The sequence below is a fragment of the Pradoshia sp. Z5_111 genome, from assembly GCF_058267535.1.
Genome location: NZ_JBZCPQ010000003.1, coordinates 173,015 through 230,685 on the forward strand (window position 1 = coordinate 173,015; position 57,671 = coordinate 230,685).

Sequence of the window (57,671 nt, forward strand, 5' to 3'; positions counted from 1 at the left end):
GTCATAGACACCGATCAATTCTATGTAACTTAAATCAAAATAACTAAGAGAATTATATGTACCTAGACTCTCATGCTTACCGCCTTCAACTGCGTGTAAGCCAACATCGCGAAACTGTTCTATTGCCTCTACTGGACTATTAACAAAGTGAACAAGATGGTCAAATTGAAACATTAATCTTCCCCCTAGTCTGTTACTAAATAATGATTGGCTAATTGTAGAAATATACGGCTTAACTGCAGCAATGCCTTTTCATCAAAATCAAATCGCGGATGATGGTGAGGGTACTGTGTTTCTGCCCGTTCATTATGCGCTCCAACATGGAAGTATGCCCCTGGCCTCTCTTCCAGATAATAAGCAAAATCCTCTGCTCCAAGGACGATGTCTTTTTCAACAAAAGCATCAAAAGAAATCGTTTCTTTCACTAATTTTTCAATTAATAAGGCTTCCTCTTTATGATTGACCAGGACAGGATATCCATGGACGTACTCTAACGAATAATCTATTCTGTCAGCAGCCTTTATTCCATCCAGAATGACACGAATCTCGGACTCGATTTGTTGACGGACTCCTGAATTCATAGCACGAACAGTTCCTTCCAAAACAGCCGAATCTGCAATGATATTAAAGGCATTTCCTGCATGAAAGCTTCCAACCGTTACAACAGCCGGTTCAACTGGATCAACGCGGCGGCTGACGATCTCCTGCAGATGAGTAACCAACCTGCTCCCAATTGCTACACTATCAATAGTTTGATGCGGTCTTGCACCATGTCCTCCTTTCCCCTGCAAGGTAATTTTAAAAGCGTCAACAGATGCCATGACAGGACCCGGTCTTGTTGCAATCTTCCCCACAGGCAAATCAGTCGCCAGATGCCCACCAAAGATGAAATCCACACCATCCAAAGCACCGTCTTCTATCATAAATTTTGCTCCGCCTGGTGGTTTCTCCTCCGCATGTTGAAATAATAAAACTACTTTCCCTTTTAATTGATTGCGATGATTGTTTAATACTCTCGCTACCGCAAGTAAAGCCGATGTATGTCCATCGTGACCGCAAGCGTGCATGACTCCGTCAACACTTGATTTATACTCAACGTTCTTTTCATCATGGATTGGTAAAGCATCAAAATCAGCTCGAAAGGCAATGGTTTTTCCAGGTTGATTGCCCTCAATAACACCAATCACTCCATTTCCTCCAACCTGTTCCTTCACGTTGATCCCAAAGCTTCGCAGCTTATCTGCAATGAATTTAGCAGTGTGGGACTCCTGAAATGACAATTCCGGATTTTGATGTAAATATCTCCTCCATGAAACCATCTCCTCAAAGTCTTTACTTAATTGGTCATAAAATCGTTCTGTCATTTGAACACCTCAAATACCGCTAAATTTTTTAATCCCGAGTATTTTTATCAAATTAATGATTAAGAATAATCTTACAATTTATCCAAACGTTGCGTCAATAGTTAATTCCAACTATTTATCTATGTTTTATATGAATTACTGTCATAACTCATAATTGCAGAACAATTAATTTACAAACAAAGCTCACTCTTCTGTATAATTAGAGTAATATGCGTTTTGTTTATAAAGGGGTAGGTGCAAAATATGAATATAAAAATAAACAAATTAATTGATTCTACAAATGTTAAATTTGGTTTGGATAACTATTATCTGAAACGACATTCATTGTCTCGCAAGTTAAATATCTTAAATGAGACGGTATATTTCCTTGAGATGGAGTGGTTTCCTAATCATGCGGAGGAACAAGAGGAAGATGATCTTAACCCTGTGGGTACTGCAGTTATTGAATTAGATCTCAATAGCCTAAAATATGAGAGAGTAATTTTTGTAGGCGATATATCTTTTGCAAATGGTATTAGATTTACTGAAGTTAATAGAGACACCGTTGTAAACTGGATTGAACAAGAAACTGGTTTGTCATATGGGAAGCACTTTAAATTTCATAAAGAAGAAAATGGGGAATTTAACTTTGAAGCATGCTTTGATGATATATATTTATCTCCCTCAGGTCATATTAAAGTAATTACAGATCATAATGGTAACCTCACCCTCTACTCCAAATATGGTCTATTTCCATCCAATGATATGGTAAAGAAAGAAGCATACACACTATCTCTTGAATCAATAGAACACCTTGCATGGAACCAATTAAAGTTACTCAATTTCCCATCCTTTGAATCGGAACAACTCATCCCCGTTTATGGCATGGAAGAAATTTATGTTACTAACGAACAGAAATCTGTCATCCCATTTGATTTCAACAGAGATATGAGACCCTTGGAAATAAATAAATCTATTTATTGGGATGAACCCAGCCTAAAACCATTTGAAAGACAGGAACTTAATTTGAGTTGGGATGTATCATTCGAACAAGCTATATCCAATGAGCAGAGCCCGGATTCATTTCCAATTAGTAAAGCTGAGAAAGAAAATTGTATAGTAGGGGTCACTGAATTTTTGCGCCAGATGTATTCAAATGAATCAGGAAATTGGACATTGAAAACTCTGCACCGTGATCAGGGATACATCCACGCAATATTACGGTTAAATCAAGAAGACACTAAATGTGTTTTTCATAGAAAGCTTATGGTTATTTTTGATGCGAAGAGTTTGCAAGCTATTAATTACGTAGATAATCAACTATTTATTGAACAATTTGACCATTTTTCTTGTTCAGAAGAAGTTTTGATCAATAAAAACGAAGCTTATCAAAAAATTAAAGATCATTTTGAGCTGACACCTCGTTATGTCTTTGATTCTCAGCAAAATAAATATATATTATGCGGACTATTAGATTGTCATTATGGAGTACGCGCCTCGAGCGGGGATATTATTTCGTTAAATGATTTATAAGCACTGTAACCAAATAGATACTAGCATTATTAAAAAAAATCCGCCCCTCTTTTCGCACGGGCGGATTTTACTTTTGCTAAAGGGATAGAATCTCTGTACATTACTTTTATGAATTTGTTAATAGTAAATCTAATTTATATCCGATAGTTCAAATGTAAAGATAAAAAAACATTTCAACCATAATTCTTCAATACTAGAATAGACACCTATATTAATTGCATGGTAGTAATGCAGGTATTATCGTCCTTAAAGGTGGAAATTGTCGTTTCTGATGTTTTTTCTCCATAGTTAATTCTTACCTGATATGTTTTGTCCCGTGGTAACCATATATCTATAAACCCATTTTCCAAGGACGTCATGGGTTCATCAATAATGACCTTGCCATCTTCATCTTGAATATATACATTGAAATCCTTATTAACCAGTTCCCCCTGGCAGCCTGTTAAACTGTGGATTTCACATGGATGAGTCTCTTTAACATAGGGTGCAATGGAAACAAAAAACTCTTCCGCAGGAAGATCATAAGACTTCTCCTTATCATCCTTCACAATTAACTTATGTGATGTAATGGACGCAGAGACATTATCAAAACTCCCCGTACTATAATCTTGAACCATTTCCCTTATATCCTGTCCTTCTTCTTTACTTTCCTCTTCCGAATTACATCCCATCAACAAAAAAATGGACCATAAACTGATCATGATAAATAAAGCTTTTTTCATCTTTTCAACTCCTGTACACTAATTCTATACAGGAATATTTTAACATACTAATAGATTTATATTTCTGTAATTGTTAACATTTATAGTCATTTAAAAAATGAAAGAGCCCTCACAAGGTTTTGCAAGCCAGCGTATACCAACAATTCTTTTACAATTTTATAATGCTATCTATTTTAATTAAATATTTTCCAAAATATTGATTGATTTTCGTAGATTCTCTTTATCTTTGATTTCTCAGATGTCACAATATTACATATATTAACAAATAAGAATACAAATCTTAGCAATCTTGCTCTGCTAGACTGTACTCCTTGAGGATCTTACATAAGTTTGCCAATCAATTTAAAATACAATACTACATCACTAAAAAAGTCATTCCTTCCTATCCCATGAAATGACGTTTATTTAGGTTAGATTTTAGCTTTTTAAAGATGAGCTAGAGATAAACACCTCAGTAGTTTTAATTTGTTGCCAAACACATGTTCAATATTTTCTATGATTAGCACGCTGGAAAAAGGGATAAACGAACAAATTACAAAGGAGTGGAAGGCTAATGAAAAGAGCGATGATTAAAACTGGGCAAGGAAATTCTGTTAGTGGAAAACTGGCTGAAGAGATCAGTTATGAAGATCTAGTAAGCTATGGGAAAAGAGCTAAGCAAACATATTTTCATTTTGAGGAAGTACCCGATTTTCCCTTTCCAGGATTATCACCTACCCTGTATCCAATCTGGGAAGAAGGTGAAGGAGACGGTTATTTAGTACTCTATGCTGATTATAATTTCCTTCCGCAAGCTGCCCTCTATTTAAGCGTCAATATTGATTATTTAATGGAGGAAATGGAAAAAGTGGCAGAACAAGCTAATAATGATGCTGGTCACCAAATGTTTGAAATCGCTTATGCTGCAGAAGAAGATTATGATTATATGATTTCAACAGGGGTGGCTATAGATCCCGAAGAGGCCAGTAATCTCAATGATTATCTAGAATTTATCAGCCTCACTTATATTTATCCTCTATTTGTATCTTCTTTGCGTTTTGCTGCATTAAGACATCAGGAAGACTTGAAGCAATTGATTGAAGATATGAACGAAATCATGTATGAAGATTCTGAAAACCAAAGTTCCTAATTATCATATTGGGAAGGCGATTTAATAAAGGGAATCCTCTCTTTCTATCATTTATCTCTAACTACTTCTATTGCTTCAATAACAAATCGTCATTAAAAAACTGCCAGTCAAATTGACTGGCAGTTTCTTTTAGTCCATCTATTAATATGGATCAGCCTCATGGCTTTTCTTCACAGCATCTTTTGTTGCTTCCATTGCTGCTGCCGTACCTTGACCGAATCTGGATTTACCTGCTTCACGGCCTGGTACTGCAGATTCTTCCTTCATTTCTGCTAATTCTTTCATTTTCATTTCGATGCCTTCTCTTACACGGCGTCCATATTCTTCATCTGCTTGAGTGAAGTATTCCACCATGGCATCTTGAATACGTTTATCACAAATTGCAAGAGCATTGGATAGGTTGTTAATTAACTCATCACGTTCCCAATCCTCAAAGCTGCGATATGTTTCACCTGCTTGACCAAAGTTGTTAGGACGGTCAATTGGTTCACTCATGACTGCAGCATTGTATGTTGGACGGTGTTGCGGACGTTCTTCTTTACTTGCTTCCTGGAATCCGCCAACCATAGATGGCTCATAGTTAATATGCGGATTATCTCCGGATTCTTTTGGATCGCGAACATCCATTTGGCCGCGATGCTGATTAGTGCGAACTGGCACTTTTGGTGCATTCACTGGCAATTTAAGATAGTTCGGTCCTACACGATAACGTTGTGTATCAGAGTAGGAGAATGTACGTCCTTGCAGCATTTTATCGTCTGAGAAATCCATACCATCAACAAGAACTCCAGTACCGAAGGCAGCTTGTTCAATTTCAGCATGATAATCGACCGGATTACGATCTAATACCATTTTACCAACTGGCAACCATGGGAATTTGTCCTCTGGCCATAGTTTAGTATCATCAAGAGGATCAAAATCAAGTTCAGGATGATAATCATCCTCCATAATTTGTACATATAACTCCCATTCAGGGTATTCTCCACGTTCAATCGCTTCATATAAATCCTGTGTTGCATGGGCAGTTGTTTTAGCCTGGATAGAATCTGCATCTTCTTGTGTCAAGTTACGAATTCCTTGTTTTGGCTCCCAGTGATATTTAACCAACACTGCTTCGCCTTTATCATTTACCCATTTATACGTATTTACACCAGATCCCTGCATGTGGCGGTATGTTGCTGGAATACCCCATGGAGAGAATAGGAATGTAATCATATGTGTTGCTTCAGGTGTGCGGGAAACAAAATCAAACATCCTTCTAGGATCTGCCACGTTTGAAGCTGGATCCACTTTAAATGCATGAATCATATCAGGGAATTTCATTGCATCACGGATAAAGAAAATTTTAAGGTTGTTCCCAACCAAATCCCAGTTACCGTCTTCTGTATACATTTTAACAGCAAATCCACGTGGATCACGTGCTGTTTCAGATGAATCTTTTGCACCTGCCACTGTAGAGAAACGAACCATTAATGGGGTACGTTTTCCAGCACCGGAAAATACTTTTGCACGAGTATATTTTTCTACTGGCTCATCGCCAACTTTTCCATATGTTTCGAAATATCCAAATGCTCCTGCACCACGAGCATGAACGACACGCTCAGGTACTTCCTCACGGTCAAAGTGGGAAATCTTTTCAATAAAGTGATAGTTCTCAAGTGTTGCAGGTCCACGATTTCCGACTGTGCGGATATTTTGGTTATCCGTTACTGGATGGCCCTGACGAGTTGTCAAAGTCTCGCGTTTCATTTCTTCTTTCTTTGAACCATTATGATCTTTGTTCTCTGCCATACTGAAAACCTCCTCTTTTAATAGCTCTCCTTATAACCCCTGTATGATGAATATACAGTATTAAGGAGTACCATCTTTGGAATTAATTTCAATCTATAATAATTATAAACAACTTCTATTATTACTATAAATTACAGGTTAAAAAGATTGCAAATGATATGGTATTTCTAAGTTTTAAACCTCTTTTTTCAAAAAAAATACATGAAATTTATCCTATATTTCTACCAGAATTTTTAATAACAGCAGTTATCTAATGTTGTATGGTGAATGATAATTCTTTTCTATTTTAAAAAAAACCCCTGCAAAAGAAATGGAATATATATCTATTACGGCTGATATAAAAAATGAGGAAGAAGAAGAAAACAACAACTTAAACCTTAAAGCAACTGGATTTAAGATAATTGATGCAGATGGAAAGGAATATCAGCCAATTGAAACAGAAATACCAAAGAAGAAAAACTGGAATGGATTTCAACCAGGCCAAGGAGGCCACGTTAAATTTAAAATAACATTCGAGGTACCTGTTAACAAAAATCCAATGGTGATGATTTACACTACATCATTTGAACCAGGTCCACTTTTAGTAGAAATATAAAAGAATAGATTAGAACGTCTCCATCTAAAGGTTCAAAAACTCTGGTTTATTAGGCAATCATACAAAATGCAGCTCAAATGTTAGTATCCTCCAACACTTGAGCTGCATTAAATTTCACCTTGTATTTTTCTATAAAGAGCTAGACCTAGTTAATTTATTTTCCCCTTTTGAATCTGTTTAATTAACTCTTCCAGCCAGTAAATAGTATGATCTACTCTAGCGGTCACATACTCCCCTATAAACTCTACAAGATTCTTGTTTTCTTCGTCTACTTCAACTTTCTTTTCAAAATCTTTAATATGCATCCATTGAGAACGGATATGCTCTGATTTCTTATTGAGAATAGCTAGAACCCGATCACGATCGACATACCTGATATTGGCTATACCTACTATCATATCACTGATATCCTCAGCATTTTCTAACAGTTTGTATATTTTCTTAGGAAGCTCTTCACGTCCCTTATCTGTAATCGCAAAAACTTGTTTATCCGGACGATGTTCCTCTTTTATAATTTCTACTTGTTCAACCAATCCCTGTTTAACCAACGATTCAAAGTGATAGTACAGTTTGCTTTCTGTTAATCCACCTAATTGATCCAATGGAATTGGCTCTGAAAGCTGCTTTTTTAATTTATAAGGATAATTATTATCCTCCATCAGTTTGCTTAATATAAAGATTTGGATAGCCATTTCTAAGCTCCTTCAGCATAATTACCCTTATTTTAGCAAAATTAAGCAGGCATTTCAGCAGTCTTCTCATTTTCGGTTTCATTTATTGCTTCATCATTCTCAACTGGAACTGATTTGTGGAAGGTACTCAAATAAATAGATTCAGGGAACTTCAGCCAGTCTGTTGTTCCCTTTTTTATTGCTAAAAATTTTAAATACTTTTTCTTTAAACGATCCCCGCTCCGCTATTCTCACTAATTTATCTCTCTTTACTGGTCCAAATGACCATTTCAAACCATCCTGTTCATCATAGTCTAATGTATATTGTAAAAAGGAGACCGACAACATGAGTCCAAAACTGGAAAAGTTCGTGGATCCACTCCAAATTATGAAAACCCTGAATCCCCAGGAGACTGGTCGAAACGGAACGTATTATGAAGTAAGAATGCAGGAGTTTAAACAAAAGCTACACCGAGATTTACCGCCAACTCGCTTATGGGGTTATAATAGCCAATATCCCGGCCCTACTATAGAAGCCAAGCAGGGAGAGGTTGTAAAGGTTAAATGGAAGAATAATCTTCCCGACAAGCACTTTCTTCCTGTTGATAAAACATTCCATCATTTAGAACATATGCCGGAGGTTCGAACAGTTACACATTTACATGGCAGCGAAACCCGCCCCGATAGTGATGGATACCCGGATGCCTGGTTTACAAATAATTTCAAGGAAGTTGGCGAAGCTTTCACAAGGAAAGTATATGAATATCCAAACAATCAGCGTGGAGCTACCCTCTGGTATCATGACCACGCCATGGGCATTACCAGATTGAATGTATATGCCGGTCTTGCCGGGATGTATATTATTCGAGATGAACAAGAAAAATCGTTGAAACTTCCTAGCGGTTCCTTTGAAATTCCCCTATTGATACAGGACCGGACATTCAATGAAGATGGCTCTTTATTTTACCCAAGCCAGCCGAATAATCCTGCCGAAGGTTTACCAAATCCTTCCATCAGACCATTCTTTCTTGGAGACACTATTCTTGTAAATGGGAAAGTATGGCCGTTTTTAGAAGTGGAGCCACGTAAATATCGTTTCCGTATTTTGAATGGTTCGAATACACGAGCTTACCAAATGGAACTTGATTCCGGACAATCTTTTTATCAAATTGGATCTGATGGCGGTTTATTACCAAAAACAGTAATGATGGATAGCATTCTTATTGAACCTGCAGAAAGAATGGATGTCATCATCGATTTCAGCCAATATGAAGGCAAAACCATCACACTAAAAAATAATCTTGGACCTAATGCAGACCCAGCTGATCAAACAGGCGATATCCTTCAATTCAGGGTAAATCAGCCACTTTCCAGCCAGGACAAAAGCCGTATTCCTACCAGATTATCTTATATACCCTCTTTAAAACACAGCAACATTTCAGCCATTCGCAACCTCAAATTGGTAAGTACCACCGACCAATACAGCCGTACTCTGCTTTTACTCGATAATAAAATGTGGATGGATCCAGTGACAGAAAAACCACGCTTAGATACGACTGAAATTTGGAGTTTAATGAATCTAACCAACGTTACTCATCCGATTCATATTCATTTAATTCAATTTCAAATACTTGATCGCCGACCATTTGATTTGGAGCGTTATAACAAGGACCGAACCATTATCTTTACTGGACCTGCACAGCCTCCAAAGCCAAATGAATACGGTTGGAAAGACACAGTAGCTGTCCCTCCTGGAGAGATTACTCGCTTGATCATGCGTTTCTCCCCATACAGCGGCTTGTATGTTTGGCATTGTCATGTACTAGAACATGAAGATTATGACATGATGAGACCTTACATGATTATTGATCCATATAAAGAGGATTAATGAATTCCATCGCATTCAATTTCAGAATCACTATCCCAAACAATTAAAAAGCGCCTGCCTGCATCTTAACCTGATGCGGACAGGCGCTTCTCATTATTTTGCCAACAAGTAATCTACTAATTTAGCTTTTGGTTTTCCGAAGATTTCTTCTTCCAATCTGCGACCTGTTGGAGTGGCTGCAAGTCCACCTTCTGCTGTTTCCCGTAATGCAGATGGCATGGACTTTCCGATTTCATACATCGCACTGATTACTTCATCACATGGGATACGGCTTGTTACACCCGCCAACGCCATGTCAGCTGCTGTTATTGCATTTGAAGCTCCCATCGCATTTCGTTTAACACACGGAACTTCAACGAGCCCAGCAACTGGGTCACATACAAGACCAAGCATATTTTTCATAGTAATTGCAAAAGCTTCTGCGGATTGCTGCGGTGTTCCACCAGCCATCTCGACTATGGCAGCTGCCGCCATGGCACTAGCTGATCCAACTTCTGCCTGGCAACCTCCTGCTGCACCAGAAATGGATGCATTATTCGCTACTACAAAACCAAACGCCGCTGTAGTAAATAAGAATTCAATCATTTCCATTCTAGTCGGATTAAGCTGTTCTTTGACGGCAAATAATGTACCGGGAACAACACCGGCTGAACCTGCTGTCGGTGTGGCACAAATAACTCCCATTGCCGCATTTACTTCATTGGTTGCCACTGCTTTGCTGACAGCATCCAATAAAAGTTTACCAGATAGAGATTTACCTGAATTAATATAGTTTTGTAGTAACACCGCATCTCCTCCGGTTAATCCAGAATGAGATTTAACACCGTTAAGACCTCTCTCTACCGCCCGTTCCATAACTGCGAGGTTCTCATCCATTTGAGCAATAATATCTTCTCTTGATCGCTCGGACACTTCCATTTCCTGCCTAATCATAATTTCGGAAATTTTAACATTATTGGATTGCGCCAGCTGTACAAGCTCGGCCACATTTCGAAACATATTCTTTCCTCCTCTTGCTGTCAATATTTAATTTTACATACGGATTACATGGTTTACGTTTGGCAATGAACTAAGCTCTTCTACGATTCCTTCATCAAGCTTTTGATCCATTTCAATAACCATAATTGCGATGTCTCCGCGTTCTTTACGCGAAACCTCCATATGGCTGATATTAATCTCATTTTCAGCTAATACACTTGTAACCGATGATATCAGCCCAAATTGATCCCTGTGAATAACCAATATAGCTGGCTGCCCACCTGACAGCTTTAATTTAAACGAATTTATTTCAGTTATTTCAATTGTTCCACCACCAATGGAAATGCCGACTAATTCTAACTTTTTATCTCCATCATCAAACAAATTTATTTTAACTGTATTGGGATGTTCAACTACAGCCTCTTCAACCAGAAATTGAACTTCCATTCCTGCCTGTTCCGCGAATTTATATGCATCTGGAATCCGCTCATCAAAGGTATCAAAATCCAGTAGACCAGCAATTAAGGCTAAGTCTGTTCCATGACCTTTATAGGTTTTTGCAAAAGAACCGTATAACGAAATGATTGCTCGCTTTGGTTGTTTGCTAAATATGGTTCTGGCTGCTCTTCCTATTTTGGCAGCTCCTGCTGTATGTGAACTGGATGGGCCAATCATAACCGGACCAATTATATCAAATGCTGATCGATACTTCATTATGTTTTTCTCCTTTTTCAATCTGCTTTTTAGTTAGCTAAATTTTCTTCTGGTAATTTCACAAAGCCCCATCGCTTTTATTCTATTAGAAGCTTAGCTAAATAGTGCAAAACCTTAAGCAACAAGTAATAGATTCCTTTACTTCACCTGATATTCTAATTGGTAATCTATTTGTGTGCGTATTTTTTGCAAATAATTATAGATTGTAAACTTCGAGACTCCTAAAACGGATGCTAAGTAGTCTGTTGAACCTTTAATAAGGAAAGCACCTTTTTCCTGCAATAATCTTACACATTCTATTTTCTCTTCCAGACTCAGCATGGATGGCGCTTTCTTAAAGCCGGATAAAACTTGATCAACCATATCTTGAATGACTTCCTGTACGGTCGAATAAAAGTTTTCAGATTTTTCTTCAGTTTCAGTGAAAGAAATGAAATCCTGAATTTCTGCCTCGTATTGAATCATCATTGAAATATCATAATTAATGCAAATAGCCCCAATAACATTATTTTCTACATCCCGTAGAAAAATGGTCGATGATTTCATTGCGATTCCATTTATCAGTCTGGTTTTATAGTTTGGAATATCCTCTATGTCAGATACAGGTTTAGTCAATTCATTTAATACTAGATCCGTACATGGACTGCCTATTTCTCTTCCTGTAACATTTCCTGCTAAATAGACAACAGATTTTTTTAAATCTGCAAAATCATGTACCGCCACTTCACAGCGCGGCCCAAACATTTTAACGAGCATATCTGCTGTGCGCATTGCCATATTAAAAATTGGTGCATTCGGATCTACCGCCATACTCTCACCCCTAAACGCAAACGGTTTCAAATTATTCTAAAATAAATAAAATTTAATCAAAAATGGCTTTATTTGTTAACTCAGATATCATAACATGAATTTGGTATAATTTAAATAAAATTGTAATAGTTACAAAAATATTGTAACAATTTTTAAATAATCTAATTTACTTAAATAGAAAACTGGATTCACTATTACAAATAAAAGGGCTAATCGAAAATTTCGATTAGCCCTGAGTTAGTTTCTTATACAATAAATATCCTTGAGGATTTTTACCTCGCTTAGTTGTTTATAATGGATGGCTGATTATGCTGTTCTTACTCTTTACAAGTATTCTTTTTCAAATGTTAAGGTACTGCGAACTGTATCAATGGATCGTACGATACTTTCGATTTGTTCTCGTTTTTCTTCTAAAAATGGCGGCAAGGATAATTTTTCTCCAAGCGTATCGTATGGTTCATCCTCCATAAACCCAGGACCGTCCGTTGCAAATTCAAATAAAATATGCGGTGCCACTCTTGCATAGAGTGAACCAAAATAATAACGTTCTACATAGCCAGAATTGGGTATATTAAATGCCTGCAAACGTACTTGCCAATCCTTCAGCTCTGAACGGTCATTCACGCGAAATGCCACATGGTGAACTGTACCGAAGCCTTGTTGTGCCTGTGGAAGAGTTGTATTGTGTTCTACAATAACCTGTGCTCCATTGCCTCCTTCGCCCATTTCAAACAAATGATAAGATTCATGGCTGTCTAGCTCTCTAAACAACAAAACCTCTTCCATTAGTTTTTTTAAATAATCGAAATTAGAGGTACGAATAAATATTGGACCCAATCCTGTAATAGCGTATTCCAATGGGACAGGACCCTTTTGCCAAGGCGTTCCGGTAGCTACTCCATCATTATTCTGATCAGAAATTAGTTGATATGACTGATCATCAAAATCAGTAAAAGACACTGTTTTTTTACCGAACCATTCTTGAATTTCTGTATGTTTAACATTGTATTTATCAAACCGTTTAATCCAATAATCTAGAGCTCCATCACTTGGAACACGGAAAGATGTTTTCGAAATTTCATTGTTTCCATGGATTCCTCTTGGGATACCAGGGAAATCAAAGAAGGTCATATCTGTACCCGGGGAGCCGACATCATCTGAAAAAAATAAATGATACGTTTTAATATCATCCTGGTTGACGGTTTTCTTCACCAGACGTACACCAAGAACTTCTGTAAAGAATTCATAAATTTTTTCTGCACTGCTCGTAATGGCAGTTACGTGATGCAATCCTTTTAATTCATGCACTATCATACCTATACCCCCATTAACTATTTATCTCGAATTCGAGATATCAGGTAAAAAGAAGAGGAGATTCACTCTTAAATTACCCACTTTAGAAGACATCATCATTCTTTCTTCTTTCCCTTTAGAAGAACACTTAAACTTATGCTGCCGGGTTAATCTCTAACTCTATTTCTATTTTAATATCTTTACCAATTAAAACGCCGCCCGTTTCAAGTGCTGCATTATAAGTAAGACCAAAATCTTCTCGGTTAATCTTCGCGTCCCCTTCAAAACCGTATACTTCAACTCCCCAAGGATTTTTCCCTTTTCCGCCAAATTCAACATCGAATGTAACTGACTTTGTTACATCCTTAATAGTCAGATCACCAGTTACTTTATAGTCATCCCCAGCTCTTGTAATGCTTGTAGATTTAAATTCGATTGTCGGATATGCTTCCACATCAAAAAATTCAGCAGATTTCAAGTGTGTATCACGATCCTCTGAAAAAGTGTTAATACTTGCTGGATTAAATTGAAATGCAATTTGAGCTGTTGTCAAATCTGTCAAATCCGAGGCTTCAATATCTGCTGTATACGAATCAAATTTTCCTTTTACCTTTGATACCATCATATGTTTCACTGCAAAGCCAATTGTTGAATGAGACTGATCAACTATATATTTCGCCATTTTTATTCCTCCAATATATTTTTATTTTGAATTCGAGATTTTAATTCGAATACATTTATCTTGAATTCAAAATTCTTTAATTAAGGATAAATTTAACATGAGTACATTTTCTTGTCAATTTATTTAGGATTTTTTTACCACTGTGGATATGGATCAGTTTATGCCAGATCTCTAAACAATATGATTACTCACAATATAATCTGAAATGTAAGAAGTGATCACATATTGATCATAAATCTGAAAGCGCCAAAAAGGTACTACTGCAGTACCTCAGATTGTTAATTCAGTGTAAAAACTTCAATAGCTACATACATAGCAAATAAAAAACCACCTACACCCACCCAACTAATCAGTTTTCGTCCTTTTTGATATTCTTCTAATCCAATGATTAACATCATTAACCCTAAGAAAAAAATCATAAATGGTTGGTACGCAAAGCTTCTTGTAATAAATCCGTATAATACAAATATTAAAACTAACGTTGAAAAAACATAACGCAGTATCTTCAGCATGATTCCATACTCCTTATGTCCTAGTAACAACCTATTACTATAGCTTTTCGACTCCTAATGCCGTTAATCCTTTTTTTATTCTATACAGTTCTTAAAGATGTACTTTATTTAATCAGAAAGCAGAACCTTTTCGTTTATAAATACATGATATTCCTTATTAAATTTTTGAGCTTCCTCTAGGAATGGATAGTGATTACTTTCTTCCATAATAACTAATTTTGAATTTGGTATAGAGTCCCTAAGTTCCATAGAATACATGATTGGACATTGTACGTCATATCTTCCACAAATTATTAACGTCGGAGTATGTATGAATGCCAATTTTCTCGTAACATCATAAACTTGAACTTCTCTATTAAAATAGTTCATTCTACTTGCAGATATCTCTTTGTAAATAGTTTGTGAAAAATATTTACTATAATTTTCAGATACAAGTAAGGATAGTTTTGTCCTTTCTATTTTAAGTTTATTTCTCTCACCTGATGGAATATCCTTACGCTTTAAGAATTCGTTTAATTCCTGCATCCTCTTAAAGCTAGGATGCTTGGGATTATAAATGCAATCCTCAGAAAACGTCATATACTCTCTCGCTGCTGCACCAACGATTATAGTAAAGGCAAGATGTTCTGAATAGTAAATCCCATAAATAATCCCTAACATACCTCCTGTGGAATGCCCTGCAAACCCCCACTTAGAAAATCCTAATTCTTCACGAATGGCCTCTAAATCAAATATCGTTTCCAACATACTTAGCTGATAAGGCTCATAAGCTTTCTCTGAATTACCAGCTTCTCTTAAGTTTATTAGAAATACTTTATTTGTTTTAGTAAAGGCCTCGGCAAAGTAATCCCCTGTATCATTAAACTCTGAGTAATGATGAGTAACACAAAGTGGAAACCCTTCACCTTTAACAAAAATCTCAAAATCACCTCGAGATGTTTCAATTATTCTTGTTTCCCATTGAGCCATTCGGTCATTACATCCCCTTTTTTACAATTCGCTTATTTATGTATACCTTTCTTAAAACGTTGAACGAATACTATCTGTATCTATTTGCGTTAATGCATGCAATACACCTAATATCTTTGACCTGACAAACCTAGTTTTTTCGAGAATATAATCGGTGCATGAACACTGGCTATACCCTCATCAGCCAATTGAATAAGAGCAACTTCTCTCATCTCGCCTACTATGGTTTGATGGCTATTCAGACAATAGTGAAATGCTTCAGCTAACTTATCTGTCGACACTTTATTTGCCAAAGTACAATGAGGAATCCACTGGTCAGGTAAGTAGAATTATCTATTTGAAAATATCCTCATTATCACTACGATTTCAAATATTTTACATCTTAAATAATAATGTATCACAGGATGATTTTATTTAATATTTTCTTGGTGGTCAGTATTGAAATAGGTATTCAAAGGATAATAAATTGGGAACTGCCTATCAATGAATATTTTTCAATAGTTTAATTTAGATAGAATAAACTTCCCCCTGTATTAAACCATCACTACTAACCAGTTAATCTAGCCATCACTTTTTATTATTTTGAAATAATATTATTCAGTATATGAATTACCTAAAAATACAATCCACTTCCTAATTTAGTGCGTGTTTACCCTGCTATACATGTAAGGGGATACATTTCAAATAGATTTATATACTGATTCATCCTTGGTATAGCAAGGTTTCTTTTTTACCCTCATGCATAACACTCCTAATCCATAAAAAGATCAATTATAAAAAATATTGTCACAAAAAAACAAATTACTTACACAAGAAGAAATATTTTGTTATAGTGAAAAACAGACTGACTGGTTAGTATGGTGGAGGTGTACTAACAGGAGGGATACAAAACTGCTGATTATTTCGAATGCAATGGACTATCCCGCCAAAAGGATATACAGGTGTTGGATCCTACGAAACAAGCCAAAAGTTTCGTTCTCTCACCATTTGAAAGAAGTATGATTCTACTTGCGAATACTGGATTTATCTCAAATTATCAATAATTAATGCCCAAGTGGAGTGATTAACAACGAATCAATGACTAAAAAACATAGAGACAATGACTTGCTTTACAGTTAGCAAATATAGGTGAGTGAAGATTCACCCTAATATAGTTTAAGTATGTATGTTTGTAAGAGTCTGATTTTAATTGAGAAAATTTTATAATCAAAGGTTTTATCGAATCTTTTTTCGGAAGATTCTGGATTATCCTGTTTCTTTAGTAATGAGGCTTCCAATGAAGGGGGATTTTTGCTCTACAAATGCGTTTCTCCCTGAGAGCAATCTCGAAATTACGAATAATTTATTTTTAGAGGAGTTATAACAAGTGAATAAACAAATCAAAACGGGACCGATAATGGCTGCCCTCTTGGTAGCAGGATTTGTCGGGCTTTTTAGTGAAACAGCTTTAAATATTGCATTAGGTGAATTAAGCCAGATTTTTAGTGTGGATGCAACAACCATTCAGTGGTTGGCAACAGGCTACTTTTTAACACTTGGTATTTTAGTACCAGTTACAGGTATTCTAATGCAAAAATTCACAACACGCCAAATGTTCATGGCGTCTTTATTTTTCTCCCTTATCGGAACAGTTTTAGCTGCATTGGCACCGGTATTTAGCGTGCTTCTAACAGCCCGTGTCATACAAGCAGCAGGATTAGCTATTATTCTACCGTTAACACAAAGTGTTATTTTCACTATATTCGCTCCAAATAAACGTGGAGCGGCCATGGGAACAATGGGATTAGTTATTTTAGCAGGCCCTGCTTTTGGACCAACGCTAGCCGGTATGATTTTAGACACCTTATCTTGGAATTGGATTTTCTGGTTTACGATTCCATTCTTATTATTTTCTTTAATCTTTGGCTATAAATTTATTCCGAACGTCAACGAAATTCGCAATGTATCCATTGATATTTTATCCGTCGTATTATCGACAATTGGTTTTGGCGGTGTTGTATACGGTGTGAGTGTCGGCGGAGATCTTGGTTGGACAAGTTCAACCGTATTAGGGAGCATCATTGTTGGCTTAATTGCACTGGTATTCTTCTGCATCCGTCAAACTAAGATGGAACACCCAATGTTAAACATGAAAGCATTTAAGTATCCAATGTTCGTATTAGGTCTTGTAATGAATATTATTACCTTCCTTAACATGCTATCCATGCTTGTTGTTTTACCGATGTATATGCAAATGGCCCTTATCGTTTCAGCATTTGTAACAGGCTTAATGATGCTTCCCGGCAGTTTAATCAACTGTGTACTTGCACCGTTAATTGGTAAATTATTCGACAAATACGGACCGCGTGCCGTAATTACTCCAGGTACAATCCTTGTTGTCATTGGATATGGACTGTATGCATCGTATGGAACAGATACTGCTCTTTGGATAATGGTATTGACACATATTGTGATGATGTTAGGTGTTGGTATGGTCTTAGCTTCCGTACAAACAAACACACTAAACGCATTGCCTAGACAATATTATCCAGATGGTATTGCCATTACACAAACGTCTCAGCAAGTAGCCGGAGCTATTGGTATTGCGGTAATGGTATCTCTATTCTCTATGAAACAAGCTGATTACTTATCCGGTGCAGCCAATGATTTAACAACTGCTGCAGCTACTGGTTCATCATTTGTATTTAAGATCAGTTTAATTTTAGCTATCATAAATGTCGTTCTTTCATTCTTCTTGAAAAAAACACAGTAAACTGGAATGATTCAGAGAAACGGTACCAAATAGAATCAACTAAATAAAGCTAACACCCTAAATCCTCTGTGATTCTAGTTGGTGTTAGCTTTGTTTTTATTTATCTATGCCCCTCTTTTCGGGCTTGTATATATCCATAATAAACGCACGTTCCATTTTGGGATAGGTCTTTGACTTCAAATCCACACTTTTCATAGAAACTGAAATTATCAGCAGACGTATGCGCGAACCAATCTCCATGAGGAAGCTTTTGAACACATAGTTCAACTAATTTTTTACCAATACCCTTTCCACGATATTCAGTTAAAACGGCTAAATCCATTATAGTAGCGACCATTATTTTGTCCGAAATAACCCGAACCATTCCAATCATTCGGTTGGAATCCCATACCGTATAAGCCCAGGTGGAGTTTTCAAATATTAATGAGAATTTTTCTTTCTGCCAATCTGGTGTGTTTCTCGCCCAGCCTGCATCTATAAAAAGAGTTTCTACACTTTCATCCGGGACTCCTTCTATCCCCTCCCGGATGACTAAGCCATTAAAATATTGGTACATAGCCTCTCCCCCTGTATCCAAATATCTTTTATATCATAATACCAGAATTTTACTTATTCATTTCAAAAAAAGAGACTCCCAAATAGATAATTCTTTTGGTGGAGTCTCCTGATTTCTAAATCTATTTAATTCAATTAGACCTTTTCTTCCTCTTACGTTGGTTGTATTTAAGAAATTTTCATGAATTTAATTTTTATTATCATATTCGGAACGAGAAATATGATCATCGTCAAAATCATCATCAATCTCTATAGTACCTGTTCTACCTTTTACAGTAATTGTTTTCAAAAGATTTTCTGAAGTTTTAATTTCAACATCGTATTCGTATTCAGAACGGGTAATACGCTCATCTTCCAAATCGAATTCTTTTTGAACGCTGATGACTTCTCCATCAATTTGCTCCAAAGCAATTTCTTTAATCTGTGCTTCTGTATAGTTATCGTTCTTATTTGCGTAGTAATAACCCATACCAACATACCCACCTACTATCGCAATTCCTAGGATAACGATTGCAATAAAGCTGCCTATTATTTTCTTTTTATTTTCTACTACCATGTTTTTGTATTTTGTTAGCATGTCTATCTCTCCTTTTTATCGTTTATATTCAATTTCCTTTTCTAGTTAATCTTCAAACTGGTCTAATTGGTCAATAAAATTGATTAAGATTTTTAATTTACGAAGAACATGAGACCATTTGACCAAAACAGGCACTTATTTTCATTCCATTAATTATGTCGACTCCCCTCCTGTCTTTTATTCTTTTCCTAGATCTTGACTTCATCATAATGGGTAAACATTAAAGGAACATTAATAAATAAAGAATGGTTTCTCATCTTTTTTTAATAAACGTGACTTATAGTAAAATATATTAAATAGAAGAAAAGGAGAATAAACATGCGGATTCTCATAGTCGAAGATGAAAAAGATTTACAAAACGTTCTCGCAAACCGTTTGAAAGTGGAAAATTACAGTGTAGACGCATGTGGAAATGGAGCTGATGCACTCGATTATATTTCCATGGCTTCTTATGATTTGATTGTGTTGGATATTATGATTCCAGAAGTAAATGGGCTGGAAGTTTTGCAGCATATAAGAGATGAAGGAAATCGTACTCCTGTTTTATTATTAACCGCAAAAGATACGATTGAAGATCGAGTCAAAGGACTGGATTTAGGCGCGGATGATTATTTAATTAAACCTTTTGCCTTCGATGAATTACTGGCCAGAATACGGGTGTTAATGCGCCGGCAATCAGGCAACACATCCAACGTTTATGAAATGGGCGATTTAGTAGTGGACTGCAATACCCATAAGGTAACGCGGCAGGGTAAAAATATTGACCTTTCCAGCAAGGAGTTTGCGATTTTGGAATATATGATTCGCAATAAAGATATTGTATTGTCTAGAGATAATATTGAACAGCATGTGTGGAATTATGATTATGAAGGCGGTTCGAATATCGTTGATGTTTATATTCGTTATTTAAGAAAGAAAATAGATAAGGATTTTGAGGTCAAGCTTATCCATACCATTAGAGGATCTGGCTACGTATTGAGGATAGAGTCATGAGAAAACTATCTATTAAAATGAAGATCACGCTTTGGTATACCGGCCTGATTGTAATTATTATGGCAATGGTATTAAGTATTATTTTGGCCTCTTCCGATAAAATTCTTCTGTTAAATATCCAGGACCAACTCGAGGAATCTGTAAAAGAAGGTTTTAGAGATATAGATTACGAAAACGGACATTTAGAGGTAGATCATGATTTTGAGTATTATGATGATGGGGTTACTCTTTTAATTTACGATAAAAACGGTACTTTACTGGAAGGGAATGTTCCATCTGGATTTAACGGGGACACACCAATGAAGAAGGATGGACTTCAAACCATTGAACAGAATGGACAGGAATGGCTATTATATGATCACGCATATAAAAAATTTAATGATGAGATATGGATTCGTGGCGTTTATCAATTAGATCAATTATCGTCTGCCATGAACACTATTTTACTAGTGACGCTAATTGCTTTTCCATTCCTTATTATTGTAGCAGCTGCCGGCGGATATTCTATTACGAAAAGAGCCTTTCGTCCCGTACAAAAAATGATTGATACAGTCAGCGAAATTAACGATGGACAAGATTTATCAAAACGTATTAACCTTAAGGAATCAAATGATGAAATTCATGCTTTGGCACAGACCTTTGATCGAATGTTCGATAGATTGCAATCTTCATTTGAGAATGAAAAACAATTCACTTCTGATGCCTCTCATGAATTAAGAACACCAACTTCTGTCATCATCTCTCAATCTGAATACGCCTTATCTCAAATTAATGATTCAAAAGAAGTAAAGGAATCCCTTGAGGTCATTCTAAAACAATCCAAAAAAATGTCCTCTCTCATTTCGCAATTACTTTTACTGGCCAGAGTCGATCAGCAGAATATGGACCATTTTCTATTTGAAAGGCTTAATATTAGTGAGCTAACAGAAATGGTAGCTGAAGAATTAACCTATATGGCTGATAAAGCTGATATTGATATAATTACAGACCTAGAGGATAATCTACTCATAAAAGCAGATCAAACGTTAATCATGAGATTACTTATGAACCTGATTACGAATGCGGTTGCCTATGGAAAGCCTGGCGGATATGTAAAGATTAAATTATATCAGCAGGATAATCATGTGATAGGTGAGGTTTCGGACAATGGAATTGGCATTAGTCCAGAGCATATCAATAAAATATGGGATCGTTTTTATCGCATCGATTCTTCTCGGACCTCAACTTCTAACGGCAATACAGGTCTTGGCTTGTCGATTGTAAAATGGATTGTCAGTCTGCACGGCGGAACCATCGATGTATCAAGTGAATTAGATAATGGAAGCACGTTTATGTTTCGTTTACCTATGAAAAGATAAAGCTATTAAAGAGTTTAAATAGAGGATATTATTTTAGGCACCTACCAGTATGATAGGTGCCTTTTAAGGTTTAACAGACTAAACGTTTGGCACGGATAACGCGAGCAATTATTCAACAGGCACTAATTCGTCGTCCGTCACCCATTTGTGATTAGTTACTTTTTCCCCACCTGTTGTTGGTTTGTAATCAATCATATAAACAGTCGTATCTTGAGCTGATTCAATTTTTACAGTAGTACCCTTCATTCCCTCCATATGAGAGGCAGTCGTAATGGCTTCTGCACCAGGCTGCAAAGGTTCCTCTCCACTATCTTTTATTTCTTCATGAATAATCCACTTATGATTTTTCACCCTTTCCCCACCTGTAGCCGGATTGTAAGAAATGCTGTATGCGGTTGTGTCATAAGCTCCAATGATGGTGGCTTCAGCACTTTTCATACCTCCCATATGTCCATCTTTAAGGATTGCATGGCTTCCAACTTTAAATTTGGGATTTTCAGCCACTTTTAAATCTTCCGGAACCTCACCAGAACCTGAATGGTCCATACCGTCATGATGATCTACTTCTTCATCCTGTGGTTGTGTATCATTATTTAATTCTTTATTATTCTCCTGTGGCTTATTTTCCTCATTAGATTGAGAGCAAGCTCCCAATACTAAAAATAGAGCAGCCACTAAGGAAATGAAACCTGATTTTCTAAACATGTATATCCTCCTTTGATAGTCACAAAAATCTAGTTCCAAAATAACTGGACACTATTCCATTACCCTTTTCACATAGACTTATCCAGTATTTGCTTAATACCCTATTACTGATTTGCTATAAAGTTAAAATATAATTCGCTCAAAGATTATAAGTTTCGCTCATTTATATTTTAAATAGCACATAGCCTAAAATTTCCGCTCATTACAATAAATATTCGCTCATAAAATCTTTGTTTCGCTCAATAATCTTCATTTTCGCTCATATTCTGATGAGTAAGCTCAATAATTTTGTAATTCGCTCAATCCACTTCGTTTTTCGCTCAATTAATCTATGAATATACGATAATCAAATAAAAAATAGCCTCCGTGGAGACTATGGAACTTCTATTCAACACCTTTAACCTGGGATAGCTATGACATAGGTGTATGATAGGCTTGAGATAGCACCTTGGATACACCTTTGTATCACCTATGTATTAAAATCAAAAATATATTATCTTTTATAAAACCGATTTATTTACTGTCAATCTTGCATTACGTTTAATCATTTCAGCCATTACAAAAGCTCCTATTCCAAGGATGCTAAACAAAATTGCTAATGTAAAATACGCTGTAGCCATTCCGGCATTCACCGATAAATTCTGCACATCATATAAATTATATGCATTAACAGCCTTCTTCTCATTGAAAATTTCTTCATATCCTTGGTCGGCCATTTCCTCTTTACTATAGGGACTTTCATACACATACAATTTATACAACCCTGCACCCAAGGAAATAACGGTAATCAATAGCGCAATAATCCCAACAATCTTTAATATAAATGGGAAATTCATTTTACTATTACTTCGTTCCTCAACCATGATAACCTCATTGTTCTCCATTCCGTCTCACCCCTTACCAGTTTTCAGTTGTTCTTTATTTAAAGTAATTCTACAAAAGTATTAAAAACACCTTTACATTCAAACATATCCCTCTTTAATCAAAATTGTAGAAAACTTATATACGAGTTTCTTCTATATAATATTTTTCTATAGAAGAAAGCCAGACTCACATTGGAATCTGGCTTTTCCTATTTAAGATAATCTATTTTTAAAATCCATATAATTAAATTTATGCAAAATGCGGCATTCACCATTCTTGTCCTGTACAGCAATTGTCGGCAAGGCCATTCCGTTAAATGTATTGTTTTTAACCATCGAATAAATCGCCATATCCCCAAAAACCAATCGGTCATTACTTTTTAACGGCTGATCGAAAGAATAATCTCCAATAACATCTCCAGTTAAGCAGGTTGGACCGCCTAATCTGTACGTATATGTCTTTTCACCGGGTTCACCACTACCGAGAAGCGGAGGGCGATATGGCATTTCTAGCACATCCGGCATATGGCAGGACGCTGAAGTATCGAGGATCGCAATTTCCACATCATTCTTTAATGTATCTAGAACCGTTGTCACAAGAAATCCGGCATTAAGAGCAATTGCTTCACCCGGTTCAAGATAAACCTCCAAATCATATTTCTTTTGCATACGGGTAATACAGTCCTCCAGCAGGCCGATATTATACCCATCCCTTGTAATATGGTGGCCCCCGCCAAAATTAATCCATTCCATTTGCGGCAGCCATTTCCCAAATTTCTCTTCGACAGCATCCAGGGTTTGTGCCAAGGCATCCGAATCCTGTTCACAGAGCGTATGGAAATGTAATCCCGATACCCCTTCCAGCAAATCTGGACGAAATTCCTCAGCCGTTATCCCAAATCTGGATCCTCTAGTGCATGGATCATAGATTTCATGGCCCTCTTGAGTCGAACATTCTGGATTAATACGGAGGCCTATGCTTTTACCTGCCTGGATTACTTTATCCCCAAATCTCTCAAGCTGTGAAAAGGAATTGAAGATAATATGATCACAAATAGAGATAATTTCATCTATCTCATCCTCACGGTAGGCTGGGGAAAACACATGATTTTCCTTTCCCATCTCCTCATAGCCAAGCTTTGCTTCATACAATCCGCTCGCAGCAGTCCCACTCAAATATTGACCGATTAACGGATACATTGCATGCATAGAAAATGCTTTTTGTGCCAGGATAATTTTACATCCGGTCCGATCCATTACACCCTTTAAAATTCTCAGGTTTTTCTCGAGTAGACCTTCATCTACCACATAAGAAGGTGTTGGTAATTGTTCAAAGCGCATCTTAGTCTACTAACTCCGGATCAAAGCTTTCTTGCCAAGGAAGTCCCCATTTATTCAATGCTTCCATAAATGGATCTGGATCAAATTCCTCAATATTGTAAACACCAGGCTTGTTCCAAGTCCCGTTCATAACCATCATCGCACCAATCATTGCTGGAACTCCTGTTGTATAAGCAACGGCCTGTGATCCGACTTCTTTGTAACATGCTTCATGATCACAAACATTGTACACATAATACGTTTTATCTTTCCCATCTTTTTTACCGCGGAAAATACAGCCAATATTCGTTTTTCCTTTTGTACGCGGACCAAGTGAAGAAGGGTCTGGAAGTACTGCTTTTAAAAATTGAAGAGGTATGATTTCTTTCCCTTCAAATACGATTGGCTCAATAGATGTCATCCCGACATTTTCAAGACATTTTAAATGAGTGAGATAACTTTGCCCAAATGTCATAAAGAAACGAATCCGCTTAATGCCAGGAATATTTAACGCAAGGGATTCAATTTCTTCATGATGTAATAGATACATATCTTTGTCACCAATCTCAGGGAAATTGTACGTACGTTTAATTTCCATCGGCTCTGTTTCTACCCATTGGCCATTTTCCCAATAGGACCCGTTTGCTGTTACTTCACGGATATTTATTTCAGGATTAAAGTTTGTTGCAAAAGGATATCCATGGTCACCTGCATTACAGTCCAAGATATCAATGTATTCAATTTCATCAAAATGATGTTTTAAGGCATGGGCTGAGAATACACCTGTAACGCCCGGATCAAATCCGCTACCTAACAGTGCAGTAATACCCGCTTCTTCAAAGCGCTCACGGTAATCCCATTGCCATTTATATTCAAACTTCGCTGTATCTTCAGGCTCATAATTAGCTGTATCCATATAATGAGTTTTAGTTGCAAGACAGGCATCCATAATCGTTAAATCTTGATATGGTAAGGCAAGGTTCATAACTATATCCGGTTTTACTTCTTCTATTAAAGCAATTAGCTCATCCACATTATTCGCATCCACCTGAGCCGTTGTAATTTTTGTCTTACCGCCGTCAAGCTTAGCTTTTAAATCATCACATTTGGACTTAGTACGGCTTGCAATACAAATCTCTTCAAAGACCTCACTGTTTTGTACACATTTGTTTATCGCCACAGAGGCTACTCCGCCACAACCAATAATCAGTGCTTTTCCCATTTTTCATATCTCCAATCTATTATTTATTTATCTAATAAACTTCTTTCTACTTGTTTTAAACACTAGAAGATTTTCATGGAATATCTTCCACTTCCTTCAGCAGCTCCTCTACATACGTTGGCAAAGCAAAGGAACCACGGTGTAAATTAGGATTGTAATAGCGTGTTTTAATACCCAACTGTTTCCAAGCCTCTTGATTTAAATCTGAAAGAGGTTGATATTTTTTGGATGCAAATCCAAACAACCAGTGGCCGGATGGGTAGGAAGGGATATGTGCCTGGTATACCCTGCTAATTGGAAAACAGTCGATAATCCGTTGGTGCGCCCTTTGCATCGCTGCCCTGTCTTCTGCATAAAACGGACTCTCATGCTGATTCACCATAATTCCGTCTTCATGTAAGGCCTTGTAGCAATTACCGTAAAATTCTTTCGTAAACAAGCCTTCACCCGGTCCGAATGGGTCGGTTGAATCCACGATGATCAAATCATATTGATTTTCACAGGATCGAACAAATTTCAGCCCATCCTCATAATGAATATGAACCCGTTCGTCATCAAGCTTGGAAGCTGTTAACGGCAAATAATTTTTACAGGCTTCTACTACCTTTTCGTCAATTTCCACCATGTCAATATGTTCAATCTGTTGATAACGGGTTAGCTCACGCACAACACCGCCATCTCCCGCACCAATGACCAAAACCTTCCGAGGATTTGGATGAACAGCCATTGGTACATGGGTAATCATCTCATGATAGATAAACTCATCTTTTTCAGTCATCATCATATAACCGTCCAGGGTCAAAAATCTCCCAAACTCGTTCGATTCAAAAATATCAATCCGCTGAAATTCACTCTGTTCACTGTATAAATGTTTGTCCACCTTGATGGAAAGTTTTACTTCTGCCGTGCTACGTTCATGAAACCATAATTCCATGCTGTCACACTCCCTTCAGTACATTCAGACGTTCAATAGCAAGGTCTTCCGGTCCTGTCATGGAACAGCCTTTCGCTTTTGCATAGTCAATATACTCAATAATTTCTTTCGTAATTCTTTCACCTGGTGCAAGGATTGGAATTCCTGGAGGATAGCACATCACAAACTCACTGCACACCCGTCCCTCTGTATCACACAGAGTCAATGATTCTTTATCCGCATAGAATGCTTCCTGCGGTGTAATCACAACCTCCGGATCAATATATTCTTGTGTAATCAGACCTGATTTATCAGTTGAATAGCGGCGGCGTATTTCTGAAAGGGCACTGATCAGACGTTCAACGTCCCTTTTCCGATCACCAACAGATACATAGGCCAAAATATTGCCTATATCTCCAAATTCAATCTGGATATCATACTCATCTCGCAATAAGTCATATACCTCAATTCCCGCTAGTCCGATATCTAATGTATGTACCGAGAGCTTAGTTACATCAAAATCAAATATGCTATCTCCATTCACTAATTCTCTCGAAAAGGCATAATAGTCACCAATTTGATTGATTTCATTCCGCACATATTCTGCAAGATTAATAACATCATCGAAAATCCGCTCTCCATTTAACGCTAGATTTCTTCGGGAAAGATCTAAGCTTGAAAGTAACAAATACGATCCGCTAGTCGTTTGTGTCAGATTAACAATTTGCCTTGCATAACCGACATTCACAGAGGGTCCCATTAGCATAAATGAGCTTTGCGTCAAACTCCCCCCGGATTTATGCATGCTGACTGAAGCCATATCTGCACCAGCAGCCATGGCACTCACGGGTAGGTTTTTTGCAAAGTACAAATGTGCTCCGTGTGCTTCATCTGCAAGAACAAGCATATTATGCTGATGGGCAAGCTTCACAATCCCTCGTAAATCTGAGCAGATTCCATAATAGGTTGGGTTATTGACCAAGATAGCTTTAGCCTCTGGGTTTTCTTTAATCGCTTTTTCCACCTGGCTGAAAGACATACCAAGCGCGATTCCTAGATTTTTATCCATTTCCGGATTTACATAGACCGGCACGGCACCACATAGAACAAGTGCGTTGATGACACTGCGATGAACATTTCGGGGAAGAATAATCTTATCTCCCGCTTTACAAGCTGTCAGGACCATCCCCTGTACGGCAGATGTCGTTCCATTCACCATAAAAAATGCATGTGCAGCACCAAATGCTTCAGCTGCTAATTCTTCTGCTTCTTTAATGACGGACACCGGGTGACAGAGATTATCAAGCGGCTTCATCGAGTTTACATCCACGCTAACCGCTTGCTCACCCAAAAAAGCTGTCAATTCAGGATTACCTCTCCCGCGTTTATGACCGGGTACATCAAAAGGAACAATCCGCTTTTTCTTGAACTCTTCCAATGCTTCATAAATAGGCGCCCGCCCCTGCGAAAGACGAAATAATCTTCCTTGTTCATTCATCACAAAACTTCCTCTCGCTGAAAATTCTCCACACTTCCCTTTGGTTTTACTTTATGGGGGGATTTATATTAATTAAAAAAGTTAAAAGACAACAAAAAAGCAAGTGTACGCGCATTTCATTGCACATCACTTGCTTGTAGATATTATTATCCTATTAAAAAGCATATATAAAAACAGACATATTGCCACACATAAAATCCAATGAATTTTATGTCTGAAAAGCTTTTTAATATTCAACATACCTAAAAAGGAAATCAGAGTCTAAATAGCAAATAAATACTTTTACCACTCTTATTGACCGTTTCACAAGTTTTGCACGATTTATGTCGTACTGGTTATAAAGTAACCAACTTATAAAATTTGAGCTTCTAACTCAATCAATAGGGCAACTAATGTTGCCTGTCGGCATTTGACCCGGCTGTCCGTATGGCCTTAACTTCCCGTGGGATAGTGGTCAATTTTTATCTGCTTGGAAAGACTCTAACTATTTGAATATTTGCTTTCCAAAATAACAACGTCCTAATATTATCAGTTTATGAAAAAATTAGCAATATATACAATTAACTTTTTATACCTTTAAAACCTAAATAAACCATTCTATCTATATATAATTATATATTTTTACCAAAAATAATTAAGATTCTCCATAGGTCATTGGAACGGATTTATACAAGAAATGACTATTTACCATTTAAGAAGACTAGATGGAGGCGGATAGAATATCATAATTAGATCAAACAATGAGGAACTAGGCAATGAAGTAAACTAAATGGATGAGAAAAAAAGTTACAGCCCCTATTAAAAATGGTTTTCCCAATATATCAAATTCTTTATTGCTGAGAGTCCAGTATAACTCTTGTCTAACCCAATAATTATTAGTGGTTGGTTCAGTATATTCCTGTGGGCCCACTCCTATCATTAAGAAAAAACACAAAACAAAGATACTGAATATAAAACTAAATTCGTTAATCTCTACTTCAAAATAACCCGACAGATAATAAACCAAGATATACTCAATTAAAATAGTAATGATAGCTAAAACTGCGCCATAAGCCATTCTTTTAATAAGGGAACTTCTCTTTTCTCCAGAGGTAATCGCACTTCTTTTTATGCTTTCAACATACTCAGCTTGCTTCGTAAAAAGGAGGGCAAAACAAAAGATAGCGAGAATAACGAAGATATTAACTATAATTTTGATTAACTGAAACTCCAGAATCCCTAGCATTTTTCTCCTCCTTTCATACACACAATCACTCACTATTTAAAGTGCAAAAACAGATGAAGGAATAGAGAATGATTATATATCTCCAATCAATTATATCATTATATGGAAATATATTGAATTTAAAAAACGTTTTCTCTGCTCCCCCTATAGCTTTTTCATTTATATTATTTAACCAATATGTATATCCCAAATTTAAGAGATTTAACTTCAACCACCAACCAAAAATATTATTTTATTCTTTTTAAGCATAAAGGTTACTTTTTAATTCATTTTTCTGTATAATCCACATATAGAGTACAACTGTATTTATAAGGAGGACACCATGAAACGATTCGGTATATTACCCAAGATTATATTGGCTATTTTTCTCGGTATTGGTATAGGAATGATTGCCCCAGCCTGGATGCTTCGTATTTTCACTACTTTCAACGGGCTTTTTAGCAGCTTTTTAGAATTTATCATTCCCTTTATTATCATCGGTTTTATTGCTTCAGGAATTGGAATGATGGGGAAAGGTGCCGGTAAAATGCTTGGTATCACAACTGGCTTAGCCTATGCTTCTACAATAATGGCTGGCTTAATAGCTTTTTTCGTTGCCAAAGCATTGTATCCAATTATATTAAAAAACCAGACTGCTCAAAGCTTTGCAAATCCTGAGGAAGCTTTACTCACTCCATATTTTACAATTGAAATGCCTGCTGTAATGGGAGTTATGACGGCTTTGCTTGTAGCCTTTACAATTGGTGTGGGGATGGCTTCTATCAAAGGAGAGGCACTTCTGAATGTAATGGAAGAATTCAAAGAGATTGTCGTGAAGGTAATTAATACGATTATTATCCCTCTTCTACCTTTTCATATCTTTGGTATATTCGCAAACATGACTCAGGGCGGTCAAATTGCGTCTATCCTAAGCGTATTTGCTAAAGTATTTGTGATGATCATTGCTTTACATTTGTTTATGTTAGTCATACAGTATACAGTTGCGGGAGCAGCCTCTAAGAAAAATCCATTTAAAATGCTTAAGACTATGTTACCGGCGTACTTTACAGCTTTAGGAACGCAGTCTTCCGCATCAACGATTCCTGTTACTGTGGATCGGACTAAAAAAATGGGCGTTAAAGAAAAGATAGCAAACTTCACGGTTCCACTATTAGCAACTATCCACTTATCCGGTAGTACCATTACTCTCGTTAGCTGTGCGATGGCAGTCATGCTGTTACAGGGGACGGATTCCAGCTTTACACAAATGCTACCATTTATATTAATGCTTGGTGTCACAATGATAGCGGCACCGGGAGTTCCAGGAGGAGCTGTTATGGCTGCACTTGGTTTATTAGAATCCATGCTCGGCTTCTCTGACAATATGCTTTCCCTCATGATTGCGTTATACCTTGCTCAGGATAGCTTTGGAACAGCATGCAATGTAACAGGTGATGGCGCTATCTCAGCACTTACGGAGCGATTTGTTCCGAAAGATAATAAAGAATCAATTCAAACGAAACAAATCGAAAATTTTGTTTAATTTAATATAAGACAGACACAAACCTGGTGTACTCCTTTACTTTGTGTCTGTTTTTTTGCTCAAAAGGGTGTATACAAAATAAAGACTTCTATCTGTCTAGGAGATAGAAGTCTTTATTTTATGTTTATTTGCTTGAAATTAATTGTCCTTTTACCGCAATTCGTTTAGTTCCACTTAATGTACAAGTAATTAACGTTATCTCCCTTTTTACCGGGGTATCATTTAATACTTCTACATCTTGAGGATCTATAATATTTTTTGATTCAACTTGATAAACGAATTCATTCTTTCCATCTATTAAATAGATTACATCCCCCTTTCCTACTTCATTCAGACGATTAAAATGTCTTCCATATACCGCACTATTATGGCCAGCAATAGTGAAATTATCATGTCCAGGTACTTGGTTCGTTTTAATCTGGGTTAAGGCAACATCCAGGCTTTCCTGTGTTGTTTCCGGCAACACAGGTGCCTCCAAATTAATGGATGGGATAGTAAGCGTGAGAACATCTGAAAGATCTGTTTCATCGATATTTAAAGATGTGCTCACTTCTTCTTTGATTGACTCTGAATCAGCCAAGTTATCCGTATTTTGAATTGCTTCTAATGCTGATTGTAATTGATTAATATCTTCTTTTTGCTTTTCTTCAATGTAAAAAGAATACAGCAAGCAACCAATACCAACCAGTAATAACAAACCACCAATTTTTTTCATATGGACTCAATCAGTTCTTCGCGCGTTTAGTCAAGAATATAATTCCCGCGAATACTAAAATAAGACCAAGTACAATTAAAGTCCTTGTAAGAGCATCACCTGTTTGCGGTAGCCCATTAAGGAACATGCCCTCACTTGTCTGCTGTTTACTGTCTGATCCAGTCATAACTTCATCAGAAGAAATTGCATTGGAATCTGAATCAACTAGTTGATTAGGTGATTCACTATCACTTGGTGATTCAGGCATTATAGATTGATTAATGAGCGTATTTTCAAATTCAATTACTACTTTTTTATCGCTCTTAATTTCAACATGTTTCACTTCATCTGAAAGCTGGTATCCTTTTGGAGCTTTCGTTTCTTTAATCTCGTAGGTTCCATATGATAAGTTCTCAAAGTTCAGACTACCATTTTTATCTGTTTTTCCTGTCTTAATGACCTTTCCATCCTGATAGAGTTCAAACTCTGCTCCTTCAAGAACTTTTTTATCTTTGGAATCGATTTTTTTGAGTTCGATAGATCCTGTTGGATCCTTGATTGCTTCATCTTCAATTTTACCTAAATTTAGGTAGCTTTCATTTACTTCGATTTTTATAATTTTATCAGATGACTGATAACCAGCTGGTGCTTGAATTTCCTTCAAATAGTATGTTCCATATCGGACATCTGCAAATCTTACCAACCCATTGCCGTTAGACGTTGCTTTATACTTTGCCTCTCCCTGACATTCCGCATTATCGTAGAGAGCAAAGACTGCTCCTTCTAACCCATCACCTGTTTCTTTATCAACTTTGGTGAACTCGATCGCTCCAGTTAGTGCTTCGTCTTCAATTTTACCTAAATTTAGATGGCTACTATTCACTTCAATTGGCAATATTGTATCGGAAGCCTGATAGCCTGCAGGTGCTTTAATTTCCTTCAAATAATATTTTCCATATCGGACATCAGCAAATCTTACCAAACCATCACCGTTAGACGTTGCTTTATACTTTGCCTCTCCCTGGCATTCCGCATTATCATAAAGAGCAAAGACCGCTCCTTCTAAGCCTTTACCTGTTTCTTTATCCACTTTGGTGAATTCGATCGTTCCAGTTAGTGCTACATCTTCGATTTCACCTAAATTTAGATGGCTACTATTCACTTCAATTGGCAAAATTGTATCGGAAGCCTGATAGCCTGCAGGTGCTTTAATTTCCTTCAAATAATATTTGCCATATCGGACACCTGCAAATCTTACCAAACCATCACCGTTAGACGTTGCTTTATACTTTGCCTCTCCCTTACATTCCGCATTATCGTAAAGAGCAAAGACCGCTCCTTCTAAGCCTATACCTGTATCTTTATCCACTTTGGTGAATTTAATAGATCCTACTAACTCCTCGATTCGCTCATTAATAAACTTTTTAGTAGTTACAAGTTCTTTATCCACTTTAATAGCTCTGATTTCCCCAGATAGCTGATAGTCTTCCGGTGCTGTGAGTTCCTTCACATAATATGTGCCATATGGGAGTTGCTCGAATTTTACTAACCCTTCTGTATCAGATGTCGCTTTTGCCTTCGGCTCTCCCTCGCAATTTTCATTATTGTAAAGACCAAAGACTGCTCCTTCTAATCCTTTACCTGTCTCTTTATCTATTTTGGTGAATTCGATAGATCCTACCATTTCCTTGATTTGCTCATTAATAAACTTTTCTGTAGTTACATGTTCTTTATCCACTTTAATAGCTCTGATTTCCCCAGATAGCTGATAGTCTTCCGGTGCTGTGAGTTCCTTCACATAATATGTTCCATATGGGAGTTGCTCGAATTTTACTAACCCTTCTGTATCAGATGTCGCTTTAGCCTTCGGCTCTCCCTCGCAATTTTCGTTATCGTAAAGACCAAAGACTGCTCCTTCTAACCCTTTACCTGTCTCTTTATCCACTTTGGTGAATTCAATAGATCCTACTAACTCCTCGATTCGCTCATTAATAAACTTTTTAGTAGTTACAAGTTCTTTATCTACTGTAATAGTTCTGATTTCCCCAGATAGCTGATAGTCTTCCGGTGCTGTGAGTTCCTTCACATAATATGTGCCATATGGGAGTTGCTCGAATTTTACTAATCCTTCTGTATCAGATGTCGCTTTAGCCTTCGGCTCTCCCTCGCAATTTTCGTTATCGTAAAGACCAAAGACTGCTCCTTCTAACCCTTTACCTGTCTCTTTATCCACTTTGGTGAATTCAATAGATCCTACTAACTCCTCGATTCGCTCATTAATAAACTTTTTAGTAGTTACAAGTTCTTTATCTACTGTAATAGTTCTGATTTCCCCAGATAGCTGATAGTCTTCCGGTGCTGTGATTTCTTTCACATAATATGTGCCATATGGGAGTTGCTCGAATTTTACTAACCCTTCTGTATCAGATGTCGCTTTTGCCTTTGGCTCTCCCTCGCAATTCTTGTTTTCGAAAAGACCAAAGACTGCTCCTTCTAATCCTTTACCTGTCTCTTTATCTACTTTGGTGAATTCGATAGATCCTATCAATTCCTTGATTCGCTCATTAATAAACTTTTCTGTAGTTATAACTTCTTTATCTACTGTAACAGTTCTAGTATCATCCTCGGATATCTGATAACCTTCAGGGGCTTTAAGTTCCTTCACATAATATGTGCCATATGGGATATTCTCAAATTTCACCAACCCCTCTGCATCTGATTCTACCTTAGCTAGCGGCTCACCTTCACATGTTTCATTATCATAGAGTCCAAAAAGAGCACCTTCCAGTTTTATCTCTGTGCCTTTTTCAACCTTAGTGAATTCGATATTTCCTTTCTGTACACTATCTTCTATCGGCAACATTACATTAAAAGGATGATGATGTGCTTCAATCCCTGATCCTACTTTATTTATAAAATTCTCAACAATAAGTGTTCCGTTTAATTGACCAGTACCTTTTGGTGCTAATGTAGCATATGGAGCCAATACTGAACCTACCATACTAATACGACTCATATCAAAGTTAATTAAATTTGGGAAATTCCATAAAATTCTACTTCCATCTGATGGTGATAAATCTTGTTCGCCTTTTTTTAGTGCAAAATCGGATAATTTTAAATCTGTACCAAATACATTTATCAAAACTGCTGCATCGTCTGGTACATCTAACTTAAATAAAGTCACCTTACCATCTTGAAAGTCCTCCGTTGTCAGTGAAAATATATTTAATTTTGGATCACCACCTTTTAATGTCAGTGTAGAATATAGATTCTCTGCTATACCATTAGGTGTCAATTGTGACCATATAGAAGATTTGTTCTTTAAATCTGTTTCAGCCTGAGCAAAAAAATCACTCACATCTTTTCTCAAAGGTTTTTGTCCATTTGCATTATTCATTGTATATTTCTCAATTATTCCATTCGTTCCAATTACAGTATTTCCCCAATGGTTCTCACCACCATCTGCATAAATTGACTGCCCAACAATTAAGTCATCCCGGTCAGTAGTGATTATTTGAGGAGTTATCCCTGCACCCACACCATAACTTTTATATTCTGCTTTATTTCCTACAGCAACTCTTCCCTCTGCATCACATTCCATCTGAATATGATCATTAAAAACAAAAACATTAAAATCATTCGCTACACCTAAGTTAGCGTAAGTGGTTGCAGCAGCTGTCTGTGTGTTTGATACTGGCAGCCAAGAAATAAATAGCGAAAATATGATTGAAAAAATAAACAGCTTGTTCCTCATTCTCATTCCTCCAAATATTTTGACAATATAATTTGTAAAGCAACCTTTTTATCCACCAATTAATAATATATCAATATATTATTAATTTATTAATAATTTTATAAAAAATCAATAAATTATGTATTTATGTTATTTAATTCATTATATTATTATATTATTTTAACAAAAACCAACCCTTAACAGGATTGGTTTTAGCTGCTTAATGTAAATTGAAGTGTGTTGAAGACATTAAAAAAACCAATTCCTAATTGGAATTGGTTTTGATAAGCCACTTTTGCCGTTACATATAAGAAAGTTTTAAACCACCACTTCTCCAAGTGGGTGTTCGCAAAAGCTTTTCTGCTTGTCCTCCAGGTCATATAGACAGAGGCTTGTCATTCCAGCCTTTATAATAAAACTCCCTATTACAGCTTAAAGGTTAAAACTTAAATTATGCATTACGTACAATGTAGCTCGTATTAAGTATGATACTCCTCAAAGCGTTTAAATGCAATGGAGATGACTTCCATATTAAATATATAATTTCTAAATGCATGGAAGTATCGGTTCTAGAGGTACCACGAATTATCTTCTATAACAAACCCGATAACAGAGGCGGAGTTAATGTACTATCTCATCTGATAATTTCTTTTAATGCACTTTCTAATTCTTTATATTTAAACATATACCCAGCTTGTTCAAGCCTTTCGGGGAGTACCCAACGGCTTTTTAGAACAAGCTCCGGCTCCGTTCTGATCAGTACTGCACCTGCTTTAAGCATCCATGCTGGTGTGGGGAGGCCTAATTTTCTGTTCATACTGCTCCGTAGACATGCCATTAATTCGCTATTAGTGACTGGATGGGGTGATGAGCAATTAAATATCCCCTCCAACTCTTCTCTCTCCTTAAGAAAGAGTACAATCTGATATAAATCTTCTATATGTATCCAGCTAAACATTTGTCGTCCAGATCCCTGATACCCTCCAAGACCAAATGTAACGAGATTTTTATACGGAGTCATTACTCCGCCGCTTTCCCCTAATACGATTGCAATTCTTAAGGCAACTTGCCTTGTATGCGGTAGTTCAAAGCTAAAAAATGTTTCTTCCCACGCTTTCGCAACATCAACTGAAAAGCCGCTTCCGATTTCTCCCTTTTTCTCTGTCATAGGTCGATCTTCCGCATGTCTGTATATGGTGGCAGTACTTGAATTAATCCACAAAGGAGGTGGAGCCGTACACTCAAGGAGCGCATTACCCAATATAGCTGTTGTTTCAGTTCTAGACATGACAATTTCTAGCTTATTACTGGTATTATAGCGGCAATTTACCGATTTTCCAGCCAAATTAACCAATAACTCGGCCCCTTCAAGCGCTTCCTTTATTTCACCATTATTATGCCAGTTAATATGTTCGTTACTTCTGGAAATGATCAGCACATCATATCCCATTGAATGAAACTGCTTCTCAAAATACTGACCAATAAAACCTGTTCCCCCAGCAATTACAACCTTCTTTCTCATCCACTCATCCCTTTACCTCATTTTTGTGAAGTGAAGTATATCACTAATATTTTATCAAATATTTTACATTTTTTTAAATAAAAGGATTATTTTGCGCACTGTCAACCATTTGTTTATTAATATACTTAAGATACAACTGCACAACATCAAAGTCATATTGTTGATAAAGCGTACGGGTACCTACTGCATCTTCTATTTCGTTAAACAGGAATTCTCCGTCCTGGCCGATGAGGAAATCGATTCCTACAAAGTCAAAATCAAATAACGTACCTATTTTATTTACTAATTTCACCTGGTTCTCAGACAAAGTATAACGCTCAGCTTTTCCGCCAAGTGAAAAATTGGATTTAAAACTATTGCTGGAATAACGTTTAACCGCTCCAATAATCTCTCTGCCCAGTACGAAGACCCGCACATCAACACCGGGATTATCACACATTTCCTGTAGGATAATATCCCCCTTATTAAGCTTCTCCATATGCTTAGTTAATTCTATTCTGCTATTTACTTTAAAAACATCGGTACCGCCATGGCCACTGTTGGTCTTCAAAATAAGTGGATAATTTAATAGCGACTGTCCCTCAGTGAATGAGATCGCCGTCTTCACAGATTTTATTCCATGGCTATTAATCAGTTGATGTGTTTTAGCTTTATGATTACAAATATCCGTCACCTGAGAATTGTTAAAAACTCTGCACCCCATTAATTCAAAATGAAGGCCTATTTGACTGTCTCGGGTGCGGTTAATAACGAAATCCGGTTGAAGCGAATTCCCATCCCTCATATAAACGGACAATCTTCCATTATCAATTATTAAACTCAGTTCCTCTGCAAATACAAGCTGGATATTAAGATTGTGCTGATGACTATTATTGATAAACTGATTGGCAAACCATTTATTTTTATCATAGTCCGCTCGCTTATAGATTAGTAAGCCTTCAAACATGTCACACCATCCGTAAAATATAATCGAAGATATGCTCAGTTACATCAATACCTGTACAATCATAAATATTTTTTATATGAGCATTTGAATTTACTTCACAAAGAATTGGTTCTTCCTCTTCTCCAAACAAAAGGTCTACTCCGCTAAAATCTGCTCCAATGATTTTACTTACCTTAATTGCCAGTTCTTCAAATTCTTTCGGTAGAACGTATTCATGCATGACCCCACCATTTGTCACGTTTGCTCTAAAATCTATTTCGGAAGTACGCAGCATGGACGCTACCACTTTGTCACCTACTACATGAACTCTTACATCTCTGCCTTTACTATTTTTTATGAATTCCTGATAAAGATGTGGGATTCGAAGTAGTTCTTTTCTCTTTTTCTCCAATTCTTCACGGGTTTGTACCAGGTACACCTGCTCACCAAAGGATCCATAGGCCTCTTTTATGACAATGGGATAGGATAATTCCCTTTCAATAAAATCAATAAATGAAGGATCCTTTTCTAATACATCTGTAAAACTCAGAGGGGAAAATATAGTCTTCGGTAATTTAAATGAATGATTAGCCAGTGCCTGGAATGTCATGATTTTGTTATCACACACTTCAATTACAGATGCCTTGTTAAACAATCGATAACCCATTTGTTCCAACTGATTCGCCAGACGTATATCCTTATCTAAGAACAAAATAAAATCCGGCTGTGCATATTGTCTCTCACTTTTAATAATGGTTTGATTTCCTTCGATAACGGAGAATACTTCCGTATTTTTGACTAAATCGAGAGTGATTCCTTTTTTTGCAGCTGACTCTTTATACCAATCATGGATCTCCATAAATTTTGGAGACAGCAAACTTCCATTATAAATTAACCAACCGTACTTTCTTTCCATTTTGAAGATACTCCTTACTATACATTCGTCGTTTGATTCATTATATCAAACCAGGGAGAATTGAAGAATTTCATAATTAATCTAATCGAACAAAGCAACCATTCTAATCATTTTCATATGATGAAATTATCCCTAATTGACACGTACGTAAAAATACATCAAGGAGTTTAATTTATGAACCATTTACTGATTAGTTCTGATTTTAAAAAGGGGAATCTTCTTCCGAGGTGGCTGAATGAGGCCTATGATTATTGGAATTCTACTGTCAGTGACAATCAATTTCCATGTCACTTTGGCATGAAAGCAGAGCGAGATGGTCTCCTCCGCTATACGTATTGTGAGAATCATAATTTTTCTAAGCTTCCACAAACACTTAGCGAGTTTCTCAAACTTTCCAGGAAGAACCCATCTATTCGGTATGCATTGGTTCTTTTCGTAGAACCTGAACTTAATCATCAGCATCTTGATTATGATTATTATAACGCCTATTTTTGGAATGTTTTATCCTATTTGCACGAACAGGATAATAAAGAATGGTCCAATGATATTCCTATCGATCCAGATCATCCCCATTGGGAGTTCGTTTTCAACGGAGAACCTATCTTTGTATCTGGCAATGCTCCTTTTTATCAAAACCGCATTACCCGAAATCTAGGGGATTGCCTAATCATGATTTTTCAGCCAAGAAGAATTTTTGCTGATTTGTCTTATACTACTCCACATGGCAGAAAAGCAATTGAGGTTATTAGAAAAAAGGTTGAGAAGATTGAAAACATGCCGTATCATCCAGATTTAGGTGGCTATGAGGATTTATCCAAGAGAGAATGGAAACAGTACTTAATCACGGATGACTGCAATCCAATCAAAGGAACTTGTCCAATGAGGAATACTCTATTGTCATCAGGTAAAGGAAATCAGGAAAAGGAAAAACCATGCTAAATCAGCATGGTTTTTCCTTGATTGCTTATAGTATTATCAGATTTCTGATGAAGGTTTAATCGTTGTTTGCGCGGGCTTTACCGCCTTTTTCACCAATCTCTTTATAGAAGTCTTTATCATGATTTTTTTTGGTGGCTTCTCCACCCTTTTCGCCAATTTCTTGGTAGAAGTCCTTATCATGATTTTTAGCTGTAGCTTCTCCGCCTTTGCGTCCTGCTTCTTCTCTAGACATTTTGTCTGCCATTAATAATCGCTCCTTTTTAAGAAATTATTTTGTTGCTTACACTACTATATTTATCCTCTTTTAAAAGATAAAAACATAATTACACGTATTTAACCTTTTTGTTATTCTCTTGTTATGCGAACTTCATGTTTAAAATCGAAGTAATAGTTTCAGTCGTTAAAAGTTCCTAGAATTTCATGTATTTCTCTTACTAGCAATTTGTAGTCAACACGTTTCCTTCTCTAATTCCTCTCTTCTATTTTTTACCATATAGTAGTATGATTGTACTGCAGTTTACTATATTGAACGAACAATTTAATCAACCTATTAGAAGGAGGTCAAGGACACATGATAGTAGTCATTATTCTTTTTTTATTTTTACTAATGTTGTTAATTGAAAAATTGAAGTATGGAAAAAGCACCTATAAACAAGAAACGAATAACTCCTTTTTAAAAGTAAGGTTTAATACGGGATTATATGGCGAATACCTAATCGTCAGAGTTTTAGATAATCTGAAGGATTTCCACAGAATACTGGTTAATGTTTATCTTCCTAACGGTAAAGGCGGTACAACTGAAATAGATGTAGTCCTTATTCACACGTCTGGTATCTATTCCCTGGAATCAAAAAATTACAGTGGTTGGATATTTGGTAAGGAACAGGATCATAAATGGTGCCAAGTCCTGCGTGGAGGCAAGAAAACATTCTTCTATAACCCCATTAAGCAAAATCGCACCCATATTAAAGCATTGCAAAGAATACTCCCTGCCATTCATGAATCAGCCTTTAAATCCACCATTGTATTCAGCGAACGATGTGAGCTAAAAAAAATTGCAATTCAGTCTTCAACTATCAAGGTCATCAAAAGGGGAAAATTGCTTCAATCTATACAATCTGATTCGGATCATGCTCTATCCGGATCACAAATTGAATCTACCTACGCTTCCCTTAAAGGCTATACACAAGTTAATGATCATATAAAGCAAACTCATATTGAGGATATCAAAAAGAAATATAAATCCTAACAATAACGAAGGTACTTTACATTTGCGAAAAAATCTTTACAGGAGAACTACAATAATGATAAGAAGGATTATTATAAAACCTTGGTTCCTCGGTCTTTTTGTAATTATTTTAGCTATTGGAATTGCGTGGAATATACCGCTTGAAAAACGAAAATACGGCTTGCTACAAGGTGGATTAATGACCGATTATACAGGTCTGCTTCCTGAACGAATCGACCGGATTGAACAAATAAGGGACCGTGATGAAATACAACGCATTATCAAAGAAGCCAATCAAAATGGCAGATATATTTCGATTGCAGGCTTACAGCATTCCCAGGGTGGTCATACATACTATAAGGATGGTATTGTCCTGGATATATCATCCTTCAACCGTATTTTAGAGATTGATAAAGAAGCAAAAACAGTCAAGGTGGAAAGCGGTGCAACATGGGAGGATGTCCAGAAGAGATTAAATCCACTGGGGCTTGCCTTAAAAGTGACTCAATCCCAATCTATTTTTACAATTGGCGGCTCGTTATCTGTAAATGGCCACGGGAGGGATATTCGTTTTGGTCCCATGGCTGATTCAGTCAAAGAAATGACCTTGCTAACCCCTACCGGAGAAATTAAGCATCTCACTAAAAATGACCCAGAAAGTTATATGAAATACGTTCTTGGTGGGTATGGGTTATTTGGTGTCATTTTAGATGTAACTTTACATGTTACCGATAACACCGTTTATACGATTAATTCTGAAAAAGTCATAACTAAAGATTATGAATCGTATTTCACTAATGTTCTAGAGAATGAGAAAATTGATATGCATTATGCCAGAATAAGTGTGGCACCAAAATCATTTTTAGATGAGATGTATGTCGTTAATTATGAAAATACGGGACAGATTAATCATGTCACCCCTTTAAAAGGTGAAACAGGGGTTAAAGTAAGCAAAATGGCATTAGATCTCGCACGCAAAGGCGGAAGAATGGAAGATTTCTTTTGGAAAACACAGGGAGTATATATGAATTCTCTGAACGGCAAAGAGATTACAAGAAATAACGTTATGCGTTCTGAATCTACTTTTATGGAATTTACGAAGCCGGGTCGAGTAGAAATCTTACAGGAATTCTTTATACCTCTTCACTATTATGAGGAGTATATGGATGAATTGAAAACCATCCTTAATCGTAATGATCAGGACGAAGATTTCAAGGTCCACAATATTACGGTCCGCTATGCGGCAAAAGATTCTGTCACGAGCCTGCCATTCGCTAAAGAAAATATGCTTGGATTAGTAGTCTTGATCCAACACGGATTAGAAGATAAGGAGATTTTGAACGCCAAGAAAATGATTCAAAAATGGACGGACCTCACCTTAAAATACGACGGCACCTATTATCTTCCATATTATCCTTATCAAACAAAGGAGCAATTCCAATTGGCCTATCCCGATTCGGATAAGGTCTGGAATGAGAAACGAAAGCATGACCCTAACGAAGTGTTTGTGAATTTATTTTATGATCATTATTTGAAGAGAGCGGATGACGGCCATGAATGATAAATATTTACGCAACATTCCATTGATGGTTACGGTTGGACAGGTTGTCATTTTACCTTACTACACCATCTGGTTAAAAGAGGCAGCCTATAGCTATACACTATTTGCGTGGTTGTTTGCAATTTTTTCCTTTTCATCTGCCTGGGGATATCACGTTTACCATAACAACCCTACTCGTTCAAAGCCATATATCCCATACATCTACATCGCTATGGGGCTTGTCTATTCAGGAGTAGGAATCAACAAGCTTCCAACCGAATACCTTTCCTATATGGCTTTATTTCTACAAATATTTCTTGGATTTTTGCAGGGATATTTTAAAGCCTGGCATATCCAACAAAAGGTTTATTCTCTGCAAGCAACCCAGCAATATTTAATAGTTGGGTTTATCATGATTGGATTATCTTTTATCAAAGTAGTGTCACCTTTTATTTTTCTTGGAGTATTTGGTTTTGTTCTGCTATGCAATGGTATCGTCTCTCTGGTATATGGTTGGAAAAAACACGAAAAACACCATTAATAAATACTGAGAGAAAATTTACATGATCAACATATTCTTTGAATTAATTGTTCCGAATTATTTTTAGGTGAATTCACATCAGCACTTACTTCAAAAGCTTCCATTAATTCAGGATTAAACGGACGTAAATATTGTTTTAGTAAATGGGAATCATGAATCTTTGGATCCAGCCACTTTTGTTCATCCTCCGGGTTAAGAATAACTGGCATCCGGTCATGTATGGAAGACATCAATTCATTGGAGGACGTTGTAATAATGGTACACGTATAGACTGCTTGTCCTTCTGGTGAATTCCATGATTCCCATAAACCTGCCAATCCAAATGGCTCTCCGCTTTTCAATTTAATCCGCATCGGTATTTTTCTTTCAGGCGTTTGCTTCCATTCATAATAGGAATCAGCCACAATTAAACAGCGTTTGTTTTGGTATGCTTTTCGAAAACTTGGTTTTTCTGCAAGTGTTTCTGATCGGGCATTGATCAGCTTATATCCGATTTTTTCATCCTTTGCCCACGATGGGATCAATCCCCATCTCAAATAACCCAAACGATTTTTGGATCCATCATTAATCACGGCAACAATTCTATGAGACGGGGCAATATTATAACTAACTTGGTAATCGACCTCATCAAAGGCTGACTCTATATGAAATCGTTCCATAATCGTTTCAAACGTTGAAAATAATGTGAATCTGCCACACATATGTATCACCTCATGGCCATTATAACAGTTTTATTTCAGGATCCAAAAAGGCACCCGGCCAGGTGCCAAAGCTTTCAATATTTTTTTGCAAGAGCTTTATTCGCGTTGTTTACATCGTTTTTAATCAAAGCACTTAAATCATATGCGGGATACATATTATTCTTATACATATAGTTAAATACCTGGCTATGCAAATCAATCATTCCATTAAGTTGGTTTGTTAATGTCTTTTTTAAAACAGGAGTAGCCGTTTCGGTGATCGCTATCGAATAATTTCGGATTAATGTCTTTGTTAAGCCTAATAAATTTCCTGCAAAAAAGCTGGTGTCCGGTTGTTCTCTTTCATCCTCTTCCCTTTGCGGTGCTCTTGGAAAGTACTCCAGCAACTCTTTAATATATCGTTCCAAAACTTTAATTGTAGTCAAATATAAATTTTTTAACTCCTGATTTGGTACATCTCTGACCTTCATTTTCAAGCCTATTAATGCATTTGATGCAAATGCCACTAATTCATGCAATTCAAGCGTTTCATGATATGCCAATGTATTAGCCAAACAACATCCCCTCCTTCATTCCTTCATAAAGAGTATATGATTGCCAGGCTTGTCTCTTTCCTTCTTTTTATCTTGGTAAATATACTCTATTTTCAAAGTTCATTAAACGGATGATTTTTAATAATGATTAACAACTTCAACAAAAAACGAACATACGTTTCTTTTTTATTGAATAAGAAACGTATGTTCGTATATAATAAGAATAGGAGGTGAAGATAAGTGAATGATTTACTTAGGAGCATGAGAGAACAAATTCCCGTTGATATCATCTATGTTTCCAATAAAAATATATTTACAAAACGACGTATTCTAGTTAAATCAATGGGTGATCAACTGATTCGCGCCTATTGTTTTAACCGCAAACTCTATCGAACATTTAAGAAGGAACAAATCTTATCTACACAACTTGTTTGTCGATCACAGCGGTCCTCATAAAAAGAAAAAGAAGAGGTTTCCCCCTTCCCTTAACCAATCATTTCTTCATGATCAATATCTTCAATTTCATCCTCGGACAGGGATTCCTCTTTATCACGCAGACGATGAGCCAATCTGGAAGCAGCACTTGCTGCAATCGCAGCGACCAAATCATCAAGGAATGTATTTACGCCTCTTCCCTCTTTCTTCGTATCTAAATATCGGATAATCCCCAATTTATTCTTATCCAGGTGACCAAATGTTGTCACACCAATACTTCCATAGCCAAGCACAGCTCCTAAGGCAATGGTTTCATCCACGCCAAACAAGGACTCATCAGATTCTACAATGGACTGTAACGGCTCTGACAGCATTCCCTTTTCTGCCAATCGATCTAATTCAATACCTACAAGAAGGGCATGCTGAATTTCACGTTTCATCAGGACACGTTCTATACTATATATGCATTCATCCAGAGTTAAATTATCATTATAAGGGAATTGCATTTCATAAACAATTTCAGCGATTGCTTCGAGTGTAACACCTCGACTTTGCAAGGCAAGTTTAGCAGCATTTGTCACTGTTTTACTATGTACACGTTTTTTAATCATATCTCTATTACTCCTTTTTACACTTTCATCCATTATACCATCAGAATCTTCATAATAGCACAAATCTACTGATTATTATATACAAGTCAGATTATGCTAAAATATACCTGAAATAGAATAACAGGGGGTGAGTTCATTGGCATTAAAAGCCGGAAAAATTAAGGGTGTATCTTTTAACAGCAAGGAATTAAATGAGGAAATCGAACTTCTTGTATATTTACCTTCAACCTTTTCCCATCTGTATAAGTACTCCGTCCTGATTGCACAGGATGGTAAAGATTATTTCCAATTAGGCAAAATTGGACGAGCTGCAGATGATCTTTTAGAAAGGCAAGAAATAGAAAATATAATCATTATAGGTGTCCCTTATAAAAATGTTGAAGATCGCTGGAATAAATATCATCCTGACGGCCCTAAGCATACTGCCTATAAAAGGTTTCTTGCGCATGAACTTGTTCCATATATTGATGCCGAATATCCGACCTACCAAATGGGGCTGAGCCGCGCCCTAATCGGAGACTCCTTGGCTGCTACTGTTTCATTAATGGCAGCTATGGATTATCCCAATACATTCGGCAAGATTGCTTTGCATTCTCCACTCGTAAACGAGTCCGTACTATCAGCAGTGGAGACTTTTCAGTTCCCACATTTAACGCAAATTTACCATACGATTGGAAGGAACGAAACAACAGTACAAACATCTAAAGATGGGATCATAGATTTTGTACAACCTAATCAGGAACTTAACTCGCTTATCGAAAGCAAAGGTTTTCCAGTCTTTTACGAGGAGATTGATGGAGACCATACGTGGAGGGCATGGCAGTCAGATATGAAGAGGACACTTACCTGGCTTTTCCACAGGACATAATTAGCAAGGAAATTTTTTTGAATATTTGCTATAATAGAGTAATATCTAATTTTACAAAATAAGTCAGGGGGTTCTTACATGAATTTTGGAATTGCTATTTTCCCTTCAAAAAATTTTCAAGACATTGTAAACTCATATAGAAAGCGTTATGATTCACATTACTCTCTTATATCTCCTCATGTCACATTAAAATCTGAATTCACAGCCACAGATGAGCAAATCAAGGAAATTTCAGCAAAACTCGAGGAGATTTCAAACAAACACCAGCCTTTTACGTTAAAGGTCTTAAAAGTAAGCACCTTCGAACCAGTCAATAATGTGATTTATTTAAAAATTGACCCTACTCCCGAATTAATTGCTCTTCACGAAGATTTTCATAGTGATATTCTGGGCAAAGATAAAAAATACAAATTTGTTCCGCATATTACTATTGGTCAGGATTTATCTGACAAGGAACATAACGATATTCTCGGACAACTGCGTCTCATGAAATTCGAACACGAAGAAGTAGTTGATCACTTCCATTTACTCTATCAAACTGAAAATGGGTCATGGAAAGTATATGAAACATACCAATTAAGAAAGGACAACTGATCACGATGGACATCAAGATTGTATCAGAACAAAGAGAATTGGATAAGGTATTTTTGGTACGTACTAAAGTCTTTGTAGATGAACAAAATGTACCTGAAGAAGAAGAAATTGATCATTTAGAAGAGGAATCTACACATTTTCTCGTAACAGATGATGAAGGTAATCCAGTAGGTGCCGGACGTTTTAGAGTGGTTGATAGCTACGGAAAAGTCGAAAGGATTTGTATCGTACCAGAGTTCCGTTCAAAAGGCGTAGGTAAAGATTTAATGAATGCCATAGAACAATATGCACTTTCTAAACAAATTGAAATCCTTAAACTAAACGCTCAAAACCAAGCGATTCCTTTTTATGAAAAACTGGGTTACTCAGTTATATCCGATGAATTTTTAGATGCGGGCATCCCACATCACACTATGAAGAAGCACATTTAAGACTGCAGCCGACTGCAGTCTTTATTTGTTTATACCCATAAACACAAAAGGAAAGCAGCGTATTTTGATAGGCTGCTTTCCGCATGTATAGAATGCTTTTAAATGTCTGTTTAAATACTTTCATTAACAAATTGGCCGACCCCTGTCACTTCAGTAACAGTTTTTTCAACTATTTCTGTCGGCACAAAATTTTTGTTAATGCGATCAGATGAAACTCTATAATCGTCTGAATTATCTTCCCTGTCAAATGAATCCCGTTCATTATTTTTGCGATGGAATCTGATTGGCTGTACGGGCTGAAAGCGAGAGATCATATTTTTAGTCAGTTTCTCCGCTGCGATCGTTCTGTTCGTGTACTGTATGTATTCGTATTGCGTGATTGGACTTATGTACCCCATCCCTTTTCCACCTCACTTTTTTATCCTTTTTTTACATTTATTACCCACTTTTTAAGGGAATAAAACTACTATCCTCTTTTGTAATATATGATTCGATTTGATAAGATGATATTTGTCTGTCGTTTTTAAAATTTTTTATATAAATGAGGAATATGATGAAAACAGCTAATTGGAAAAACGAATCTATCTCTTTACTTACTTGGCCCAAGGAGGCATTTGCTCGTATTCATGAAGCTGGAAAAAATGGTGAACTCGGGTGTACTCATTGTGGTCAGCCTGTTTATATGTATCTTGGAATTCATGAAGAACCATATTTTATTCATCGTGATTCTTCACGTCCTCCTTGTGTGGATAAAACTGAGAAAACGAATCTGGCAGTGAATGAAGCTTCAGTGGAATACGGAGGATTTCGCCTACCGCAATCCAGGTCCATTACCAATTGCTCGGATGAAACCATCTGGCAAGGTCCAAAGTCCATTACAAATCTGCCATCCTATAATGATAAACATCTTCCAGGGGTGAACAACAATCATCCATTCATCGGCATTATGAGTTCAAACGGCTGGTTATTGGATGATCAACAAGCAGATGCTGTCGTAACAGATGCAAGACATTTACTCGTTCTTGCAGGAGCAGGCAGTGGGAAAACCCGTGTTTTGACTGCTCGGACAGCTTTTTTATTATTAGAAAAACAAGCTGATCCCAAATCGGTGATGCTCGTTACATTTACATCTAAAGCTGCAGCTGAGATGAAAAGCAGGCTACAGCAAATGCCTGGTGTAACTCCCTTTATGCTGCAGCATGTATTTACCGGTACCTTCCATTCCATTTTTTATCGAATTCTTTTACAACATGAACCTCAAAAATGGCATTCAAGTAAATTGATAAAATTTGATGGAGAGAAAGAATATGTCCTGAAAATAGCTGCATCAGAATTAGGAATCGATGAACGCGAATTTGCATTTGATCAAGCCTTACAGCAAATCAGTAGATGGAAAAACGATCTATTATCTCCTCAGGATGTTCATCCTGCTGACGATTGGGAAGTCAGTTGCCAGGAGCTTTATAAAAAATACGAATCCTACAAAGAAATAAATAGTAAATTCGATTTTGATGATATGCAAACAGGCTGTTATCAACTTTTGAAAGAGAATGAACAAATTCTTAATTTTTATCGAAACCGGTTTAGACACTTTTTAATCGATGAGTTTCAAGATATTAATAAGGTACAATATGAGATTGTTAAACTACTTGCTTCGAATGCAGAGTCTGCTTGTTTCGTAGGTGACGACGATCAGGCAATATATTCATTCCGCGGCAGTGATTCTGCTTTTTTACAGAACTTGAAGCTTGACTACACTTATCTCGAAACCATTATCTTGTCAGCTAATTACCGTTCTGGCCATAAAATCATTCAAACAGCCAATAAAATTGTTTCGCAAAATAAAACACGAACACCCAAAAAGATGGTCGCTACACATGACCAATCACCATCTCCGGTTTTATTTTATCCATTTGATGAAGAATCTGAGGCAATCATGATTATGACCGACATTACCGAAAAAATAAGGCATGGAGCTAACCCGGAAGATTTTGCAATTCTTTATCGAACCAATACAATGAGCCGTGCTATTTTTGAAAAGCTCGCATCTTCAAGTCTTCCATTCCGTGTGGATTCTGACTATGATTCCTTTTATACAAGAAAGACTGTGCGCAGTATTTTGGCCTTCATGAAAGCAAGCATAAATCCAGATGATCCGGGAATGCTGCAGGATCTATTACCGCCGCTTTATTTGAAAAAGTCGGCAGTTCAGGATGCTAAAGCTCTATCCATCCTGAATGATTGCACTTTGCTCGAGGCACTTCGATTTCTCAATAATTTAAAACCATTTCAAATGCGAGCAATAGATAAAGCTGTCTCTGTCATCCATTCGCTTAAAGATTTGTCCCCATCAACAGCTATCGAGATGATTGAAAAAGAACTCGGTTTTGGGGCCTACCTCAAAAAGCGAGGGAATGAAGGCAATAAAATGGACAAAGGGTCGGACGATATCAAGGATGTGAAAATTGCTGCAAGACGCTTTGATACAGTGCTGGAATTTATTCTTCATGCGGATCATATGACAGCCATGGCAAAAGAGATTAAATCAATGTCTAAAAAAACAATAAATGCTATTCAGCTGAGCACCATCCATCGTTCAAAAGGACTTGAATATAAATATGTTTATATTCTTGGCTGCGTAGATGGAAACATGCCTCATGATTATGCTTTGGAATCTTGGCGTGACGGTGACAGGAAACCTATGGAGGAAGAAAGACGTTTATTATATGTAGCGGTAACACGCGCATGCTCAGGATTATATATTTCCGTACCGGAAAATAGACGTTCAAAACGGGCAAGATCTTCCCGTTTCTTAACGATCTTAAAAGGGGAGCCCTCTTACAAAGAAGAACTGATTACCAAATAACCGAGTAATACAGATCGGCAGTTTGAATCAAATGTTCTTCATATGTAAAGGTGGCTCCTTTACTCATTTTTTATTATTCATCATATTGGCAATTGTATTAAAATCTAATGATTTCCCATCCTTAATGATTGATTGTACCAACTGGTCCTCTACATCCTTCGGTACAGGTTTGTTTGCAATTAGCGAAACCCTCTTAATGACGTTGCGGACTGTTTTTTCATCTTTAAAATTTGCATTTTGTAAGGAATTAGCCAGCTCCATTACATCTTTCATATTTACGCCTGTTTTCTTTTCCATATTTTTAAAGAATCCATTATCCATAATTCAGCCTCCTTATCGTTACTGCTATTATATGAACGAAAATAGGAAAGGTGAGACTCAATTCTCCATGCAAAAAAGGGATTCAGTATAGACTGAAATCCCTTACTTTCATTTACTCATTGTAAATGGCTTAATAAACAGTAGGGCATAGAAGAGGTCTTAGGGTCTCTTCTATGCATTTTAATTATTATTAGCAGAAGCTAGCGCCAACAATAATTAACAAGATAAATAGTACAACGATTAGCACGAAAGTAGAACCGTAGCCACCGCCGTAGCTACCGCCACCGCCGTATCCATAGCCGCCACCGCAGCTGCTTCCGCCGCCGCCATATCCATAACAACCAAACATGTAAGTCACCTCGCTTTCGCTTAGTACACTCATAACATATGTTAAAAGTGTTTCCTCGGTTTGGGCTAATCTCCATTTAAAAATACCCAAATATTAAAATCGGCAATAATACCTTGAATTACTGTAAATATATCTTTTACACTAAAAGAAAACAGTAAGGAGTCATACACAATGGCTATAAAATGGAAGGAAATAACAGACCTAGAGGATGAACTGTTAAAGAAAGCATTATTTTTATATCATGATTGCTTTCCTGAATACGTGCGTGAAGATGAATGCGTATTTTACGAGTCCATCAGACAACATGATAAAAACACACCAAATAAATTCCATTTTTTAGTTGGAATTGTAGACGATAGCGTAGTCTCCTTTTCAACTGCCCATTATTTAGCTGAAGTAAATAGCGGTTATATTGTTTATATAGCAGCCGATCCGAAAGAACGCGGGAAAGGCTTGGGGAAACATACACTTTTACAAATGGAAGAGTTACTTAAAGATGATGCATTACAGGCTGGACACCCATCCTTAAAGGGAATCGTCCTCGAAACCGAAAGAGAAATGGATGCAGAGAACGCAGAAGAATACAAAGAGAGCGTAAATCGCCTTCAATTCTTCAATCATCTTGGCTTTTCACCTATAAAAGGATATCAATATGTCCAGCCACCCCTATATACTGGACAAACTCCGGTGCCTTTATATCTCGCATTTAAAAAGTTAACTCACGGAGAAGATATTAATTATGATCAAGTTGTTAAAGCAATCTATCATGAAAAATATCATAAGATGAATAAGATTTCCTCATCTGTACTTGATGAATGCATAAAGTCTCAGAGGAAATTATCGGAAACAAACCAATAGTGGAAGCCAAAAAGAAGCTTCTTTTTGGGCATAGGTACTTGAAAGGTGTTCGGTAGGTGTTTGATAGTAGAGCTTTTCCCGGGACTTCATACACCTTTCACCCACCTATACCCCGGTATGTCCCGGGCATAGGTCCCTCATAGGTGGGGCATAGCTGCTTTTACCCGGACATCACCTACCTTTCACACACCTATACCCCGGTATAGCCGGGGTATAGGTGCCTCATAGGTGGGGCATAGCTGCTTTTCCCAGGACTTCATACACCTTTGACCCACCCTTTACACACCTATCACCCGCCTTTGACCCACACACAAATACCCCGGAAATCGCCGGGGTATTGATGTTTAATAAAATTCCAGTTTAAGTGTTAATACCAGACTTTTCCATCTGTCAAACAGCAAAAACAAGCAACCTGAATAAATCAAATTTCTTTAACTTTCTTCTTTAATTCTTCATTTCTTAATAGTTCTTTCACTTTTTGATCCATTCTTTCGATTTCTTGAGCAGGGGTTTTCCACCAGTTTCTACTCCAGATTCTTTCTATTGTCCATCCTCGGCTTTCAAGGAATCTTTGACGATAGATATCTCGTTCTTTTGCATTGGCCGAGCTATGGTACATCGCTCCATCACATTCAATTCCCATTATATATTTGGAGGAATCATTAGGATGGACGATGGCCATATCGATTCTGTACCCGGACATTCCTACTTGTGTGTGGACTTCATACCCTAAATTTCTTAATTGATTATAGACCTGTTCTTCAAATGGGGAATCAAAATGCAGTGCCAGTTCTTGTACATGTGTATTTACATTATCATTAATTTCCTGGACAACCGACTGTATTTCCTCCCTGTTAGTACGTGAGACAGCTCTTACATATTTTAAATATGATTTAAGAAGCTTTGGTCCAATTTGTGCTGTGCCCGCAACATTCAGTTCTTCCGGTTCAATACTAGAAACTACAATAATACGTTCCTTTGCTCTAGATACTGCTACATTCAATCTATTTTCTCCACCATATTGGTTAAGCATTCCGAAGCGATTATAGACCTTTCCTTCTTCATTTTTAGCATATCCTATAGAGAAAATAATGATGTCACGTTCATCACCCTGAACATTTTCAATATTTTTCACAAATACTCTTTCATCCAGTTCTTTTGCCATCACTTGATTATAAGCAACATTGAATTCTTGATCGCTTGCAGCCGATTTTTCAATGATATCCAGTATTTTTGTTTGCTGCTTGGCATTAAACGTAATGATTCCGACAGTTTTATCGGGCTGTTTAATCAATGTTTCTTTTAATAGTCTATATACCTCAAGTGCTTCTACCTCGTTTGATTGATTGATCCATCTGCCATTCACTTTTTGCCATTGGATAGCCGGAGGATCTTTTAAAGGCTCGACATTGGGAGCAATCTGAACATGTCCATTATAAAAAGCATGATTAGAAAAGTTAATGAGTTCCTCAAATTTCGAACGGTAGTGCCACTGAAGAATCTTTTCTGGGAACCTTCTTTTCGCTAGATTTAATAAACTTTGCGATTCATCAACATCATATTCCTCTTCATCATCTTCATTTACAAAAGATGACTGGAACATATTAAATGGCGGCAATTGCTTTTCGTCTCCAGCGACAATTAATTGTTTTGCTCTAAAAACGGCTGGAAGACCGCTTTCTACTGTACATTGAGAAGCTTCATCGAAAATCACCAAATCAAATAACTCATCATTTAACGGGAAAATCGAGGAAACTATTTCGGGTGATGCCAACCAAACCGGCATTAAATCCACAAGACCCTTCTCAGCAAATTCATTCACCAATTTGCGCAGTGGCCAAATCATCCTCTTTTTCCCTGCCTGATGTTTAAGATCTCTCATTTCCCTCGGGTAAGCTTTCTTAAGTTCTTCGACTGATTGTGTCAATTGATGAATTAAATATTGGTTAGCAACCTCTCTTTTTCGGTCAACCAGTTGACTAAACTTTTCCCGGATCCTTGAAAATTCGCTCGTTGAAATCTTCTTAACTTCAGGATATTTATTTTCCGTTTCATCAATCCAATGAATATATGCCGAGTTTTTAAATAACTGGACCCAATACTCCGGTAGAGCTTGTTCAGAGGCAGGACTTTTCATGCTGAGTTCTTGAATAATCTTCTTCGTAACCTCTGAACACTCTTCCCAATATGAATCCATTTGCTGCAAATCCTCAAAATCTTGATGAATGTACTCTAATAATTTATTTAATTCCTGTAATGGAATGTCTCCATCCGCAATTCTGCTTTGATAATTTTCGATCATTTTCTCATCGAAATATTTTTTCAGCTGGTTGATTTCATCAGATATTTTCTTTGTTTCTTTACCTAATTGATTCATGATTATAAGGGCTTGCTTAATTTTGATCCAGTCTGCAGAACTTGTTCCTTTAAATTTCCCACCCTCTAATAACTCTTCGATAATTGCTTTACCTGAAAAAGAGGTCCACCACCATATTCTCAAGCCTTGCAATGTTTTTTTACCAGTACCCTCTAAATCAGGATAAATAGTATCTAACTTGTCTCCTACCAGCCATGTATACGCAGGTGTGATTTTTTTGTAATCCAAGGAATCCAAATACTCTGAGGCGTTCTTCGCCTTCACAATTAAATCATTCAGAAGTTCTACCAGGTTCAGTTTATCTTTAATAGAAAATGGAGCGAATGATTTACGATTTTTCAATTCGTAAGACTCGCTTCCGAATCGCTCGTACCATTCTGCATAACTGTAGATATTTCCGCTAATCTCATCTAGTACATCTTTATTTAACTCACTTAAGACAGGTTTTAAATTTAGCATTTTGTCCATATGATCTAATGGTGTTGCTTTTCCGTATAAATCATATAAACGATACCCAAAATCCTGGTACTCATAAAGCCCCTTGGCAATACCATTTAATAGCTTTTCATGGGTAAACAAACTATTTGATGTAGATTTTAAATCTTCAAGTGAGCGTTCAAATAATACTCTATTAGTCTCAAGAACAGCACTTATTTTATTATAAAGTGGTTTTCGATCTGTTTTTTCATCATGTACCAAAGCTATATGATTGGATAATCTTAGCCCATCTAAGCGTTGGTATACTACATCAAGAGCAGCCCTTTTCTGACAAACGACTAATATTTTCTTTCCCTGACTAAGTGCGTCTGTAATTAAATTCACTATAACCTGAGATTTCCCTGTTCCTGGCGGTCCGTGAACAACAATCCCTTTCTTATATCTTGCTTCTTTTAATATTTCCTCCTGTGACCCATCCGTAACAAGTAAATTCAGTATATCCGGTTCTTCAATAGTCTGATTATCTTTATTGTTTATATCTTCTGCTGCCTCAAACTCTTGTGGTTCTATCAATTCACTGACTAACGATGATAGAGTAGATTCTTCTGAAAGGTCTATCAAAGCATCAAAGTCTTTAACTAGTGAAGAACCACCTTGTGGAAAGTTCCCGATAATCGCATTTTCCAATAGTACGATTCCAGTGGCTTCAGGAATTTCTTCCCTCTTATATTCTTTTAACTTTGTGAGTCCTTCATTAGAAAATGAAAGATTAATATCATGTGCTCGGAAGAAAGTATCCCATTTTTCCCTATCATAAGACTTAGCTATTTCGGCAGCCTCTTCGAAAAAATCTTCGGTAAACTGGACACTATTTAATTTCTTAAACGCCAAAAATAAGGTTCGATTAATCTGCGGACCACCTTCTTCCACACGAATAATCCATCTCTGTGTATTTACCTTACTTTTTTCTAATCGAATTGGATATAAGAATAGGGGAGCCTGAAAAAAAGTCCCATCAGAGAGGCTTCCTGATATAAAGGGGTAGCCTAAATAAAAGTCGTGAATACCTGTTTCTTCTTCAATTCCTTTTATATTTCGCAATAAATCTGTGAGTTTTTTCGAAATGACCATTGAATCGTCATTCTCTATTGTCGGCTTAAGTAACGTGATTTCACCTTTAGACTGCATGACGATTTTCTTTACTATAGCTTCACTGATTTTTTCATTATTGGTTGATAACTTATCTAATTCAGTTAAATCAAAACTCCATTTATTGTAGATTTTCAATAATCTAATGGAGCGATTACGACGACTAATATCATTCAATTTATCTCTCATATGAATTAGTTTTTCTTTCACCGTTTTACCTTCTTTCCAGATAAAAAATTCTACACCGCAAAAAGGAAGAGCATGCGCCCTCCCCATAACTTATTGTTTTCATACAGAATATATTCAACGGAAATTGAGTCTTATATCTTCTAAGCAGGTATTAATTTTCAATTTTATAATACCATGAAAATGGAATTTTTCTTCCGAGTTACATAAATTACCATTCTCACATTCAACATGCTGTTACTAGCCCTCTCAACATGAAGAATCCCCTTAATCAAAACTTAAGGGGTTCTCTTTCGTTAACCTTTTGGTTTAAAAATCAAGGCTGCAATAAATCCAAAGACAATCGCTGCCGTTATGCCTGATGATGTAATTTTAAACATTCCGGTTAGCACACCAATAAGACCATGCTTATCTGCTTCCTCTAAAGCCCCGTTTACAAGCGAATTTCCAAAGCTTACAATTGGAATAGAAGCCCCGGCACCTGCAAAATCCAATAACGGTTCATACCATCCAAGACCACCCAATATAGCTCCAATGACAACAAATGTCGAAAGAGTATGGGCAGGTGTTAATTTTGCTACATCAAATAAAAGCTGTCCAATCACACAAATAATGCCTCCTACAACAAAGGCCCAAAAAAACATTGCCAGCATATATGCTCCTCACTTTCAAGCGCTATAGTCTTTCAATAGCAACTGCATGTGCTATACATGGAATGGACTCACCTTGCTGGAAGGTCAACGGAGAAAGAAGCGCTCCGGTTGCTGCCAGTAAGATTCGTTTATATGTACCCTTTCTCATTTCATTAAGTAAATGGCCATATAGAACAGACGCAGAGCATCCTGCACCGCTTCCACCTGATTGTACGGGTTGATCATCTTTATAAATCATTAAACCGCAATCCTTAAATTTTTCTTTGTTTAGCTTTAGGCCCTTTTGCTCCAGTAAATCAATCGCTGTGTTATGACCGATTTTTCCAAGATCACCTGTAACAACAAGATCATAATAATCCTCGTCAAGGTTTAAATCCCTGAAGTGATGATAAATCGTATCTGCAGCAGCAGGTGCCATCGCGCCTCCCATATTAAACGGATCCTTTAATCCCATATCAATAACTTTACCAATGGTTGCACTTGTTACTACGAGCTTACTTTCAGAAGAGTTATCATTTTGCTCCACTAAGGCAACTCCCGCTCCGGTTACAGTCCATTGGGCAGTTGGCGGTTTTTGACCGCCATATTCTGTTGGATATCTGAATTGCTTTTCTACGGTTGTATTATGGCTTGAGGCACCAGTTAATATCTTGTTGGCACCGCCATAATTAATTATAAAAGATGCCAATGCCAAGCCTTCCATAGTTGTTGAGCATGCACCAAACAGACCAAAATAAGGGATGGCCAATGTCCGGGCTGCAAAGCTAGTAGGCGTGATTTGGTTAATTAAATCTCCCGCAAAGAAAAATTGAATATCACGGGTTTGCAGTTTCTTTTTATCCAAAGCCGTCTGAACAGCTTCCTCAATTAATACACGGTTCGCTTTCTCATATGTTTTCTGATTTAGCCAAAGATCATCATGAATAATATCAAAATCATCAGCCAAATGGCCATTGCCTTCAAAAGGACCGACAGCTACGCCTGTAGAGGAAATGACAGGATGATTATGCAGCACCCAGGTTTGTTTACCAGTTAGCATATTAACCTCCTATAACCATTAGATAGATTTGCTTTACTAAAGCAACGACAAATGCTGAAAAAACACCGTATAGGATTACAGTTCCAGCCAA

General features: G+C 36.8%; 54 protein-coding genes, 1 other RNA gene and 1 pseudogene (2 of these 56 running past the window's edge). 17 read left to right on the top strand and 39 right to left on the bottom strand.

From position 1 onward, the window contains the following. Both AC4D4A_RS07725 and AC4D4A_RS07730 read right to left on the bottom strand, forming a co-directional pair. Nucleotides 1-174, bottom strand: partial view of a VOC family protein gene (locus tag AC4D4A_RS07725; RefSeq protein WP_490995365.1) — the start only. It extends 636 nt beyond the left edge of the window; only the first 174 of its 810 coding nucleotides appear in the window; the start codon lies at nt 172-174; its stop codon lies off the left edge, out of view. An 11-nt stretch (nt 175-185) separates the two neighbouring features. After that, nucleotides 186-1,364: a M20 metallopeptidase family protein gene (locus AC4D4A_RS07730; RefSeq protein WP_490995366.1), complete on the bottom strand. Its 1,179-nt coding sequence runs from the start codon at nt 1,362-1,364 to the stop codon at nt 186-188. Nucleotides 1,365-1,607: 243 nt separating this feature from the next. Between AC4D4A_RS07730 and AC4D4A_RS07735 the strand changes: the two genes are divergently transcribed. Next, the gene (locus tag AC4D4A_RS07735; protein ID WP_490995367.1) at nt 1,608-2,876 is read left to right on the top strand and encodes a hypothetical protein; all 1,269 of its coding nucleotides are present in this window, start codon (nt 1,608-1,610) and stop codon (nt 2,874-2,876) included. A 206-nt stretch (nt 2,877-3,082) separates the two neighbouring features. Here the strand turns inward: AC4D4A_RS07735 and AC4D4A_RS07740 are convergent, their stop codons facing one another. Continuing rightward, on the bottom strand, nt 3,083-3,598 hold the full coding sequence (locus AC4D4A_RS07740; protein WP_490995368.1) for a CueP family metal-binding protein: 516 nt from the start codon (nt 3,596-3,598) through the stop codon (nt 3,083-3,085). A gap of 553 nt (nt 3,599-4,151) precedes the next feature. Between AC4D4A_RS07740 and AC4D4A_RS07745 the strand changes: the two genes are divergently transcribed. Then, complete coding sequence (locus tag AC4D4A_RS07745) at nt 4,152-4,727, top strand: hypothetical protein (RefSeq protein WP_490995369.1); 576 nt, start codon at nt 4,152-4,154, stop codon at nt 4,725-4,727. Between the two features lie 141 nt (nt 4,728-4,868). Here the strand turns inward: AC4D4A_RS07745 and AC4D4A_RS07750 are convergent, their stop codons facing one another. Further along, nucleotides 4,869-6,518 carry a catalase gene (locus AC4D4A_RS07750; protein WP_066101268.1) on the bottom strand — a complete coding sequence of 550 codons (1,650 nt, stop codon included), beginning with the start codon at nt 6,516-6,518 and terminating at the stop codon, nt 4,869-4,871. A gap of 310 nt (nt 6,519-6,828) precedes the next feature. Between AC4D4A_RS07750 and AC4D4A_RS07755 the strand changes: the two genes are divergently transcribed. Next, nucleotides 6,829-7,113, top strand: coding sequence for a DUF4352 domain-containing protein (locus AC4D4A_RS07755; protein WP_490995370.1), 285 nt, complete (start codon nt 6,829-6,831; stop codon nt 7,111-7,113). 149 nt (nt 7,114-7,262) lie between these two features. On the opposite strand, the gene AC4D4A_RS07760 is transcribed toward AC4D4A_RS07755, so the two are convergent. Next, nucleotides 7,263-7,805 carry a PadR family transcriptional regulator gene (locus AC4D4A_RS07760; protein WP_490995371.1) on the bottom strand — a complete coding sequence of 181 codons (543 nt, stop codon included), beginning with the start codon at nt 7,803-7,805 and terminating at the stop codon, nt 7,263-7,265. A gap of 325 nt (nt 7,806-8,130) precedes the next feature. On the opposite strand from AC4D4A_RS07760, the gene AC4D4A_RS07765 reads away from it, so the two are divergent. After that, nucleotides 8,131-9,672, top strand: coding sequence for a multicopper oxidase family protein (locus tag AC4D4A_RS07765; protein ID WP_490995372.1), 1,542 nt, complete (start codon nt 8,131-8,133; stop codon nt 9,670-9,672). Between the two features lie 93 nt (nt 9,673-9,765). On the opposite strand, the gene sdaAA is transcribed toward AC4D4A_RS07765, so the two are convergent. From sdaAA to AC4D4A_RS07805, 8 genes are all read right to left on the bottom strand, one after another. Then, on the bottom strand, nt 9,766-10,671 hold the full coding sequence (gene sdaAA / locus AC4D4A_RS07770) for an L-serine ammonia-lyase, iron-sulfur-dependent, subunit alpha (RefSeq protein WP_490995373.1): 906 nt from the start codon (nt 10,669-10,671) through the stop codon (nt 9,766-9,768). Nucleotides 10,672-10,704: 33 nt separating this feature from the next. After that, nucleotides 10,705-11,364, bottom strand: a complete 660-nt coding sequence (sdaAB, locus tag AC4D4A_RS07775) for an L-serine ammonia-lyase, iron-sulfur-dependent subunit beta (protein WP_490995374.1) — start codon at nt 11,362-11,364, stop codon at nt 10,705-10,707. Nucleotides 11,365-11,502: 138 nt separating this feature from the next. Beyond that, entirely contained in the window at nt 11,503-12,174 is a 672-nt protein-coding gene (locus AC4D4A_RS07780) for a helix-turn-helix transcriptional regulator (protein ID WP_490995375.1), read from the bottom strand. Nucleotides 12,175-12,498: 324 nt separating this feature from the next. Further along, complete coding sequence (locus AC4D4A_RS07785) at nt 12,499-13,482, bottom strand: ring-cleaving dioxygenase (protein WP_490995676.1); 984 nt, start codon at nt 13,480-13,482, stop codon at nt 12,499-12,501. Nucleotides 13,483-13,621: 139 nt separating this feature from the next. Continuing rightward, the gene (locus AC4D4A_RS07790; protein ID WP_490995376.1) at nt 13,622-14,149 is read right to left on the bottom strand and encodes a YceI family protein; all 528 of its coding nucleotides are present in this window, start codon (nt 14,147-14,149) and stop codon (nt 13,622-13,624) included. A gap of 278 nt (nt 14,150-14,427) precedes the next feature. Continuing rightward, nucleotides 14,428-14,661, bottom strand: a complete 234-nt coding sequence (locus tag AC4D4A_RS07795) for a DUF3953 domain-containing protein (protein WP_490995377.1) — start codon at nt 14,659-14,661, stop codon at nt 14,428-14,430. 108 nt (nt 14,662-14,769) lie between these two features. After that, nucleotides 14,770-15,630 carry an alpha/beta fold hydrolase gene (locus AC4D4A_RS07800; protein WP_490995378.1) on the bottom strand — a complete coding sequence of 287 codons (861 nt, stop codon included), beginning with the start codon at nt 15,628-15,630 and terminating at the stop codon, nt 14,770-14,772. Between the two features lie 107 nt (nt 15,631-15,737). Next, a complete protein-coding gene (locus tag AC4D4A_RS07805) occupies nt 15,738-15,923 on the bottom strand; it encodes a hypothetical protein (protein ID WP_490995379.1) in 186 nt (61 codons plus the stop codon). Between the two features lie 1,073 nt (nt 15,924-16,996). Here AC4D4A_RS07805 and AC4D4A_RS07810 point away from each other — a divergent pair. Further along, entirely contained in the window at nt 16,997-18,382 is a 1,386-nt protein-coding gene (locus tag AC4D4A_RS07810) for a DHA2 family efflux MFS transporter permease subunit (protein ID WP_490995380.1), read from the top strand. Between the two features lie 100 nt (nt 18,383-18,482). Here AC4D4A_RS07810 and AC4D4A_RS07815 read toward each other — a convergent pair whose 3' ends face one another. Both AC4D4A_RS07815 and AC4D4A_RS07820 read right to left on the bottom strand, forming a co-directional pair. Continuing rightward, nucleotides 18,483-18,938 carry a GNAT family N-acetyltransferase gene (locus AC4D4A_RS07815; RefSeq protein ID WP_490995381.1) on the bottom strand — a complete coding sequence of 152 codons (456 nt, stop codon included), beginning with the start codon at nt 18,936-18,938 and terminating at the stop codon, nt 18,483-18,485. 186 nt (nt 18,939-19,124) lie between these two features. Beyond that, nucleotides 19,125-19,514: a PepSY domain-containing protein gene (locus AC4D4A_RS07820; RefSeq protein ID WP_490995382.1), complete on the bottom strand. Its 390-nt coding sequence runs from the start codon at nt 19,512-19,514 to the stop codon at nt 19,125-19,127. A gap of 318 nt (nt 19,515-19,832) precedes the next feature. On the opposite strand from AC4D4A_RS07820, the gene AC4D4A_RS07825 reads away from it, so the two are divergent. Both AC4D4A_RS07825 and AC4D4A_RS07830 read left to right on the top strand, forming a co-directional pair. Next, nucleotides 19,833-20,507, top strand: a complete 675-nt coding sequence (locus AC4D4A_RS07825; RefSeq protein WP_490995383.1) for a response regulator transcription factor — start codon at nt 19,833-19,835, stop codon at nt 20,505-20,507. Next, nucleotides 20,504-21,865 (top strand): sensor histidine kinase, encoded by a 1,362-nt coding sequence (locus AC4D4A_RS07830; RefSeq protein ID WP_490995384.1) that lies wholly within the window; start codon nt 20,504-20,506, stop codon nt 21,863-21,865. The genes AC4D4A_RS07825 and AC4D4A_RS07830 overlap by 4 nt, the downstream gene beginning before the upstream one ends. A gap of 108 nt (nt 21,866-21,973) precedes the next feature. Here AC4D4A_RS07830 and AC4D4A_RS07835 read toward each other — a convergent pair whose 3' ends face one another. The 7 genes from AC4D4A_RS07835 to AC4D4A_RS07865 form a co-directional block, all read right to left on the bottom strand. Beyond that, nucleotides 21,974-22,570: a YdhK family protein gene (locus tag AC4D4A_RS07835; protein WP_490995385.1), complete on the bottom strand. Its 597-nt coding sequence runs from the start codon at nt 22,568-22,570 to the stop codon at nt 21,974-21,976. A gap of 500 nt (nt 22,571-23,070) precedes the next feature. After that, nucleotides 23,071-23,454 carry a hypothetical protein gene (locus tag AC4D4A_RS07840; protein ID WP_490995386.1) on the bottom strand — a complete coding sequence of 128 codons (384 nt, stop codon included), beginning with the start codon at nt 23,452-23,454 and terminating at the stop codon, nt 23,071-23,073. Nucleotides 23,455-23,646: 192 nt separating this feature from the next. Beyond that, nucleotides 23,647-24,774, bottom strand: coding sequence for a carboxynorspermidine decarboxylase (gene nspC, locus AC4D4A_RS07845; RefSeq protein ID WP_490995387.1), 1,128 nt, complete (start codon nt 24,772-24,774; stop codon nt 23,647-23,649). Between the two features lies 1 nt (nt 24,775). Continuing rightward, nucleotides 24,776-25,975 (bottom strand): saccharopine dehydrogenase family protein, encoded by a 1,200-nt coding sequence (locus AC4D4A_RS07850; protein ID WP_490995388.1) that lies wholly within the window; start codon nt 25,973-25,975, stop codon nt 24,776-24,778. 73 nt (nt 25,976-26,048) lie between these two features. Further along, on the bottom strand, nt 26,049-26,909 hold the full coding sequence (gene speE, locus AC4D4A_RS07855; RefSeq protein WP_490995389.1) for a polyamine aminopropyltransferase: 861 nt from the start codon (nt 26,907-26,909) through the stop codon (nt 26,049-26,051). A 4-nt stretch (nt 26,910-26,913) separates the two neighbouring features. Further along, complete coding sequence (locus tag AC4D4A_RS07860) at nt 26,914-28,386, bottom strand: aminotransferase class I/II-fold pyridoxal phosphate-dependent enzyme (protein WP_490995677.1); 1,473 nt, start codon at nt 28,384-28,386, stop codon at nt 26,914-26,916. Between the two features lie 748 nt (nt 28,387-29,134). Continuing rightward, nucleotides 29,135-29,611, bottom strand: a complete 477-nt coding sequence (locus tag AC4D4A_RS07865; protein WP_490995390.1) for a hypothetical protein — start codon at nt 29,609-29,611, stop codon at nt 29,135-29,137. Between the two features lie 322 nt (nt 29,612-29,933). Here AC4D4A_RS07865 and AC4D4A_RS07870 point away from each other — a divergent pair, with 322 nt between their 5' ends. After that, nucleotides 29,934-31,133 carry a dicarboxylate/amino acid:cation symporter gene (locus tag AC4D4A_RS07870; RefSeq protein ID WP_490995391.1) on the top strand — a complete coding sequence of 400 codons (1,200 nt, stop codon included), beginning with the start codon at nt 29,934-29,936 and terminating at the stop codon, nt 31,131-31,133. Between the two features lie 124 nt (nt 31,134-31,257). Here the strand turns inward: AC4D4A_RS07870 and AC4D4A_RS07875 are convergent, their stop codons facing one another. From AC4D4A_RS07875 to AC4D4A_RS07900, 6 genes are all read right to left on the bottom strand, one after another. Continuing rightward, complete coding sequence (locus AC4D4A_RS07875; protein ID WP_490995392.1) at nt 31,258-31,848, bottom strand: class D sortase; 591 nt, start codon at nt 31,846-31,848, stop codon at nt 31,258-31,260. A gap of 10 nt (nt 31,849-31,858) precedes the next feature. Continuing rightward, the gene (locus AC4D4A_RS07880) at nt 31,859-35,581 is read right to left on the bottom strand and encodes a SpaA isopeptide-forming pilin-related protein (RefSeq protein WP_490995393.1); all 3,723 of its coding nucleotides are present in this window, start codon (nt 35,579-35,581) and stop codon (nt 31,859-31,861) included. A 261-nt stretch (nt 35,582-35,842) separates the two neighbouring features. After that, a non-coding RNA gene (ssrS, locus tag AC4D4A_RS07885) (6S RNA) lies at nt 35,843-36,039 on the bottom strand. Nucleotides 36,040-36,194: 155 nt separating this feature from the next. Continuing rightward, nucleotides 36,195-37,082: a TIGR01777 family oxidoreductase gene (locus AC4D4A_RS07890; RefSeq protein ID WP_490995394.1), complete on the bottom strand. Its 888-nt coding sequence runs from the start codon at nt 37,080-37,082 to the stop codon at nt 36,195-36,197. Between the two features lie 73 nt (nt 37,083-37,155). Beyond that, a complete protein-coding gene (locus tag AC4D4A_RS07895) occupies nt 37,156-38,028 on the bottom strand; it encodes an ATP-grasp domain-containing protein (RefSeq protein WP_490995395.1) in 873 nt (290 codons plus the stop codon). A 1-nt stretch (nt 38,029) separates the two neighbouring features. Continuing rightward, nucleotides 38,030-38,923 carry an ATP-grasp domain-containing protein gene (locus tag AC4D4A_RS07900; protein ID WP_490995396.1) on the bottom strand — a complete coding sequence of 298 codons (894 nt, stop codon included), beginning with the start codon at nt 38,921-38,923 and terminating at the stop codon, nt 38,030-38,032. Between the two features lie 174 nt (nt 38,924-39,097). Between AC4D4A_RS07900 and AC4D4A_RS07905 the strand changes: the two genes are divergently transcribed. Continuing rightward, nucleotides 39,098-39,862, top strand: a complete 765-nt coding sequence (locus tag AC4D4A_RS07905) for a YqcI/YcgG family protein (RefSeq protein ID WP_490995397.1) — start codon at nt 39,098-39,100, stop codon at nt 39,860-39,862. A gap of 61 nt (nt 39,863-39,923) precedes the next feature. Here AC4D4A_RS07905 and AC4D4A_RS07910 read toward each other — a convergent pair. Next, nucleotides 39,924-40,106, bottom strand: a pseudogene (locus tag AC4D4A_RS07910) (KGG domain-containing protein); the annotation flags it as partial. 327 nt (nt 40,107-40,433) lie between these two features. Here AC4D4A_RS07910 and AC4D4A_RS07915 point away from each other — a divergent pair. Genes AC4D4A_RS07915 through AC4D4A_RS07925 form a run of 3 tightly spaced genes read left to right on the top strand, consistent with a single transcriptional unit; the run spans nt 40,434 to nt 43,171 of the window. After that, nucleotides 40,434-41,111, top strand: coding sequence for a nuclease-related domain-containing protein (locus tag AC4D4A_RS07915; protein WP_490995398.1), 678 nt, complete (start codon nt 40,434-40,436; stop codon nt 41,109-41,111). A gap of 55 nt (nt 41,112-41,166) precedes the next feature. Continuing rightward, on the top strand, nt 41,167-42,651 hold the full coding sequence (locus AC4D4A_RS07920) for an FAD-binding oxidoreductase (RefSeq protein ID WP_490995399.1): 1,485 nt from the start codon (nt 41,167-41,169) through the stop codon (nt 42,649-42,651). After that, nucleotides 42,644-43,171, top strand: a complete 528-nt coding sequence (locus AC4D4A_RS07925; RefSeq protein ID WP_490995400.1) for a hypothetical protein — start codon at nt 42,644-42,646, stop codon at nt 43,169-43,171. Before AC4D4A_RS07920 ends, AC4D4A_RS07925 begins: the two co-directional genes overlap by 8 nt. A gap of 26 nt (nt 43,172-43,197) precedes the next feature. On the opposite strand, the gene AC4D4A_RS07930 is transcribed toward AC4D4A_RS07925, so the two are convergent. The 3 genes from AC4D4A_RS07930 to AC4D4A_RS07940 all read right to left on the bottom strand — a co-directional run bounded on the left by AC4D4A_RS07930 (nt 43,198) and on the right by AC4D4A_RS07940 (nt 45,451). Beyond that, nucleotides 43,198-43,872 (bottom strand): SOS response-associated peptidase, encoded by a 675-nt coding sequence (locus tag AC4D4A_RS07930; protein WP_490995401.1) that lies wholly within the window; start codon nt 43,870-43,872, stop codon nt 43,198-43,200. A 74-nt stretch (nt 43,873-43,946) separates the two neighbouring features. Further along, nucleotides 43,947-44,426: a spore coat protein gene (locus AC4D4A_RS07935; protein ID WP_490995402.1), complete on the bottom strand. Its 480-nt coding sequence runs from the start codon at nt 44,424-44,426 to the stop codon at nt 43,947-43,949. Nucleotides 44,427-44,890: 464 nt separating this feature from the next. Beyond that, complete coding sequence (locus tag AC4D4A_RS07940) at nt 44,891-45,451, bottom strand: phosphatidylglycerophosphatase A family protein (protein WP_077247956.1); 561 nt, start codon at nt 45,449-45,451, stop codon at nt 44,891-44,893. A gap of 136 nt (nt 45,452-45,587) precedes the next feature. Here AC4D4A_RS07940 and AC4D4A_RS07945 point away from each other — a divergent pair, with 136 nt between their 5' ends. The 3 genes from AC4D4A_RS07945 to AC4D4A_RS07955 all read left to right on the top strand — a co-directional run bounded on the left by AC4D4A_RS07945 (nt 45,588) and on the right by AC4D4A_RS07955 (nt 47,344). Beyond that, on the top strand, nt 45,588-46,319 hold the full coding sequence (locus tag AC4D4A_RS07945) for an alpha/beta hydrolase (protein WP_490995403.1): 732 nt from the start codon (nt 45,588-45,590) through the stop codon (nt 46,317-46,319). Between the two features lie 78 nt (nt 46,320-46,397). Continuing rightward, a complete protein-coding gene (locus tag AC4D4A_RS07950; RefSeq protein ID WP_490995404.1) occupies nt 46,398-46,913 on the top strand; it encodes a 2'-5' RNA ligase family protein in 516 nt (171 codons plus the stop codon). A 5-nt stretch (nt 46,914-46,918) separates the two neighbouring features. Continuing rightward, a complete protein-coding gene (locus AC4D4A_RS07955; RefSeq protein ID WP_490995405.1) occupies nt 46,919-47,344 on the top strand; it encodes a GNAT family N-acetyltransferase in 426 nt (141 codons plus the stop codon). Nucleotides 47,345-47,454: 110 nt separating this feature from the next. On the opposite strand, the gene AC4D4A_RS07960 is transcribed toward AC4D4A_RS07955, so the two are convergent. Beyond that, complete coding sequence (locus AC4D4A_RS07960) at nt 47,455-47,742, bottom strand: hypothetical protein (protein ID WP_490995406.1); 288 nt, start codon at nt 47,740-47,742, stop codon at nt 47,455-47,457. A gap of 155 nt (nt 47,743-47,897) precedes the next feature. Between AC4D4A_RS07960 and AC4D4A_RS07965 the strand changes: the two genes are divergently transcribed. Then, nucleotides 47,898-50,210 carry a UvrD-helicase domain-containing protein gene (locus AC4D4A_RS07965; protein ID WP_490995407.1) on the top strand — a complete coding sequence of 771 codons (2,313 nt, stop codon included), beginning with the start codon at nt 47,898-47,900 and terminating at the stop codon, nt 50,208-50,210. 63 nt (nt 50,211-50,273) lie between these two features. On the opposite strand, the gene spoVIF is transcribed toward AC4D4A_RS07965, so the two are convergent. Then, nucleotides 50,274-50,531 carry a sporulation-specific transcription regulator SpoVIF gene (spoVIF, locus tag AC4D4A_RS07970; protein WP_490995408.1) on the bottom strand — a complete coding sequence of 86 codons (258 nt, stop codon included), beginning with the start codon at nt 50,529-50,531 and terminating at the stop codon, nt 50,274-50,276. Between the two features lie 190 nt (nt 50,532-50,721). Next, complete coding sequence (locus tag AC4D4A_RS07975; protein WP_066101369.1) at nt 50,722-50,880, bottom strand: YjcZ family sporulation protein; 159 nt, start codon at nt 50,878-50,880, stop codon at nt 50,722-50,724. Between the two features lie 171 nt (nt 50,881-51,051). On the opposite strand from AC4D4A_RS07975, the gene AC4D4A_RS07980 reads away from it, so the two are divergent. After that, a complete protein-coding gene (locus tag AC4D4A_RS07980) occupies nt 51,052-51,738 on the top strand; it encodes a GNAT family N-acetyltransferase (protein WP_490995409.1) in 687 nt (228 codons plus the stop codon). A 421-nt stretch (nt 51,739-52,159) separates the two neighbouring features. Here the strand turns inward: AC4D4A_RS07980 and AC4D4A_RS07985 are convergent, their stop codons facing one another. From AC4D4A_RS07985 to spoVAC, 4 genes are all read right to left on the bottom strand, one after another. Next, entirely contained in the window at nt 52,160-55,912 is a 3,753-nt protein-coding gene (locus AC4D4A_RS07985) for an AAA domain-containing protein (protein WP_490995410.1), read from the bottom strand. 272 nt (nt 55,913-56,184) lie between these two features. Then, a complete protein-coding gene (spoVAE, locus tag AC4D4A_RS07990; protein WP_490995411.1) occupies nt 56,185-56,541 on the bottom strand; it encodes a stage V sporulation protein AE in 357 nt (118 codons plus the stop codon). A gap of 22 nt (nt 56,542-56,563) precedes the next feature. Further along, nucleotides 56,564-57,580, bottom strand: a complete 1,017-nt coding sequence (gene spoVAD, locus AC4D4A_RS07995; RefSeq protein ID WP_490995412.1) for a stage V sporulation protein AD — start codon at nt 57,578-57,580, stop codon at nt 56,564-56,566. 1 nt (nt 57,581) lies between these two features. Next, nucleotides 57,582-57,671: the 3' end of a stage V sporulation protein AC gene (gene spoVAC, locus AC4D4A_RS08000; protein WP_490995413.1), read on the bottom strand. It continues 387 nt past the right edge of the window; 90 of the gene's 477 nt are visible here — the last part of the coding sequence; the start codon falls outside the window, past its right edge; it ends in the stop codon at nt 57,582-57,584.

Bases quoted from the DNA above. Each gene is read 5' to 3' on its own strand.
- AC4D4A_RS07905 (WP_490995397.1), top strand. From the start codon at position 39,098: ATGAACCATTTACTGATTAGTTCTGATTTTAAAAAGGGGAATCTTCTT.
- AC4D4A_RS07815 (WP_490995381.1), bottom strand. From the start codon at position 18,938: ATGTACCAATATTTTAATGGCTTAGTCATCCGGGAGGGGATAGAAGGA.
- speE (WP_490995389.1), bottom strand. From the start codon at position 26,909: ATGGAATTATGGTTTCATGAACGTAGCACGGCAGAAGTAAAACTTTCC.
- AC4D4A_RS07880 (WP_490995393.1), bottom strand. From the start codon at position 35,581: ATGAGGAACAAGCTGTTTATTTTTTCAATCATATTTTCGCTATTTATT.
- AC4D4A_RS07735 (WP_490995367.1), top strand. From the start codon at position 1,608: ATGAATATAAAAATAAACAAATTAATTGATTCTACAAATGTTAAATTT.
- AC4D4A_RS07760 (WP_490995371.1), bottom strand. From the start codon at position 7,805: ATGGCTATCCAAATCTTTATATTAAGCAAACTGATGGAGGATAATAAT.
- AC4D4A_RS07780 (WP_490995375.1), bottom strand. From the start codon at position 12,174: ATGGCGGTAGATCCGAATGCACCAATTTTTAATATGGCAATGCGCACA.
- AC4D4A_RS07940 (WP_077247956.1), bottom strand. From the start codon at position 45,451: ATGATTAAAAAACGTGTACATAGTAAAACAGTGACAAATGCTGCTAAA.
- AC4D4A_RS07900 (WP_490995396.1), bottom strand. From the start codon at position 38,923: ATGGAAAGAAAGTACGGTTGGTTAATTTATAATGGAAGTTTGCTGTCT.
- AC4D4A_RS07915 (WP_490995398.1), top strand. From the start codon at position 40,434: ATGATAGTAGTCATTATTCTTTTTTTATTTTTACTAATGTTGTTAATT.
- AC4D4A_RS07860 (WP_490995677.1), bottom strand. From the start codon at position 28,386: ATGAATGAACAAGGAAGATTATTTCGTCTTTCGCAGGGGCGGGCGCCT.
- AC4D4A_RS07980 (WP_490995409.1), top strand. From the start codon at position 51,052: ATGGCTATAAAATGGAAGGAAATAACAGACCTAGAGGATGAACTGTTA.
- AC4D4A_RS07755 (WP_490995370.1), top strand. From the start codon at position 6,829: ATGGAATATATATCTATTACGGCTGATATAAAAAATGAGGAAGAAGAA.
- AC4D4A_RS07955 (WP_490995405.1), top strand. From the start codon at position 46,919: ATGGACATCAAGATTGTATCAGAACAAAGAGAATTGGATAAGGTATTT.
- spoVAD (WP_490995412.1), bottom strand. From the start codon at position 57,580: ATGCTAACTGGTAAACAAACCTGGGTGCTGCATAATCATCCTGTCATT.
- AC4D4A_RS07740 (WP_490995368.1), bottom strand. From the start codon at position 3,598: ATGAAAAAAGCTTTATTTATCATGATCAGTTTATGGTCCATTTTTTTG.
- AC4D4A_RS07730 (WP_490995366.1), bottom strand. From the start codon at position 1,364: ATGACAGAACGATTTTATGACCAATTAAGTAAAGACTTTGAGGAGATG.
- nspC (WP_490995387.1), bottom strand. From the start codon at position 24,774: ATGCGCTTTGAACAATTACCAACACCTTCTTATGTGGTAGATGAAGGT.
- AC4D4A_RS07795 (WP_490995377.1), bottom strand. From the start codon at position 14,661: ATGCTGAAGATACTGCGTTATGTTTTTTCAACGTTAGTTTTAATATTT.
- AC4D4A_RS07835 (WP_490995385.1), bottom strand. From the start codon at position 22,570: ATGTTTAGAAAATCAGGTTTCATTTCCTTAGTGGCTGCTCTATTTTTA.
- AC4D4A_RS07830 (WP_490995384.1), top strand. From the start codon at position 20,504: ATGAGAAAACTATCTATTAAAATGAAGATCACGCTTTGGTATACCGGC.
- AC4D4A_RS07825 (WP_490995383.1), top strand. From the start codon at position 19,833: ATGCGGATTCTCATAGTCGAAGATGAAAAAGATTTACAAAACGTTCTC.
- AC4D4A_RS07800 (WP_490995378.1), bottom strand. From the start codon at position 15,630: ATGGCTCAATGGGAAACAAGAATAATTGAAACATCTCGAGGTGATTTT.
- AC4D4A_RS07975 (WP_066101369.1), bottom strand. From the start codon at position 50,880: ATGTTTGGTTGTTATGGATATGGCGGCGGCGGAAGCAGCTGCGGTGGC.
- AC4D4A_RS07750 (WP_066101268.1), bottom strand. From the start codon at position 6,518: ATGGCAGAGAACAAAGATCATAATGGTTCAAAGAAAGAAGAAATGAAA.
- AC4D4A_RS07850 (WP_490995388.1), bottom strand. From the start codon at position 25,975: ATGGGAAAAGCACTGATTATTGGTTGTGGCGGAGTAGCCTCTGTGGCG.
- AC4D4A_RS07925 (WP_490995400.1), top strand. From the start codon at position 42,644: ATGAATGATAAATATTTACGCAACATTCCATTGATGGTTACGGTTGGA.
- AC4D4A_RS07765 (WP_490995372.1), top strand. From the start codon at position 8,131: ATGAGTCCAAAACTGGAAAAGTTCGTGGATCCACTCCAAATTATGAAA.
- sdaAA (WP_490995373.1), bottom strand. From the start codon at position 10,671: ATGTTTCGAAATGTGGCCGAGCTTGTACAGCTGGCGCAATCCAATAAT.
- AC4D4A_RS07930 (WP_490995401.1), bottom strand. From the start codon at position 43,872: ATGTGTGGCAGATTCACATTATTTTCAACGTTTGAAACGATTATGGAA.
- AC4D4A_RS07820 (WP_490995382.1), bottom strand. From the start codon at position 19,514: ATGCTAACAAAATACAAAAACATGGTAGTAGAAAATAAAAAGAAAATA.
- AC4D4A_RS07745 (WP_490995369.1), top strand. From the start codon at position 4,152: ATGAAAAGAGCGATGATTAAAACTGGGCAAGGAAATTCTGTTAGTGGA.
- AC4D4A_RS07870 (WP_490995391.1), top strand. From the start codon at position 29,934: ATGAAACGATTCGGTATATTACCCAAGATTATATTGGCTATTTTTCTC.
- AC4D4A_RS07920 (WP_490995399.1), top strand. From the start codon at position 41,167: ATGATAAGAAGGATTATTATAAAACCTTGGTTCCTCGGTCTTTTTGTA.
- AC4D4A_RS07865 (WP_490995390.1), bottom strand. From the start codon at position 29,611: ATGCTAGGGATTCTGGAGTTTCAGTTAATCAAAATTATAGTTAATATC.
- AC4D4A_RS07875 (WP_490995392.1), bottom strand. From the start codon at position 31,848: ATGAAAAAAATTGGTGGTTTGTTATTACTGGTTGGTATTGGTTGCTTG.
- AC4D4A_RS07950 (WP_490995404.1), top strand. From the start codon at position 46,398: ATGAATTTTGGAATTGCTATTTTCCCTTCAAAAAATTTTCAAGACATT.
- AC4D4A_RS07965 (WP_490995407.1), top strand. From the start codon at position 47,898: ATGAAAACAGCTAATTGGAAAAACGAATCTATCTCTTTACTTACTTGG.
- AC4D4A_RS07960 (WP_490995406.1), bottom strand. From the start codon at position 47,742: ATGGGGTACATAAGTCCAATCACGCAATACGAATACATACAGTACACG.
- sdaAB (WP_490995374.1), bottom strand. From the start codon at position 11,364: ATGAAGTATCGATCAGCATTTGATATAATTGGTCCGGTTATGATTGGC.
- AC4D4A_RS07840 (WP_490995386.1), bottom strand. From the start codon at position 23,454: ATGGAGAACAATGAGGTTATCATGGTTGAGGAACGAAGTAATAGTAAA.
- spoVAE (WP_490995411.1), bottom strand. From the start codon at position 56,541: ATGCTGGCAATGTTTTTTTGGGCCTTTGTTGTAGGAGGCATTATTTGT.
- AC4D4A_RS07790 (WP_490995376.1), bottom strand. From the start codon at position 14,149: ATGGCGAAATATATAGTTGATCAGTCTCATTCAACAATTGGCTTTGCA.
- spoVIF (WP_490995408.1), bottom strand. From the start codon at position 50,531: ATGGATAATGGATTCTTTAAAAATATGGAAAAGAAAACAGGCGTAAAT.
- AC4D4A_RS07895 (WP_490995395.1), bottom strand. From the start codon at position 38,028: ATGTTTGAAGGCTTACTAATCTATAAGCGAGCGGACTATGATAAAAAT.
- AC4D4A_RS07890 (WP_490995394.1), bottom strand. From the start codon at position 37,082: ATGAGAAAGAAGGTTGTAATTGCTGGGGGAACAGGTTTTATTGGTCAG.